This is a genomic window from Streptomyces mobaraensis NBRC 13819 = DSM 40847, from assembly GCF_017916255.1.
GTDB classification, from domain to species: Bacteria; Actinomycetota; Actinomycetes; order Streptomycetales; family Streptomycetaceae; genus Streptomyces; species Streptomyces mobaraensis.
In genome coordinates, this window is record NZ_CP072827.1 from 3,724,563 (window position 1) to 3,780,792 (window position 56,230).

General features: G+C 71.7%; 53 protein-coding genes, 3 tRNA genes and 2 pseudogenes (2 of these 58 only partly in view). 27 read left to right on the forward strand and 31 right to left on the reverse strand.

Annotated features, from left to right (window positions below):
- A protein-coding gene (locus tag J7W19_RS15825) for an ABC-2 transporter permease (RefSeq protein WP_004939937.1) crosses the window boundary here: on the reverse strand, nt 1–280 show its 5' end (the start). It extends 776 nt beyond the left edge of the window; 280 of the gene's 1,056 nt are visible here — the first part of the coding sequence; it begins with the start codon at nt 278–280; its stop codon lies off the left edge, out of view.
- A 93-nt stretch (nt 281–373) separates the two neighbouring features.
- On the opposite strand from J7W19_RS15825, the gene J7W19_RS15830 reads away from it, so the two are divergent.
- Entirely contained in the window at nt 374–808 is a 435-nt protein-coding gene (locus J7W19_RS15830) for a MarR family winged helix-turn-helix transcriptional regulator (protein WP_004939933.1), read from the forward strand.
- 161 nt (nt 809–969) lie between these two features.
- Here the strand turns inward: J7W19_RS15830 and J7W19_RS15835 are convergent.
- A tRNA-Leu gene (locus J7W19_RS15835) sits at nt 970–1,053 on the reverse strand.
- Between the two features lie 414 nt (nt 1,054–1,467).
- Between J7W19_RS15835 and J7W19_RS15840 the strand changes: the two genes are divergently transcribed.
- From J7W19_RS15840 to pknB, 6 genes are all read left to right on the forward strand, one after another.
- Nucleotides 1,468–2,364: an FhaA domain-containing protein gene (locus J7W19_RS15840; protein WP_004939931.1), complete on the forward strand. Its 897-nt coding sequence runs from the start codon at nt 1,468–1,470 to the stop codon at nt 2,362–2,364.
- Nucleotides 2,365–2,374: 10 nt separating this feature from the next.
- Nucleotides 2,375–2,917, forward strand: a complete 543-nt coding sequence (locus J7W19_RS15845; protein WP_004939930.1) for an FHA domain-containing protein FhaB/FipA — start codon at nt 2,375–2,377, stop codon at nt 2,915–2,917.
- Nucleotides 2,918–2,992: 75 nt separating this feature from the next.
- Nucleotides 2,993–4,552 carry a Stp1/IreP family PP2C-type Ser/Thr phosphatase gene (locus J7W19_RS15850; protein WP_086025214.1) on the forward strand — a complete coding sequence of 520 codons (1,560 nt, stop codon included), beginning with the start codon at nt 2,993–2,995 and terminating at the stop codon, nt 4,550–4,552.
- A gap of 38 nt (nt 4,553–4,590) precedes the next feature.
- The gene (locus tag J7W19_RS15855) at nt 4,591–6,003 is read left to right on the forward strand and encodes an FtsW/RodA/SpoVE family cell cycle protein (RefSeq protein ID WP_004939926.1); all 1,413 of its coding nucleotides are present in this window, start codon (nt 4,591–4,593) and stop codon (nt 6,001–6,003) included.
- Nucleotides 6,000–7,457, forward strand: a complete 1,458-nt coding sequence (locus J7W19_RS15860) for a peptidoglycan D,D-transpeptidase FtsI family protein (protein ID WP_004939923.1) — start codon at nt 6,000–6,002, stop codon at nt 7,455–7,457. Before J7W19_RS15855 ends, J7W19_RS15860 begins: the two co-directional genes overlap by 4 nt.
- 155 nt (nt 7,458–7,612) lie before the next feature.
- Nucleotides 7,613–9,679, forward strand: a complete 2,067-nt coding sequence (gene pknB, locus J7W19_RS15865) for a Stk1 family PASTA domain-containing Ser/Thr kinase (RefSeq protein WP_004939921.1) — start codon at nt 7,613–7,615, stop codon at nt 9,677–9,679.
- 98 nt (nt 9,680–9,777) lie between these two features.
- Here the strand turns inward: pknB and J7W19_RS15870 are convergent, their stop codons facing one another.
- From J7W19_RS15870 to J7W19_RS15890, 5 genes are all read right to left on the reverse strand, one after another.
- Nucleotides 9,778–10,500 (reverse strand): class E sortase, encoded by a 723-nt coding sequence (locus J7W19_RS15870; protein WP_004939920.1) that lies wholly within the window; start codon nt 10,498–10,500, stop codon nt 9,778–9,780.
- 32 nt (nt 10,501–10,532) lie between these two features.
- On the reverse strand, nt 10,533–11,870 hold the full coding sequence (locus J7W19_RS32980) for a class E sortase (RefSeq protein ID WP_004939917.1): 1,338 nt from the start codon (nt 11,868–11,870) through the stop codon (nt 10,533–10,535).
- Nucleotides 11,867–12,505 (reverse strand): aminodeoxychorismate/anthranilate synthase component II, encoded by a 639-nt coding sequence (locus J7W19_RS15880; protein WP_004939914.1) that lies wholly within the window; start codon nt 12,503–12,505, stop codon nt 11,867–11,869. Before J7W19_RS15880 ends, J7W19_RS32980 begins: the two co-directional genes overlap by 4 nt.
- Before the next feature lie 4 nt (nt 12,506–12,509).
- Complete coding sequence (locus J7W19_RS15885; protein ID WP_004939913.1) at nt 12,510–12,698, reverse strand: hypothetical protein; 189 nt, start codon at nt 12,696–12,698, stop codon at nt 12,510–12,512.
- Between the two features lie 119 nt (nt 12,699–12,817).
- Complete coding sequence (locus tag J7W19_RS15890; RefSeq protein WP_004939908.1) at nt 12,818–13,600, reverse strand: DUF881 domain-containing protein; 783 nt, start codon at nt 13,598–13,600, stop codon at nt 12,818–12,820.
- Nucleotides 13,601–13,736: 136 nt separating this feature from the next.
- On the opposite strand from J7W19_RS15890, the gene crgA reads away from it, so the two are divergent.
- Complete coding sequence (crgA, locus tag J7W19_RS15895; RefSeq protein WP_004939905.1) at nt 13,737–13,991, forward strand: cell division protein CrgA; 255 nt, start codon at nt 13,737–13,739, stop codon at nt 13,989–13,991.
- Between the two features lie 328 nt (nt 13,992–14,319).
- Here crgA and J7W19_RS15900 read toward each other — a convergent pair whose 3' ends face one another.
- Nucleotides 14,320–15,180: a rhomboid family intramembrane serine protease gene (locus J7W19_RS15900; RefSeq protein WP_004939904.1), complete on the reverse strand. Its 861-nt coding sequence runs from the start codon at nt 15,178–15,180 to the stop codon at nt 14,320–14,322.
- 109 nt (nt 15,181–15,289) lie between these two features.
- Complete coding sequence (locus tag J7W19_RS15905; protein WP_004939902.1) at nt 15,290–15,817, reverse strand: peptidylprolyl isomerase; 528 nt, start codon at nt 15,815–15,817, stop codon at nt 15,290–15,292.
- Between the two features lie 227 nt (nt 15,818–16,044).
- On the opposite strand from J7W19_RS15905, the gene J7W19_RS15910 reads away from it, so the two are divergent.
- Nucleotides 16,045–16,731 carry a DUF5324 family protein gene (locus tag J7W19_RS15910; RefSeq protein WP_004939901.1) on the forward strand — a complete coding sequence of 229 codons (687 nt, stop codon included), beginning with the start codon at nt 16,045–16,047 and terminating at the stop codon, nt 16,729–16,731.
- A 49-nt stretch (nt 16,732–16,780) separates the two neighbouring features.
- Here the strand turns inward: J7W19_RS15910 and J7W19_RS15915 are convergent, their stop codons facing one another.
- Both J7W19_RS15915 and J7W19_RS15920 read right to left on the reverse strand, forming a co-directional pair.
- Nucleotides 16,781–17,386 (reverse strand): phosphatase PAP2 family protein, encoded by a 606-nt coding sequence (locus J7W19_RS15915; protein ID WP_004939898.1) that lies wholly within the window; start codon nt 17,384–17,386, stop codon nt 16,781–16,783.
- The gene (locus tag J7W19_RS15920) at nt 17,383–18,048 is read right to left on the reverse strand and encodes a DedA family protein (RefSeq protein ID WP_040887905.1); all 666 of its coding nucleotides are present in this window, start codon (nt 18,046–18,048) and stop codon (nt 17,383–17,385) included. The genes J7W19_RS15915 and J7W19_RS15920 overlap by 4 nt, the downstream gene beginning before the upstream one ends.
- Nucleotides 18,049–18,163: 115 nt before the next feature.
- Here J7W19_RS15920 and J7W19_RS15925 point away from each other — a divergent pair, with 115 nt between their 5' ends.
- The 5 genes from J7W19_RS15925 (at nt 18,164) to J7W19_RS15945 (ending at nt 23,214) form a co-directional block, all read left to right on the forward strand.
- On the forward strand, nt 18,164–18,553 hold the full coding sequence (locus tag J7W19_RS15925; protein WP_004939894.1) for a BlaI/MecI/CopY family transcriptional regulator: 390 nt from the start codon (nt 18,164–18,166) through the stop codon (nt 18,551–18,553).
- A complete protein-coding gene (locus J7W19_RS15930) occupies nt 18,550–19,479 on the forward strand; it encodes a M48 family metalloprotease (protein ID WP_004939892.1) in 930 nt (309 codons plus the stop codon). The genes J7W19_RS15925 and J7W19_RS15930 overlap by 4 nt, the downstream gene beginning before the upstream one ends.
- 560 nt (nt 19,480–20,039) lie before the next feature.
- On the forward strand, nt 20,040–20,591 hold the full coding sequence (locus J7W19_RS15935) for a Uma2 family endonuclease (protein ID WP_004939890.1): 552 nt from the start codon (nt 20,040–20,042) through the stop codon (nt 20,589–20,591).
- 396 nt (nt 20,592–20,987) lie between these two features.
- Nucleotides 20,988–22,223, forward strand: coding sequence for an NAD(P)-binding domain-containing protein (locus J7W19_RS15940; RefSeq protein ID WP_233478114.1), 1,236 nt, complete (start codon nt 20,988–20,990; stop codon nt 22,221–22,223).
- A gap of 16 nt (nt 22,224–22,239) precedes the next feature.
- Complete coding sequence (locus tag J7W19_RS15945; protein WP_040887900.1) at nt 22,240–23,214, forward strand: L-threonylcarbamoyladenylate synthase; 975 nt, start codon at nt 22,240–22,242, stop codon at nt 23,212–23,214.
- Nucleotides 23,215–23,233: 19 nt separating this feature from the next.
- Here J7W19_RS15945 and J7W19_RS15950 read toward each other — a convergent pair whose 3' ends face one another.
- Both J7W19_RS15950 and J7W19_RS15955 read right to left on the reverse strand, forming a co-directional pair.
- A complete protein-coding gene (locus J7W19_RS15950) occupies nt 23,234–23,875 on the reverse strand; it encodes a carbonic anhydrase (protein ID WP_004939886.1) in 642 nt (213 codons plus the stop codon).
- 100 nt (nt 23,876–23,975) lie between these two features.
- Nucleotides 23,976–25,067, reverse strand: a complete 1,092-nt coding sequence (locus J7W19_RS15955; protein ID WP_004939883.1) for a bile acid:sodium symporter family protein — start codon at nt 25,065–25,067, stop codon at nt 23,976–23,978.
- 94 nt (nt 25,068–25,161) lie between these two features.
- Here J7W19_RS15955 and J7W19_RS15960 point away from each other — a divergent pair, with 94 nt between their 5' ends.
- Nucleotides 25,162–26,004 carry a COG4705 family protein gene (locus J7W19_RS15960; RefSeq protein WP_004939882.1) on the forward strand — a complete coding sequence of 281 codons (843 nt, stop codon included), beginning with the start codon at nt 25,162–25,164 and terminating at the stop codon, nt 26,002–26,004.
- Here J7W19_RS15960 and J7W19_RS15965 read toward each other — a convergent pair.
- The 4 genes from J7W19_RS15965 to J7W19_RS15980 are packed head-to-tail and all read right to left on the reverse strand — an operon-like array spanning nt 25,985 to nt 29,399.
- Complete coding sequence (locus tag J7W19_RS15965; RefSeq protein WP_004939880.1) at nt 25,985–27,361, reverse strand: sensor histidine kinase; 1,377 nt, start codon at nt 27,359–27,361, stop codon at nt 25,985–25,987. The two genes, J7W19_RS15960 and J7W19_RS15965, sit on opposite strands and share 20 nt — an antisense overlap.
- Nucleotides 27,358–28,020 carry a response regulator transcription factor gene (locus tag J7W19_RS15970; RefSeq protein WP_004939877.1) on the reverse strand — a complete coding sequence of 221 codons (663 nt, stop codon included), beginning with the start codon at nt 28,018–28,020 and terminating at the stop codon, nt 27,358–27,360. The genes J7W19_RS15965 and J7W19_RS15970 overlap by 4 nt, the downstream gene beginning before the upstream one ends.
- A gap of 9 nt (nt 28,021–28,029) precedes the next feature.
- Entirely contained in the window at nt 28,030–28,725 is a 696-nt protein-coding gene (locus J7W19_RS15975; protein WP_004939876.1) for a phosphatase PAP2 family protein, read from the reverse strand.
- Nucleotides 28,722–29,399 carry a DedA family protein gene (locus J7W19_RS15980; RefSeq protein ID WP_040887897.1) on the reverse strand — a complete coding sequence of 226 codons (678 nt, stop codon included), beginning with the start codon at nt 29,397–29,399 and terminating at the stop codon, nt 28,722–28,724. Before J7W19_RS15980 ends, J7W19_RS15975 begins: the two co-directional genes overlap by 4 nt.
- Before the next feature lie 116 nt (nt 29,400–29,515).
- Between J7W19_RS15980 and J7W19_RS15985 the strand changes: the two genes are divergently transcribed.
- The 3 genes from J7W19_RS15985 (at nt 29,516) to J7W19_RS15995 (ending at nt 31,593) form a co-directional block, all read left to right on the forward strand.
- A complete protein-coding gene (locus J7W19_RS15985; RefSeq protein WP_004939872.1) occupies nt 29,516–29,887 on the forward strand; it encodes a BlaI/MecI/CopY family transcriptional regulator in 372 nt (123 codons plus the stop codon).
- Complete coding sequence (locus J7W19_RS15990) at nt 29,884–30,816, forward strand: M56 family metallopeptidase (RefSeq protein ID WP_004939870.1); 933 nt, start codon at nt 29,884–29,886, stop codon at nt 30,814–30,816. Before J7W19_RS15985 ends, J7W19_RS15990 begins: the two co-directional genes overlap by 4 nt.
- A gap of 156 nt (nt 30,817–30,972) precedes the next feature.
- Nucleotides 30,973–31,593 carry a phosphatase PAP2 family protein gene (locus J7W19_RS15995; protein WP_004939869.1) on the forward strand — a complete coding sequence of 207 codons (621 nt, stop codon included), beginning with the start codon at nt 30,973–30,975 and terminating at the stop codon, nt 31,591–31,593.
- Between the two features lie 111 nt (nt 31,594–31,704).
- Here J7W19_RS15995 and nicT read toward each other — a convergent pair whose 3' ends face one another.
- On the reverse strand, nt 31,705–32,745 hold the full coding sequence (gene nicT, locus J7W19_RS16000; RefSeq protein ID WP_004939867.1) for a Nickel transporter NicT: 1,041 nt from the start codon (nt 32,743–32,745) through the stop codon (nt 31,705–31,707).
- 447 nt (nt 32,746–33,192) lie between these two features.
- On the opposite strand from nicT, the gene J7W19_RS16005 reads away from it, so the two are divergent.
- Genes J7W19_RS16005 through J7W19_RS16020 form a run of 4 tightly spaced genes read left to right on the forward strand, consistent with a single transcriptional unit; the run spans nt 33,193 to nt 37,818 of the window.
- A complete protein-coding gene (locus tag J7W19_RS16005; protein WP_004939865.1) occupies nt 33,193–33,798 on the forward strand; it encodes a hypothetical protein in 606 nt (201 codons plus the stop codon).
- The gene (locus tag J7W19_RS16010; protein ID WP_040887933.1) at nt 33,798–34,460 is read left to right on the forward strand and encodes an ABC transporter ATP-binding protein; all 663 of its coding nucleotides are present in this window, start codon (nt 33,798–33,800) and stop codon (nt 34,458–34,460) included. The genes J7W19_RS16005 and J7W19_RS16010 overlap by 1 nt, the downstream gene beginning before the upstream one ends.
- Nucleotides 34,460–35,176 carry an ABC transporter ATP-binding protein gene (locus J7W19_RS16015; RefSeq protein WP_004939861.1) on the forward strand — a complete coding sequence of 239 codons (717 nt, stop codon included), beginning with the start codon at nt 34,460–34,462 and terminating at the stop codon, nt 35,174–35,176. The genes J7W19_RS16010 and J7W19_RS16015 overlap by 1 nt, the downstream gene beginning before the upstream one ends.
- Entirely contained in the window at nt 35,173–37,818 is a 2,646-nt protein-coding gene (locus J7W19_RS16020) for an FtsX-like permease family protein (protein ID WP_004939860.1), read from the forward strand. The genes J7W19_RS16015 and J7W19_RS16020 overlap by 4 nt, the downstream gene beginning before the upstream one ends.
- A 15-nt stretch (nt 37,819–37,833) precedes the next feature.
- Here the strand turns inward: J7W19_RS16020 and J7W19_RS16025 are convergent, their stop codons facing one another.
- The 3 genes from J7W19_RS16025 to J7W19_RS16035 all read right to left on the reverse strand — a co-directional run bounded on the left by J7W19_RS16025 (nt 37,834) and on the right by J7W19_RS16035 (nt 40,170).
- The gene (locus tag J7W19_RS16025; RefSeq protein ID WP_004939858.1) at nt 37,834–39,129 is read right to left on the reverse strand and encodes a sensor histidine kinase; all 1,296 of its coding nucleotides are present in this window, start codon (nt 39,127–39,129) and stop codon (nt 37,834–37,836) included.
- A 2-nt stretch (nt 39,130–39,131) separates the two neighbouring features.
- Nucleotides 39,132–39,821, reverse strand: a complete 690-nt coding sequence (locus J7W19_RS16030; protein WP_004939855.1) for a response regulator transcription factor — start codon at nt 39,819–39,821, stop codon at nt 39,132–39,134.
- A 276-nt stretch (nt 39,822–40,097) separates the two neighbouring features.
- Nucleotides 40,098–40,170 (reverse strand) — tRNA-Ala (locus J7W19_RS16035).
- A gap of 117 nt (nt 40,171–40,287) precedes the next feature.
- On the opposite strand from J7W19_RS16035, the gene J7W19_RS16040 reads away from it, so the two are divergent.
- Nucleotides 40,288–40,833 (forward strand): helix-turn-helix domain-containing protein, encoded by a 546-nt coding sequence (locus J7W19_RS16040; RefSeq protein ID WP_004939854.1) that lies wholly within the window; start codon nt 40,288–40,290, stop codon nt 40,831–40,833.
- 9 nt (nt 40,834–40,842) lie between these two features.
- Nucleotides 40,843–42,012 (forward strand): annotated as a pseudogene (locus tag J7W19_RS16045) (serine/threonine-protein kinase).
- Between the two features lie 131 nt (nt 42,013–42,143).
- On the opposite strand, the gene J7W19_RS16050 reads toward J7W19_RS16045, so the two are convergent.
- The 10 genes from J7W19_RS16050 to dnaA form a co-directional block, all read right to left on the reverse strand.
- Nucleotides 42,144–42,278, reverse strand: coding sequence for a DLW-39 family protein (locus J7W19_RS16050; protein ID WP_003958712.1), 135 nt, complete (start codon nt 42,276–42,278; stop codon nt 42,144–42,146).
- Between the two features lie 184 nt (nt 42,279–42,462).
- Nucleotides 42,463–42,536, reverse strand: a tRNA-Ile gene (locus J7W19_RS16055).
- An 84-nt stretch (nt 42,537–42,620) separates the two neighbouring features.
- Complete coding sequence (locus tag J7W19_RS16060; RefSeq protein ID WP_040887893.1) at nt 42,621–43,361, reverse strand: DUF3566 domain-containing protein; 741 nt, start codon at nt 43,359–43,361, stop codon at nt 42,621–42,623.
- A gap of 3 nt (nt 43,362–43,364) precedes the next feature.
- Nucleotides 43,365–45,998, reverse strand: coding sequence for a DNA gyrase subunit A (gene gyrA, locus J7W19_RS16065; RefSeq protein ID WP_004939849.1), 2,634 nt, complete (start codon nt 45,996–45,998; stop codon nt 43,365–43,367).
- A 46-nt stretch (nt 45,999–46,044) separates the two neighbouring features.
- Entirely contained in the window at nt 46,045–48,111 is a 2,067-nt protein-coding gene (gene gyrB, locus J7W19_RS16070) for a DNA topoisomerase (ATP-hydrolyzing) subunit B (protein WP_040887888.1), read from the reverse strand.
- A gap of 336 nt (nt 48,112–48,447) precedes the next feature.
- The gene (locus J7W19_RS16075; protein ID WP_004939846.1) at nt 48,448–48,978 is read right to left on the reverse strand and encodes a DciA family protein; all 531 of its coding nucleotides are present in this window, start codon (nt 48,976–48,978) and stop codon (nt 48,448–48,450) included.
- Nucleotides 48,975–50,108, reverse strand: a complete 1,134-nt coding sequence (gene recF / locus J7W19_RS16080) for a DNA replication/repair protein RecF (protein ID WP_004939844.1) — start codon at nt 50,106–50,108, stop codon at nt 48,975–48,977. Before recF ends, J7W19_RS16075 begins: the two co-directional genes overlap by 4 nt.
- A 62-nt stretch (nt 50,109–50,170) precedes the next feature.
- Entirely contained in the window at nt 50,171–51,046 is an 876-nt protein-coding gene (gene gnd / locus J7W19_RS16085; RefSeq protein ID WP_004939842.1) for a phosphogluconate dehydrogenase (NAD(+)-dependent, decarboxylating), read from the reverse strand.
- A 208-nt stretch (nt 51,047–51,254) separates the two neighbouring features.
- Nucleotides 51,255–52,385: a DNA polymerase III subunit beta gene (dnaN, locus tag J7W19_RS16090; protein WP_004939840.1), complete on the reverse strand. Its 1,131-nt coding sequence runs from the start codon at nt 52,383–52,385 to the stop codon at nt 51,255–51,257.
- A gap of 870 nt (nt 52,386–53,255) precedes the next feature.
- Nucleotides 53,256–55,076 (reverse strand): chromosomal replication initiator protein DnaA, encoded by a 1,821-nt coding sequence (dnaA, locus tag J7W19_RS16095; protein WP_051072473.1) that lies wholly within the window; start codon nt 55,074–55,076, stop codon nt 53,256–53,258.
- 447 nt (nt 55,077–55,523) lie between these two features.
- Here dnaA and rpmH point away from each other — a divergent pair, with 447 nt between their 5' ends.
- The 3 genes and pseudogenes from rpmH to yidD all read left to right on the forward strand — a co-directional run.
- A complete protein-coding gene (gene rpmH / locus J7W19_RS16100) occupies nt 55,524–55,661 on the forward strand; it encodes a 50S ribosomal protein L34 (RefSeq protein ID WP_003949374.1) in 138 nt (45 codons plus the stop codon).
- Between the two features lie 24 nt (nt 55,662–55,685).
- A pseudogene (gene rnpA, locus J7W19_RS16105) lies at nt 55,686–56,051 on the forward strand (ribonuclease P protein component); the annotation flags it as partial.
- A 71-nt stretch (nt 56,052–56,122) separates the two neighbouring features.
- A protein-coding gene (gene yidD, locus J7W19_RS16110) for a membrane protein insertion efficiency factor YidD (protein ID WP_004939828.1) crosses the window boundary here: on the forward strand, nt 56,123–56,230 show its beginning. 210 nt of this gene lie beyond the right edge of the window; 108 of the gene's 318 nt are visible here — the first part of the coding sequence; the start codon lies at nt 56,123–56,125; its stop codon lies beyond the right edge, outside the window.

Sequence of the window (56,230 nt, forward strand, 5' to 3'; positions counted from 1 at the left end):
GGACGTAGGCGCCGAAGACGTCCTGGTCCTTCAGCTCCCGCACGGCCTCCGCGCGGTCGGCGACGGTGTGGACGGACAGCTTGTCGCCGGCCCGCTCCCCGATCGCGCCGGCCAGCCGCTCCGCGCTCGGCCCGGAGCCGACGACCGCCACCGGCAGTTCGTGCGGCGTCGGGTCGGCGAAGGCGCCGAGGTAGGCGAGCCCCATGCCGACGCACATCAGCAGCGGCGTGAGCAGATGGGTCAGTACATGCCGGAGCGCGGCGCGCGTCGCGGGCCTCATGGGCACCCCTCTCCAGGATGATCAAGGTAGTTGGCTTATACAACTTTCAGGTTCAGTTGTACTATACAACCAAACGGGCAGGAAGGGGCTTCCGTGGCACATCGAGCCGATCACCTCGACACCATCCAGCGCGAACTGACCGCCTTCGCGCGCCGCGCCCGCGCCGCCGCGGCCCGGCTCCACCCCGAGCTGTCCCTGGTCTCGTACACCCTGCTCGCCCACCTCCAGGACCAGCGGGGCTGCCGGGCCACCGACCTCGCCGCGCACTACCTGCTCGACAAGTCCACGGTCAGCCGACAGGTGGCGGGCCTGGAGCGGCTGGGTCTCGTCGAGCGCCGCGCCGACCCCGACGACCAGCGGGTGCAGGTCCTGCACCTCACCGATCGCGGCACCGAGGTCCTGGACCAGGTCGCGGCCAGCCGCCGCACCGCCTTCGAAAGCCGCCTCGCCGACTGGGAAGAGGCCGATCTCGCCCGCTTCGCCGGCTACCTGCTGCGCTACAACGCCTCCGGCGCGGAAGGGGATTGATCACTCACCGGCCGGGCGGCTCCGCTGAGACATACGGCACAGACCGATATGCGGCACAGGCCGGTATACGGCACAGGCCGCCCCTCCCGACGCCCCGGTGGGCATCAGGGCAAACAGAAGAACGGGCCCCGTCGTTTTCACGACGAGGCCCGTTCTCACGGTGCGCGAGGGGGGAGTTGAACCCCCACGCCCTTTCGGGCACTGGAACCTGAATCCAGCGCGTCTGCCTATTCCGCCACCCGCGCATTGGGTGTGTCTTCCGGCTTCCGCTCTCTCCCCGGACTTTCGCCCGGTTCGCGGTGCGTCCGCCTTCCGACATGCAGAACATTAGCACGCTTCCGAGGGTGCCTTCACACCCGTTGTCCACCGGCCGCCCCCCGACCGCCCCCCGTCGGTCCCCGGGGTACCGGCGGGGACCCCGCCGGTTGCGGGACACTGGCATCCGGGCGCCTCTACGATCCCCGTGGAGGATCCCGGCAGGGGTCCCGAGGGACCGCACGGAACGCGGAGGGAAACGCGGCACGGACGCGGGGGCGACACTCGTCACTCCTGGCCCCGAAGGGGAACCAGCCGTTTTCCCGGCGCGTGGATACGATCAGTAAGCAGTATCAGGAACGGCACCGGGCATCACAGGCGTCACCGAGGGAAGGAGGTGCCCCGTGGGAGTACTGAAGCGCTTCGAGCAGCGACTCGAAGGTCTCGTGAACGGCACCTTTGCCAAGGTGTTCAAGTCCGAGGTCCAGCCCGTGGAGATCGCGGGCGCACTCCAGCGGGAGTGCGACAACAACGCCACCATCTGGAACCGTGACCGCACGGTCGTTCCCAACGACTTCATCGTGGAGCTGAGCGGCCCGGACTACGAGCGGCTTAGCCCCTACTCCGGCCAGTTGGGCGACGAGCTGGCCGGCATGGTCCGCGACTACGCGAAGCAGCAGCGGTACACCTTCATGGGGACCATCCAGGTCCACCTCGAGAAGGCGGACGACCTCGACACCGGTCTGTACCGCGTCCGCAGCCGCACCCTCGCGGCCAGCGAGTCCCAGGATCAGGGCCACGGCCAGGGCCATGGGCAAGGCCCGCAGGCGTCCCACGGACACCAGGCCCCCCACGCTCCGTACGGCGGCGCCCCCCGCGGCGGCGGCCCCTCCCCCGTCACCCAGGGCGGCGGCTATCCGCAGCAGCCCGCCGGCGCCCCGCCCATGCCGTCGTCCCCGCCGCCCGGCGCGGCCCGTCCCCAGCCCCGCGCGGGCGGGCCGGGAGCCGGCGCGGCGGAGCGGACGCGGCGCTGGATCGAGATCAACGGCGCCCGGCACCAGATCTCCCGTCCGACACTGGTGCTGGGCCGCAGCACCGAGGCGGACGTCCGTATCGACGACCCCGGCGTCTCCCGCAGGCACTGCGAGATCCGGGTCGGCACCCCCGCGACCATCCAGGACCTGGGGTCGACCAACGGCATCGTCGTGGACGGGCAGCACACCACGCGCGCTACGCTCCGCGACGGCTCACGGATCGTCGTGGGCAGCACCACCATCGTTTATCGGCAAGCCGAAGGGTGAAGCGGGGGCAATGTCAGAGCTGACCCTCACGGTCATGCGGTTGGGTTTCCTCGCCGTACTGTGGCTGTTCGTCATCGTGGCCGTGCAGGTCATTCGCAGTGATCTGTTCGGTACGCGGGTGACCGCGCGCGGCTCGCGCCGCGGCGGCGACGGACGTCCGGCGCAGCGGGCGGCCCAGCAGGCGACCCCGCCGCCGCAGCGCCAGCAGTCCGGCGGGCGCAGGGGCGCGGGACGCGGCGAGAGCCGCGGCCGCCGCGGCGCGCCCACCAAGCTGGTGATCTCGGAGGGCACGCTCACCGGCACCACGGTGGCCCTGCAGGGCCAGACCATCACCCTCGGCCGCGCCCACGACTCGACGATCGTGCTGGATGACGACTACGCCTCCAGCCGGCATGCCAGGATCTATCCCGACCGCGACGGCCGCTGGATCGTCGAGGACCTCGGGTCGACCAATGGCACCTATCTCGACCGGACCCGGCTGACCACCCCGACCCCGATCCCGCTCGGCGCGCCGATCCGCATCGGCAAGACCGTCATCGAGCTGCGGAAGTAGTAGGACCATGACGACCGGAGGGTGGGCAGCGAGGTGGGCAAGGGGCTGTACCCGGAGCCGACGGGCGAGGTGCGCATGAGTCTGACACTGCGTTTCGCCGCCGGATCGCACAAGGGCATGATCCGGGAAGGCAACGAGGACTCCGGTTACGCCGGCCCCCGCCTGCTCGCCATCGCCGACGGCATGGGCGGCCAGGCCGCGGGCGAGGTGGCCAGCTCCGAGGTGATCTCCACCCTGGTGACGCTGGACGACGACGTCCCGGGTTCCGACCTGCTCACCTCGCTCGGCACCGCCGTCCACCGCGCCAACGAGCAGTTGCGCGTGATGGTCGAGGAGGACCCGCAGCTGGAGGGCATGGGCACCACGCTCACCGCCCTGCTGTGGACGGGCCAGCGGCTCGGCCTCGTCCACGTCGGCGACTCCCGCGCGTACCTGCTGCGCGACGGCGTCCTCACCCAGATCACCCAGGACCACACCTGGGTGCAGCGGCTGGTGGACGAGGGCCGGATCACCGAGGAGGAGGCCACCACCCATCCGCAGCGCTCGCTGCTGATGCGCGCGCTGGGCAGTGGCGACCACGTCGAGCCCGACCTGTCCATCCGCGAGGTGCGGGCCGGCGACCGCTATCTGATCTGCTCCGACGGCCTCTCCGGCGTGGTCAGCCACGAGACGATCGAGGAGCGGCTGGCGAGCTACCAGGGCCCGCAGGAGACGGTCCAGGAGCTGATCGAGCTGGCCCTGCGCGGCGGTGGACCGGACAACGTGACGGTGATCGTCGCGGACGTCCTGGACGTCGACGGCGGGGACACCCTCGTCGCCCAGCAGCACAGCGACACTCCGGTGGTCGTCGGCGCGGTCGCCGAGAACCAGTTCCCCATGGGGGACCACGGCGCCATGCAGACCCCGGCCGGCCGGGCGTCCGAGCTGGGCCGCACCCCGCCGCCGGACCCGGCGGGCGGCGGTTTCGGCCCGCCCGGCAGCGGTCCGGACGGTGACGCGGCGCCGGCCGGCGAGTTCGGCGCCTTCCACGACGACTTCGACGAGAGCGGCGTGGAGGCCGGCAAGCCCCGGCGGCGCGGGAGCTGGGTCAAGCGCTCCCTGATCATCGCGGTGGTGCTCGGCGTCGTCGGCGGCGGCCTGTACGGCGGCTACCAGTGGACGCAGACGCAGTACTACCTGGCGGCCAAGGACAACACCCACGTCGCCCTCTACCAGGGCATCGACCAGGACCTCGCCTGGATCAGCCTCAGCAAGCTGTACCAGGACCACCCCGAGATCGAACTCAAGTACCTCCCCGTCGACCAGCGCGGCCGGGTGGAGGACACGATCGCGGTGAGCAGCCGCGCGCAGGCGGAGCAGAAGGTCAAGGACCTCGGCACGCTGGCGAGCGCCTGCAAGAAGAAGGACGAGCAGCAGAAGGCCGAGCGCCGGCAGCGCGAGAACCAGAAGGCCGAGCCGCCCAAGACCGATACCGGCAAGCCCGACGCCGGGAAGCCGACGGGCAAGCCCACCACCCCGGCGGCCGGCGCGGGCTCGGGCCTCGCCCTCCAGGCCGCACCGACCCCGGCGCCCGGTCCCACCCTCAGCGAGGAAGAACAGAAAGTGGCAGCGCAGTGCAACGGCTCCCAGCAGTAAGGCTGTAGGGGGCCAGCGACGTGTCAGCCATCTCACCCATGCCGAACACCAACACCACCACCGTCAGCACGGCGGGCCAGCCGAGCCGGCGCAACACCGAGTTGCTGCTGCTCGCCTTCGCCGTCATCCTCCCCTGTTTCGCGTACGCCAACGTGGGCCTGGCGCTGGACGGCGAGATGCCCTCCGGCATGCTCGGCTACGGCATGGGCCTCGGCCTGCTCGCCGGTGTCGGCCACCTCGTGGTGCGGAAGTTCGCGCCGTACGCCGACCCCCTGCTGCTGCCGCTGGCCACGGTCCTCAACGGGCTGGGCCTGGTCATCATCTGGCGGCTGGACCAGTCCAAGCGCCTCCAGGCGTCCAAGACGTTCGCACCGGCCGCCACCAACCAGCTGCTGTTCTCGGCGCTGGGCATCGCGCTCTTCGTGGCCGTCGTGATCTTCCTCAAGGACCACCGGGTCCTCCAGCGCTACACGTACATCTCGATGGCCGTGGCGCTGGCGCTGCTGGTCTCCCCGCTGTTCTTCCCCGCGAAGTACGGTGCCCGCATCTGGATCACCCTTCCCGGCCTGGGCAGCCTCCAGCCCGGTGAGTTCGCCAAGATCGTCCTGGCGGTGTTCTTCGCCGGCTATCTGATGGTCAAACGGGACGCGCTGGCCCTCGCCAGCCGCCGGTTCATGGGCATGTACCTGCCGCGCGGCCGCGACCTGGGCCCGATCCTGGCCGTCTGGGCCTTCAGCATCCTGATCCTGGTCTTCGAGACCGACCTCGGTACCTCGCTGCTGTTCTTCGGCATGTTCATCGTGATGCTCTACGTCGCGACCGAGCGCACCAGCTGGATCGTCTTCGGCCTGCTGATGTCGGCGGCCGGCGCGGTGGGCGTGGCCTCGTTCGAGACCCACGTTCAGCAGCGCGTCCAGGCGTGGCTCGACCCGCTGGGCGAGTTCCTGATGAGCAAGAAGGGCATCGCCGGCCACTCCGAGCAGTCGATGCAGGCCCTGTGGGCCTTCGGCTCGGGCGGCGTCTCCGGCACCGGCTGGGGCCAGGGCAACTCGGACCTGATCGGCTTCGCCGCCAACTCCGACTTCATCCTCGCCACGGTCGGCGAGGAGCTGGGCCTGGCCGGTCTGATGGCCATCGTGCTGATCTACGGCCTGATCGTGGAACGCGGTGTGCGCACCTCGCTCGCCGCCCGCGACCCGTTCGGCAAGCTGCTGGCCATCGGCCTCGCCGGCGCGTTCGCCATCCAGGTGTTCGTGGTGGCCGGCGGTGTCACCGGGCTCATCCCGCTGACCGGTATGACGATGCCGTTCATGGCCCAGGGCGGATCCTCGGTGATCGCCAACTGGGCGCTGATCGCCATCCTCCTCAAGATCAGTGACGCGGCGCGCCGTCCGGCCCCGACGCCCGTGAGCAACCCCGACGCCGAGATGACCCAGGTGGTCCGACCGTGAACAAGCCCGTGCGCCGGATCGCGATCTTCTGCGGACTCCTGGTCCTCGCGCTGATGATCCGCGGCAACTGGCTCCAGTTCGTCAAGGCCGACGAGCTCAAGAACGACAAGAACAACATGCGGGTCAACATCGCCCGCTACAGCCAGCCCCGCGGCAACATCATCGTCGACGGCCAGGAGATCACCGGCTCCAAGGAAGTCAACGGGATCAACTACAAGTACAAGCGCACGTACAAGAACGGCGAGATGTGGGCGCCGGTGACCGGCTACAGCTCGCAGGTCTACAAGCCCACCCTGCTGGAGGGCGTCGAGGACAAGATCCTCACCGGCGACGACGACCGGCTGTTCTTCAACCGGACGATCGACATGATCACCGGCAAGGGCAAGAAGGGCGGTGACGTGATCACCACCCTCAACGCCAAGGCCCAGGAGGCCGCCTTCAAGGGGCTGGGCAGCAAGAAGGGCGCCGTCGCCGCCATCGACCCGCGCACCGGCAAGATCCTGGCGCTCGCCTCCACCCCGTCGTACGACCCCTCGCGGATCGCCGGGGCCAACGACGGCGACGCCTGGACCAAGCTCAACGACGACAAGAACAAGCCGATGCTCAACCGGGCGCTGCGGGAGACCTACCCGCCCGGTTCGACGTTCAAGGTCGTCACCGCCGCCGCGGCCCTGGAGAACGGCCTCTACAAGGACGTCGACGAGAAGACGAACTCGCCCAAGGGCTGGACGCTGCCCGACACCCGGAACCTGCCGCTGCCCAACGAGACGCCGATGCCCTGCGACAACGTCTCGATGCGCGCGGCCCTCCAGTGGTCCTGCAACAGCGTCTTCGGCAAGATCAGCGCCGATCTGGGCAACCAGAAGATGATCGAGCAGGCGAACAAGTTCGGTTACAACAACGACGACCTGCAGATCCCGGTCGGCGTCTCCAAGAGCGTCTACCCCAAGGACAACCGCCCGCAGAACGCCATGGCCGGCATCGGCCAGGCGTCCAACCGCGCCACCCCGCTCCAGATGGCCATGGTCGCCGCCGCCGTCGCCAACAACGGCAAGCTCATGGAGCCGTACATGGTGGACAAGCTGCGCGCGCCCAACCTGAACGTCATCGAGACGCACCAGCCGAAGGAGCTGAGCCGGCCGCTCAGCCCGGAGCACGCCCAGACGCTGCAGAGCGCGATGGAGACGGTCGTCGAGGAGGGCACCGGCACCGAGGCCAAGATCGACGGCGTCAAGGTCGGCGGCAAGACGGGTACCGCCCAGCACGGTGTGGACAACAGCGGCAACCCCTACGCGTGGTTCATCTCCTACGCCAAGAAGGGGGACGGCTCGCCGGTGGCCGTCGCGGTCGTCATCGAGGGCTCGAACACGATGCGCGACGACATCGCGGGCGGCAAGCTGGCGGCGCCGATCGCCAAGGGCGTCATGGAGGCGGTGCTCAACTCCTCGAAGTGATCCCGCGGCGTGACCGGCACCGCGCGCCGGTACCAGGTACGTATCGGGTGCCGGTCACGCCCGGGTGCCGTACGGGACGCCGGGTACGGTAAGCGCGGACAGCACACCGCCGGACCCACGTCGGTGCGGTCGGGAAGAACGGAAGGGCTGGAGCTATGGAAGAGCCGCGTCGCCTCGGCGGCCGGTACGAGCTGGGCTCGGTGCTCGGCCGTGGTGGCATGGCCGAGGTCTACCTCGCCCACGACACCCGGCTCGGCCGCACCGTCGCCGTGAAGACGCTCCGGGTGGACCTCGCCCGGGACCCGTCCTTCCAGGCCCGGTTCCGCCGTGAGGCCCAGTCGGCCGCCTCGCTGAACCACCCGTCCATCGTCGCGGTCTACGACACCGGCGAGGACTACGTGGACGGGGTCTCGATCCCGTACATCGTCATGGAGTACGTGGACGGGTCCACCCTCCGCGAGCTGCTCCATTCCGGCCGCAAGCTGCTTCCCGAACGTTCGCTCGAAATGACCATCGGGGTGCTCCAGGCGCTGGAGTACTCCCACCGCGCGGGCATCGTCCACCGCGACATCAAGCCCGCCAACGTCATGCTGACCCGCACCGGCCAGGTCAAGGTCATGGACTTCGGCATCGCCCGCGCGATGGGCGACGCCGGCATGACGATGACGCAGACGGCGGCCGTGATCGGCACCGCCCAGTACCTCTCCCCCGAGCAGGCCAAGGGCGAGCAGGTGGACGCCCGCTCCGACCTGTACTCCACGGGCTGCCTCCTCTACGAACTGCTCACCGTCCGGCCGCCGTTCATCGGCGACTCCCCGGTCGCTGTCGCGTACCAGCACGTCCGCGAGGAGCCCAACCCGCCGAGCGCCTTCGACCCCGAGATCACGCCCGAAATGGACGCCATCGTCCTGAAGGCGCTGGTCAAGGACCCGGACTACCGCTACCAGTCGGCCGACGAGATGCGCGCCGACATCGAGGCCGCCCTGGAGGGCCGCCCGGTGGCCGCCGCGGCGGGCTACGGGGCCATGGGCGCGGCCGGCTACGGCGGCGAGGACCAGCCCACCGCCATGCTCGGCCGGCACGACCCGAACGCCGCCGGGCAGACGTCCATGCTGCCGCCCGTACGGGACGGCGGGGGCTACGGAGGCGGCGGGTACGGCGGTTACGACGACGGCGGGGACGGCGCCGGCCACGGCGGCAACGGCCGGAAGAAGAGCGGCCTCTCGACGATCCTCCTGGTGGTCGCGGGCATCCTGGTGCTGGTCGGCGCGATCTTCATCGGGAAGTCGCTGTTCAGCGGGGACGGCAAGAGCGGTGAGGTCACCGTGCCCAACCTGATCGGCGAGAAGCTCGATTCCGCGCAGAAGCAGGGCGAGAACGTCGAACTGAAGGTCGTCGACAGCGGCAAGGCGGTCAACTGCGACGCCGACAAGGGCAAGGTCTGCGAGCAGAGCCCCAAGCCGGGCGCCAAGGTCGCGCGGAACAGCGAGGTCACGGTCTCGCTGTCCAAGGGGCCGGCCAAGGTCGAGGTCCCCAACGTCCTCCACATCCAGTTCGACAAGGCGAAGAAGCAGCTGGAGGACCGGGGCTTCACGGTCCACCGCAAGGAGGAGCAGACCGACGAGGCCACGGCCGGCACCGTCATCAACCAGAACCCCGAGGCCAACGAGCAGGCCGAGAAGGGCGCGGAGGTCACCCTCACCGTCGCCACGGCCGTCCCGACGAAGACCGTTCCGCCGGTGGTGGGGCAGCAGTACGACGCGGCCGCGAAGCAGCTGACGGACAACGGTTTCAAGGTGTCCCGGAAGGACGTCGACGACAGCGCCCCGGCCGGTCAGGTGACCGCCCAGTCCCCGGAGGGCAGCACGGCGGCCACGCCCGGCTCGACGGTCGAGCTGTCGGTCTCCAAGGGCCCGCAGGACGTCGACGTCCCCAACCTGGCCAACATGCCCCTCAAGGACGCCAAGAAGGCACTGGAGGACGCCGGACTCAAGGTCGGCACCATCATGGGCCCGAACGACGACAAGGCCGTCGTGCAGACGTCCATGCCGCTCCCCGGCGGCAAGGCGAAGAAGGGCTCGGCGGTCAACCTGGTCACCCGCGCGGGCACTCCCGGCACCGACATCGGCGGCGCCAACCAGGGCGGTGACACCCAGGGGAACCCCGGCGGCAACGACCAGGGCGGCCCCTTCGGCGGCTTCCTCGAAGGCCGCCGGCACTGATCCGTGAGGACAACGGAGCCCCGGCGCCGCCTTCTTGAGGAGGACGGCGCCGGGGCTCTCTCACATCCTGCCGGGGATCAGCCACACCCGGCCCGGGATCAGCCCCGCAGCTCCTTCGGCGGCGTCCGCTTCTCGTCCACCTTCTCCGTCCGCGTCAACTCCGCCCAGACGACGTAGCGGTAGTCGGAGGTGTAGATCGGCGTGCAGGTCGTCAGCGTCAGGTAGCGGCCCGGCACGGTCTTCCCGGACTCCCGGGGCACCGGGTCGAGGACCTTCACGTTGAACCGCGAGGTCTGCTTGAGCTCCTTGTAGACCGTGTAGACGTACCAGGTGTCCCGCGTCTCGAAGACGACCGGGTCGCCGTCCTTGATCTTGTGGATGTTGTGGAACTTGGCGCCGTGCCCGTCCCGGTGCGCCGCGAGCGTGAGGTTGCCCTGGCCCTCCCAGGGCAGGGTGGCCTTCACGGGCTTGCGGTAGTAGCCGGCCACGCCCTCGTTGAGGACGGAGCTGCCCGTGCCGGGCTTCACCAGCACCTCGCCCTTGCCCATGGCGGGCACGTGCAGGAAGCCGACCCCGTCCTTGGTGTCCAGGGCGCCCGGCTCCTTCCGCGCCCAGTTCTCGCGCACCTGCGCGCCCTGCCGCTTCGCCTCACGGTCGGCTATCACGTTCGTCCACCACAGCGAGTAGACGACGAACAGCGCCAGCAGCACGCCGGCGGTGATCAGCAGTTCGCCGATCACGCCGACGGTGGCGGCTATCCGGCTCCGGGTACGGCCGCGCCGCGGTGGCGCGTCGTCGGTCAGCTCCTCGGTCCCTGCCACAGCCCGCCCGTACCCCGCTCCCCTGCCGTCCGTCAGTCGACGAGCGCGTCCGGCTTGCCCTTCCCGCGCGGGCGCTCGTCCACCATCTTGCCCCACACGATCATCCGGTACGTACTGGTGAATTCGGGGGTGCAGGTGGTCAGGGTGATGTACCGGCCCGGTCCCGTGAAGCCCGAACCCTGGGGTACCGGGCGGATGACCCCGACGTTCGCCGGTGACGTCTGGTCCAGTCGGCTCGTCATCTCATAGGTGTAGAAGGCGCTCTTGGTTTCCACCACGATCTTGTCACCGGGCCGCAGCCGGTTGACGTAGCGGAACGGTTCGCCATGGGTGTTGCGGTGGCCCGCGAGCGCGAAGTTGCCCTGCCGGTCCCAGGGCATCGCGGTCTTCAGCGGCCCCTTGCCGTAGTGCCCGACCATGCCGCGGTCCAGGACCTTGTGTTTCCCCGTGCCCTCGGCGATCGGGGCCTTCACGTCGAGCTTGGGGATGTAGATGATGGCGAAGCCCTCGCCGGGCGAGAACGCGCCCGCGTCGCGGTCCTTGCCGCCGTCCCGGGCCCAGCTCTTGCGGAGGTCCTTCGCCGCGCCGCCGGCCTGCTGCTGGGCGATGACGTTGGTCCACCAGAGCTGGTAGGCGACGAACAGCAGCATCACCACGCCTATGGTGATGAACAGTTCGCCCAGCAGCCGGCTGACGACCACGCCCAGGCCGTCCTTGCGCGCCCGCTCCGCCCGCCGGGCCGCCCGGCGCCGCTCCGCCCGTCCACCGGCCGGGGGAGGCACGGCCGGCGTCCCGACCGAGGGGGCCGCCGTCCGGCGCAGCGGCATCGTCGCGTCGCCCTCGGGCGGCAGCGGCCGGGCGCCGCCGCGGGGCTGCGGGGGAACGCCCACCGGGACTTCGGGCGGCAGCGGCCGGGAGACGGCCTCGGAGGGCGTCTCGGGAGGAAGGGGCCGGGCGGCGAACCGTCCGGCGTTCTCGGGCGGCAGCGGCCGGGAGACGCCCGGGGACGGGACGGCGGGCCCGGGCACCGACGCCCACGGCTCGACGGCCCGCTCGCCCGGCACGTACTCGTACGGATCGTCGGCCGACCGGTGCCGCCCGTGCCCGTGCGGGGCGGTGACCGGTTCGCTCCTCCCGTGTCCGTAAGCGTCGGTGGGCCGGTGACCGTACGGATCGTCGGCCGACCGCCGCCCGTACCCGTACGGATCGTCGGCCGAATCGTTCCGCCCGTGCCCGTAGGGGTCGGTGGGCGGCTCGCCCTGGCCGTACCCGTAAGGGTCGGTGGGCGGCCGGGGGTCCGTCGGCGGGGGCGTGTACCGCTCCGGCGCCGGCGCCCCCCACGGGTCCCGCTCGGGGCGGAGCCCGTTCACTCTCCGGCCTTGCCCACCACCGGGGCGAGCCCGGCCGACCGTTCCACCGCCCCCGTGTCACCGCAGGAGACGAGCCAGTTGGCCAGCATCCGGTGCCCCCACTCGGTGAGCACCGACTCGGGGTGGAACTGCACGCCCTCGACGGGCAGATCGCGGTGGCGCAGGCCCATGGCGACGCCGCTCTCCGTCCAGGCCGTCATCTCCAGCTCGTCCGGCCAGCTCTCCCGCGCGACGGCGAGGGAGTGGTAGCGGGTGGCGGTGAACGGCGAGGGCAGCCCCTGGAAGACACCGGATCCCTGGTGGCTGACGGACGAGGTCTTGCCGTGCAGCAGCTCGGGCGCCCGGCCGACCACCCCGCCGTACGCGACGGCCATCGACTGCATGCCCAGGCAGACGCCGAACACGGGCACCCCGGTGGCCGCGCAGTGCCGCACCATGTCGATGCAGACACCGGCCTGTTCGGGCGCTCCGGGACCGGGGGAGAGCAGCACCCCGTCGAATCCGTCCTGCGCGTGCGCCGGTTCGACCTCGTCGTTGCGGCGCACCTCGCACTCGGCGCCGAGCTGGTAGAGGTACTGGACGAGGTTGAAGACGAAGCTGTCGTAGTTGTCCACGACGAGGATGCGCGCGCTCATCGCGTCACCGCCATTCCGTTGCCGGTGTCGGCAGGCTGTCGTCGACCGTCACGTCGTTGAACGGCAGCAGCGGTTCGGCCCAGGGGAAGACGTACTGGAAGAGGACGTAGACGACGGCCAGCACGAGGACCACGGAGATCAGGGCCTTCACCCACGCGTTGCCCGGCAGATGACGCCAGATCCAGACGTACATGCTGTCCCTACTTGCCGACGGGGATGGTCTTTGCCGCACCAGAGTAAGGGGCCGCACCCGCGCGCGGGGCGCAGCCGGGCAAACCCCGGCGCGGAGTTCCCGCCGGGCGCGCGGGCCCGTCAGCCGGCCGGCTTGGCGTAGTGCAGGTCCACCGCTCCGGTGTAGCCGGGAAGGGTCACCTTGTCGTGCTGGTCGACCTTCCAGCCGAGGCCGTACGCGGCGACGTACTGGAGGTAGTTCTGGATGGTCGGCGAGGTGTCCAGGGCCTTGCGCAGCCGGCCGCGGTCACCGACAGCGGTGATCTTGTAGGGCGGGGAGTAGACGCGGCCCTGGAGGATGAGGGTGTTGCCGACGCAGCGGACGGCGCTGGTGGAGATCAGCCGCTGGTCCATCACCTGGATGCCCTGGGCGCCGCCCCGCCAGAGGGCGTTGACGACGGCCTGGAGGTCCTGCTGGTGGATGACCAGGTCGTTGGGCTGGGGCTGCGGGACGCCGGGGATCTTGGCGGTGGCGTTGGGCGGCGCGTCGGTCAGGGTGACCGTGAGGCCGGTGCCGCCGATCTCCCGGGTGCCCGCGGCGTCGCCCAGGGCGGCCAGCCGGCGGGCCTCGGCGGTGTCGCCGCCGGAGTCGCGGCCGGCGAGGGAGTCGACCTCGGCGCGCAGGGTGGCGGCGCCGCGCTCCAGTTCGCCGTTGCCCTTGCTGCGCTCCTGGATGAGGTCGGAGAGCCGGAGCATGGAGGCGTCGGTGCGGATGTTGGTGCCCTTGGCGGTGTTGAAGCTCATCCAGAAGATGAGGCCGGCGAGGGCGAAGACCGCGGCCGTCAGCAGCCGTACCGGGCGGAATCGCCGGGGAGGGCGGCGGTCGGGCGCTGCGTCGCTGGTGGAGACGGCAGAATTGCTCAACGTACCCTTGTCCTCTCCGACGCCGCTGAAGCACTACGCTAACGGACGCCCGGGGGGAGGAAGCGCTCCCCGACGCGGCCGACCAGCCCTTGTACCCCCAGCGCGGTTACGCAGCGCATCGACAGGAGAGTTCCTCGTGCCGAAGTCACGGATCCGCAAGAAGGAAGACTTCACGCCTCCGCCGGCGAAGCAGCAGAGCATCAAGCTGAACAGCGGACGGCGGTGGGTGGCTCCGCTCATGCTGGCACTGTTCCTGATCGGGCTCGCGTGGATCGTCGTCTTCTACGTGACGGGCAGCGACATGCCCATCGAGTCCCTGCACAACTGGAACATCGTGGTCGGCTTCGGCTTCATCGCGGCGGGGTTCGTGGTCTCCACCCAGTGGAAGTAGCGGGCCGGAGCAGGGGGTAGCAGGGGGCCGAAGAGTGGCCCGACCCGGTTATCCACACCCTCATCCACAGTGGGGAAAAACTCAGAAGATCTGTGGATAACTTCCTCGGCGTTGACGCCGGTGTGACTGTTCGCGATCCCTGTGGATCGTCGCCCACACCGGCGTCCGTCGTCATATCCGCAGGTCGGAACGGGTTCACCGAGGTCCGGAAGCGGCTTTCCCACCGTCCTGCACACCGGCCGGTGGATGCTGTGGACAACTCCCGGCGCACTGATGTGGGTGACAGGCACGGGTGACGGTCCGGGGCCGGGGCCCCGGACGGCGTCCCCTACGTCAGCTCGGCCGTCCGGACGACCACCGTCACCACGATCGCCACCAGCGCGGCCCCGCAGGTCAGCCACTGCACCAGCGCCCGTCGCGCGCGGGGCGCGTGCACCATGCCGTACGCCACCAGGGCGCCCACCACCAGGCCGCCGATGTGCGCTTCCTTGGCGATGTTGTTCCAGGTGAAGGTGAAGATCAGGTTGAGCACGAGCAGCGCCATCACCGGGCGCATGTCGTACTTCAGCCGGCGCATCAGCACCGCGGTGGCCCCCAGCAGGCCGAAGATCGCGCCCGAGGCGCCGTACGACCGCCCGCCCGGGTCGACCATCAGATAGGTGAGCGCGCCGCCGCCGAGCCCCGACAGCAGGTAGAGCGCCAGGTACCGGGCCCGGCCGAAGGCGGCCTCCAGCGGGGGTCCCAGCCACCAGAGCGACAGCATGTTGAAGCCGATGTGCATCACCGACTCGTGCAGGAACAGCGAGGTCAGCAGCCGGTACCACTGCCCCTCGGCGACGCCCTCGCCGTCCTGGAACGGATCGCGCCCGACCAGCTCCAGGGTGCCGACGACGTCCTGCCCCTTGACCATCACCGCGATCCAGATCGCGATGTTGATGCCCAGCAGCACCTTGGTCACCAGAAAGGGGTCACCGGGGCGTTCGACGGAGCCCGCGGTCGTCCGCGGGGCGGTGTCCTGCCGGTCGTCCCCCCGGCCGGGGCCGGATCCGCCGCCCGAGCACTCGGGGCAGTGGAACCCGACCGAGGCGTTGACCATGCAGTCGGGACAGATCGGCCGTTCGCAGCGCGTACAGCGGATGCCCGTCTCACGGTCCGGATGCCGGTAACAGCAGACGGCCTGGTCGTTCATGCTCTCCCCTCGCCCCTGTGGCGGACCCGGGCGCCGCCGTTGCCGAGCAGGGCCCCGCCCGTCTTACGGACGGGCGGGGCGCCGGGTTCCCTGCATGGGTGAACGGTCCTCAGCGGGACTCGATCACAACGCTCTCGATGACGACGTCGTTCACCGGACGGTCGGTGCGCGGGTTGGTCTGGGTGGCCGCGATCGCGTCCACGACCTTCTTGCTCGCGTCGTTGCTGACCTCACCGAAGATGGTGTGCTTGCCGGTCAGCCACGCGGTCGGGGACACGGTGATGAAGAACTGCGAACCGTTGGTGCCCGGGCCGGCGTTGGCCATGGCCAGCAGGTAGGGCTTGTTGAAGGCCAGGTCGGGGTGGAACTCGTCCTTGAACTCGTACCCCGGGCCGCCGGTGCCGTTGCCCAGCGGGTCACCGCCCTGGATCATGAAGCCGCTGATGACGCGGTGGAACACCGTGCCGTCGTACAGCTTGTCCGTGGACTTCTTGCCGGTCGCCGGGTGGACCCACTCGCGCTCGCCCTTCGCGAGCTCGACGAAGTTCTTGACCGTCGTCGGGGCGTGATTCGGCAGGAGCCGGATCTCGATGTCCCCCTGGTTGGTCTTCAGGGTCGCGTAGAGCTGCTCGGCCACGATCTACCTTCCATAGTCTGCACTGACAGCCACCGATCCTCGCACGGACCGGGGTCCGGCGAGTAACGCCCAAAGCCCCGCGCGCGGCGGCGAACCGTGGCATTGTCGAGCCGGAGGCCCGTTGACCCGGATGCCCTTCCGAACCTGCCGGACCGCCCCTGGACAGGCATGATTTCCCACTGGGTGGAAAGGCGACAGTCCAGTACGCCACCGAGGAGGAGGTTCTCGTGACCCGCAAGGACAGCGTGCGCGCCGCGACCAGCACCGCCAAGGACAGCGTGCGCCACGCGGCCGAAGTGGTGGCGCCCTACGCCGGCACGGCCAAGGACGCCGCCGTGCACTATGCGCACGAAGCCCGCGTCCGGCTCGCCCCCAAGGTGGCCGAGGCCGCCCACCAGGCGCGTTCCCAGTACGACGCGCACCTGCAGCCCCGGATCGACCATGCCCTCGAGGTGCTGCCGCCCAAGGTGAACCAGGCCGCCGCCCGGGCCCGCGCCGCCGCCGAGCCCGTCCGCGACGAGGCCGTCTCCCGTGGCACCGCGGCGCTCGCCGTGCTGCGCGGCCAGGTCCCGGCGGAGGACGTGGAGCGCCTGGGCCGCAAGCACTCCCGCCGCGGCCGGGCCGGCCGGGTGGTGAAGCGGCTCGCCTTCGCGGGGCTGCTGGTGGGCGGCGCCGTCGCCGCCTGGCGCTGGTGGGACAAGCAGGCCAACCCGGACTGGCTGGTCGAGCCGCCGGCCGCCACCGAGATCGCCGACCGTCCGCACCTCACCTCGGTCGACGGCAGCGGCGACCGCTCCCCCCTCGACCCGGAGGTCCAGGCCAAGCAGGCCGAGGCGGAGGCGGCGTCGGTCGAGGACGAGAAGACCGGCGAAGACCGGGCGGGCGACGGGAAGAAGGAGGGCGGCCACTCCTGAGGCCGCGGCTCCCGGCCCCCCGGCCCCGCCCCGGACGTCGGACGACGGTTCAGGCGGCGGTGAGCAGGGGGGCGAGCCGGGTGGCGGTCAGCCGCCGTACCAACGTGTCGCCCCACCGGACGACGAGCGCGGCCAGGGCGGCGGCCACCAGGGCGCCCACCGCGAAGCCCACCAGCACGTCGTGCGGGTAGTGGACGCCGACCCACACGCGGGACGCGCCCATGGCGCACGCGGCCAGGAGGGCGAGGGCACCCAGCCGCCGTGAGACGAACAGCAGGGCGACGGCTGCCGCGGCGGCGAGGGCGGCGTGGTTGCTGGGGAAGGACCAGTCGCCCGGTGCCGGGCACGCCTCCAGGGTCGCCGTGGGCAGGCCGCGGCAGGGGCGGTCCTCGCGGACGAGGAGCTTGACGCCGTCGTTCACGGCGTAGGCGAGCACCACGATCAGCGGCGCCGCCAGTGCGGTCACGGCCGGCACGGCGTCCTTCCGCCGCGCACGCCACCAGGCCACGACCATCAGCAGGGCGAACAGCCCGAGCCCGTAGGCGGACCAGGCCGTCACGGTGTCGTCCAGCCACACCGGGGAGCGGTGGGCCAGGTCGACTATGTCGCGGTAGAGGGGCCCGTCGATCGAGGACCCGTCGAAGGCGGACGTCACTGCTGAGCTCCCTTGGTTCGGGTGGCCGGGTTCTTGCGCGAGCGGTACAGCTCCAGTGCCAGTGGCAGCAGCGACACCGCGACGATCAGGGCGACGAGCGGCAGGAGACAACGGTCGACGTCGGGGACCGACGAGCCGAGGCCGTAGCCGGCCAGGGTCAGGCCGACGGTCCACACGACGCCGCTGACGGCCTGCCACAGGGTGAAGGTCCCGACCGGAACCCTCAAGGTGCCCGCCAGGGGGTTCAGTACCGTGCGCACCACCGGCACGAACCGGGCGAGCGTGATGGCCTTGGCGTGCCCGTACCGTGCGAGCAGCGCCTCGGCCCGCTCGGCGCCCTCGTGCAGGCGGGGCGAGCGGCTGCGGGCCAGGAGGGTGCCTCCGGCCTTCCGTCCGATGAGGTAGCCGCACTGCGAGCCGGCCAGGACGCCCACGACCGCGGTCGCCAGCAGCGGCCCCAGGGAGAGCCGCACCGCGGCACCCGGGGCGCCCGCGCACAGCAGCCCCGCGGTGAACAGCAGGGAGTCCCCGGGCAGGAAGAAGCCGACCAGCAGGCCCGTCTCGGCGAACATCACCACGCCGACCCCCAGCACGCCGAACGCGGCCAGGAGCGACCGGGAATCGAGGACGTTCACGGCGAGCGCCGGCCCCGCCGCGGCCATGGGTGCGAACACAGGCACGAGCCCTTCCATAATGGACGACCGGGGCGTCCGGGCGACGACAAGCGTGTAGACGGTCTACAGCACTGTAGACGGTCATGGGGCAGGGAAGGTTTCCGTGGGGAGCGACGAATCCGTGGGGAGCGGCAAAGACGAACGCCGGGCCGCCGGCGAACTGGAGGCCGCCGTGCTGACCGCCCTGTGGGCCGCCGACGGCCCCCTCACCCCCGGCGAGGTGCAGGCCCGGCTGGACTCCGGCCTGGCCCGGACCACCGTGACCACGGCCCTGACCCGGCTGTACGACAAGGAGGTGCTCGACCGCCGGCGGCAGGGACGCGGCTACGCCTACTTCCCCGTGCAGGACGCCCCCGGGATCACGGCCCAGCGCATGCACACCGAACTGGAGCGGGACGGCGACCGCGAGACGGCACTGGCACGGTTCGTCGCCCGCCTCGGCCCCGACGACGAGCGGTTCCTGCGGCAGCTGCTGGAGACCGAGGGCCCATGACGACCGCCGTGCTGGCGTCGCTGCTGCTCCCCCTCGCCATGCCCCTGCTGGCGAGCCGGGCGCCGCGGCACCTCAGCCCCACCGCCACCCTGTGGGCCCTCACCGCCACCACCGTGGTCACGGCCGGGGGCTTCCTCCTGTCGCTCGGGGTCCTGACCCTCGCCGGTCTGCTCCGGCTGCGCTTCTTCGCGGTGCTCGGCGAGTTGGTCCGGCCCCTGCACACGCTGCCGGACCCCCTCGTCCCGGCGGCGTCCGCCGGGGCCGCCGCCCTGCTCACCGCCGCCGCCTGGACGACCGTCCGTACCGCGCTGCGCCAACTCCGGGACGTACGCGCGGCGCGCGCGGCCGTGGCCGGCCACCCCGCGGCGGGTGACCTGCACGTCATCGACTCCCCGCACCCCGACGCGTACGCGCTGCCGGGCGGGTCCGGCCGGGTCGTGGTCACCACCGCCATGATCCGCTGCCTCGACGCGGCCGAACGCGACGTCCTCCTCGCCCATGAACGGGCCCATGTCTCCGGCCGCCACCACTACTTCCTCGTGGCCGCCGACCTCGCCGCGAGCTGCCACCCGGCCCTGCGCACCGCCCGGACCGCCGTCCGGCTCGCGGCCGAGCGCGCCGCCGACGAGGCCGCCGCCACCGCCGTCGGCGACCGCCGGCTGACCGCCCGCGCGATCGCCCGCGCCGCCCTGGCCGCCCACGACCGCGCCGGGCGATCCGCCGTCCTCCCCGCGGCCACGGCCGGCCCCGTGCCCCAACGCGTCACCGCTCTCCTCGCGGGCCCCCGCGAGGGCCGCCGCGGCCTCGCGGTCTGCGCCGCCCTGCTCCTCGCCGTCTGCGCGGCCACCTCCGCCGCCGCCTCGGCGACCGGCCTGGCCGTCCTCCACCGCGACGTCGAGACCGCCCAGGGCGAAACCGGCCGCTGACGCCCGTCCGGGGCGGTGCCCACCACACGACCGGGGACGGCCTTGCCCCGCCCAGGGAGCGCCACAGCCTGCTGCGGGAGATCGCGGCCGGGCACGATCGCCACACCCCCGCGGCCCCCCCGCACGGCGACCCGGCGAACGGGCGCGAAAAAGCCCTCTCCGACCGCGTTTCCGCAGGCCAGAGAGGGCGAAAAGAGTGGAGCCTAGGGGAGTCGAACCCGAAATCGTTACCTTTCCAACCTGGGAAGATGCCGGAGGATCGGACATTTTCGCCTGTTTCCACCCTCTTGAACCCGGCTCCATCCCACCCGGTCCGCGACCCGTGTTGACGTGTCAACACAGACCAACGGGCGCTTACAGAAGCGAATCATGCAGCCTTCTGTTCGCCTTCACAGTCGCAACTACGCAGTAAGCAGGCGATCGGCGCCCCGCCCGCTAGTGCAAAGGCCCGACAGGCGACGGCTTCCCTACGGCGGACCGTACAAGCCTGCTCGGCTACCGGGCCCGCCTAGACTGGGCGCGGGAGGTGTGTGGTGACCGTTACTGAGGACCGGCCGCAGATGCTGGCCGAGGAGTTCGAGCGCATCGCCGCCGCCGCCGAGCGCGAAGGCGTCCGGATGGAGTTCATCCACGGCAGGCTGGGGGTCAAGGCGGTGCCGGACGGCGACCACGACGAGATCATCCGGTGGCTGATGGAGCACTGCATGCAGCACCGCCCCGACCTGTGGCTCTACCCCGAACGCGGCCTGCGCGTCGAGCAGTACCGCAAGGGCCACGCCAAGCCGGACGGTGCCCTCGCCACCAAAGGGGCGTTTGCCGGACAGGGCGAGTGGGCGGATCCCGGCCAGGTCCTGATGGTCGTCGAGGTCACCTCGTACGACAGCGACACCGACAAGCGTGACCGGGAAGAGAAGCCCGTCGCCTACGCGCAGACCGGCATCCCCCTGTACCTGCTGATCGACCGGGACACCTGCGAGACCCTCCTCTACACCGAGCCCGACGGCGGCACCTACGCCAGTCTGCTCCGCCGCCCGTTCGGCCGCACTGTCCATCTGCCCGAACCCGTCGGCTTCGACCTCGACACGGAACCCCTGAGGGACTGGGTGCGCTGACCCGGCCCGCGCCCGGCTCCACCGGACGCTTCCGGCCCGGTCGGTCCCACCGTGACGGCCCAGCAGCCGATCACAGTACTGATCAAGGTGCGGCCCGTGGAGCACGCAGGAAGAGGGCCGTGACGAGGAGGTCGGCGGTGAGGGCCGGGCGGCACTCCGGCCTGGCTCCCGCCCCGGGCGGACAAGTCGGTGCGGGTCTGGCGATAGTCCAGCAGGGCACTCCCACCCGGGGGCACACTGGGCCTTCGGGGGAGGCGCATGCGGCGTTGTGAGCGTATGCGTCCGACCTGGTCTGTCCGCGTCCGGGGAGAGTATGGACCGAGGGTCGGGGGTTGGATGACTCAGGTGGTTCCTTGGCGCCGTGAGCTGCGTGGGGTGGGGCGGCATGGTCCTGTGGTGGTGATCGGTGCGGGGCCGTACGGCCTGTCGGTGACCGCACATCTGCGTGCCTCGGGGGTGGATGTACGTATCTTCGGGGACATCATGGGCAGTTGGCGGCATGCCATGGCCACGGGCATGTTCTTGAAGTCGACACCGCAGGCGACGGACCTGTCGGCACCCGTACCCGGGGGGACGCTGGCCGACTTCTGCCGGGCCGTGGGTGGGAGCGTGCTGACGGAGCTGACGCCCATCCCGTGCGCGACCTTCGTCCGGTACGGCATGTGGTTCACCGAGCATTACGTCGGCGAGGTGGAGAACACCCGCGTCCGGACCGTCGAGCGGTCACGCACCGGCTACCGGGTCTGTCTGGAGGGCGCCGAGGAAATCGGTGCGGCAGCCGTGGTCGTGGCCACGGGACTGGGCGCGCTCGCCCATATTCCTCCCCGGCTTCTTCCCCTGGCACCGCGCGGACCGGGACCCGACGCCGCGCTGTCCCACACCAGCCAGCACACCGACCTCTCACGCTACGCCAGGCAGCGCGTGGCCGTGGTGGGCGGTGGCCAGTCCGCCCTGGAAAGCGCGGCCCTCCTGCACGAAGCAGGCGCCGACGTCCGTGTTCTCGTCCGCAGTCCCCGGATTCGCTGGGGTGACACTCCGGTCCCGCACCGCCCTCTTCTTCAGCGGGTCATCAAGCCGTCCTCACCACTCGGCACCGGCTGGGCCCTGGCGACCGTCTGCCACGCGCCCCACGCGGTACGTCGTCTGCCGGCTCCTTCCCGGCTTCTGCTCCACCGGCGTGCCCTGGGGCCGTCGGGTGGGTGGTGGCTGCGCGAGCGCGTCGAGGGCGTCCTGCCCGTGCACTGTTCCCGCCACATCGTCCACGCCCACCTCCGCGGCGAGCAGGCACACCTCACGCTTGCGGGCGCGGGAGAAGGTCCGCCGAAGCTGTGCGTCGACCATCTCCTGGCCGCCACCGGCTACCGCCTCGACCTGGAGGCCCTGGAGTTTCTCTCGCCGGTCCTGCGCCACCGGCTCGACCGAGTCCCCGGCTCGCGGGCCCCCCGCCTGACCGCGGCGTTCGAGTCCTCCTTCCCGGCCCTGTACTTCACCGGGTCCCTGGCAGCCCCCACCTTCGGCCCCATGCTCCGCTTCGTCGCCGGTACCGCCTTCGCCGCGCGCCGCATCACTGCCCACCTGACCGGGCGCGCCCCCCACCACGGGCGGTCGGGGGTGGCGGTACGGCGGCAGTGAGAAGATTGCGAGGGTGATGGTAGTAACCAGTGATATCGAGAAGGCGGCCGAGGTGCTGCGCGCCGGGGGCCTGGTGGCCCTGCCGACGGAGACCGTCTACGGTCTGGGCGCCAACGCTGAAGATCCTGCCGCGGTCGCGCAAATCTTCCAGGCCAAGGGACGCCCGCCCACTCACCCGCTGATCGTCCACATCGGCGGCGCGGACCAGCTGGACGAGTGGGTCGAGGAGGTGCCGGCGACGGCGCGCCTGCTGGCCGAGCACTTCTGGCCGGGGCCGCTGACGCTGGTCCTGCGGCGCGGCCGGCGGGTGCCTCTCGAAGCCACGGGTGGCCTGGAGACGGTGGCTGTGCGGGTGCCCGACCACCCTGTCGCGCTCGCCCTGCTGGCGGCCTTCGGCGGCGGCATCACGGCTCCGTCCGCGAACCGCTTCGGCTCGGTCAGCCCCACGACGGCGGACCACGTCCGGGCGGAGCTCGGTGACGCGGTCGGCTTCGTGCTGGACGGCGGCCCGTGCGGCGTCGGCGTGGAGTCGACCATCGTCGATGTCACGGGCGACGTCCCGGGCATCCTGCGGCCCGGCGGGGTCACCCGCGAGGACCTCGAAGCGGTACTGGGGCGTCCGGTCACGGTCCCCTCCGCCAGCCACGTCCGGGTGCCGGGCCAGCACCCCTCCCACTACGCGCCCCGTGCGCGGGTCGTCCTGGCCGAGCCGGAGAAGGCCGTTGCCGAAGCCGAGCTCGCACAGCAGAGGGGACACCGGGTGGGTCTCCTTCTTCCCCCCGCCCTCGCCGGCGCTCCGGTGAAGGCGCACGCCGTCGTGACGGTCCCCGCCTCGATGCCGGCCTACGCGCGCGGGCTGTACGGGTTCCTGCGCGAGTTCGACCGACGCGGGTGCGACCTCGTCATCGCGTCACTGCCGGCCGAGGAGGGCCTGGGGCTCGCGATCGCCAACCGGCTCCGCCGCGCCGCGGGACCCCGGCTCTCCCCGTGACCGTTCACGGCCAAAGCGGTCAGGACGCGGTGGCGGCCGCCGCGTCCAGGCCGTGGGCCGCGACAAGCCGTGCGCTGCCGTCGGCCAGGCGGTAGGACAGGCCCACCACGGCGGCGCGGCCGGCGGCGACCTTCCCGGCGAGGGCGCGGGAGCGGTCCAGCAGCAGGTCGGCGGTGTGCTTCACGTGCTCTGCCAGGATCTCGTCGGGTTCCACTCGCCCGGCCGCGCGGGCTGCCAGCACGCTGGGGGTGACCCGTTCGACGACGTCCCGTACGTAGCCCGTGGCGGGCACACCGTCCTCCAGCGCGGCGCAGGCGGCCCCGACCGCACCACAGGAGTCGTGGCCGAGCACCACGACCAGCGGGCAGTCCAGTATGCCGACGCCGTACTCGATGCTGCCCAGCACCTCCGGCCCCAGCACGTGCCCGGCCGTGCGCACCACGAACAGGTCGCCCAGGCCCCGGTCAAAGATGATCTCTGCGGCCAGGCGGGAGTCGGAGCACCCGAACAGCACCGCGAAGGGCTGCTGGCCCGGCGCGGTCTCGGCGCGACGGGTGGCGTCCTGGTTGGGGTGTTCGGGCCTGCCCGCGACGAAGCGCCCGTTACCGGCCATCAGCAGCGCGAAGGCGCCGGAAGGCGTCAGGGTCTGGATCTCGGTCATACCCGCAGCCTACGAGCCGGTACCTGCCGCACGCACTGCCTGGTCCTGGCGGAGCACGCCGTCTCGGGCCGCTGCGCATCCGGCGGGACACGCTTGCCGGTCACGCTGCCGCCGCGCCGTGCACCGGCTCCCTGACGTGCCCGGGCCGTTCGCGGACGATGCGGCCGGCGGCCAGTTTCTGCAGCAGGCCGTAGGCGAGTACGGGCAGCAGCAGGTAGGGCTTGTCAGGGAGCGTGGTGGTGATGAGGACGGCGCTCGCGCTGCTGTTGTTCATGCCGCAGGCGAGGGTGAGGGACGACCCGGTGGACGGTTCCAGGCGCAGCAGCCGGGCTGCGAGGTGCCCCAGGGTGAAGGAGAGCGCGCACACCACCGTCGCCACGGTCAGCGCGGCGGCGAGGAGGAGGGGCCGGGGCTGGCGGAAGAAGGAGCCGAGGGCGCCGCTGGCGTTGACGTAGGTCAGGAGCAGTGAGCCCCACAGTGCCGCCATCGGTGTCGCGTGCAGCACGGGCCTCGACGAGCGGGCCGGCAGCAGCATTCGGCACAGGATGCCGGCGCCGCAGGGCAGCAGGACGGAGGTGAGGGCGAATCCGGGGCCGAAGGTGTGGGCCGCCTGGTGCAGTGATGCCGCGTAGTCGCCGCCCAGCAGGGGGGACAGGGCGGTCATGGTCAGGGGGATGGTGAAGGGGCTCAGCAGGGTGGAGGCGAGGACGAGTCCGACCATGACGGGCTGGTCGGCGTTGCCCTTGCCGGTCCAGACGGTGGCGCCGGCCGCCACGGGCATCGCGACGATCAGGATCATGGCGGTGACGAGTCCGCTGCCGCCGTCGGTGTCGGGCGAGGTGTGCAAAGCGATCGCGACGGCGGGGATGACCAGCAGTGGGGCGATCAGGTGCAGGGCGAGGCCGGCGAGGAGAGCCAGGGGCCGCCGCAGTAGCCGGCCCAGGTCGCGGAGAGGTACCTGGAGGCCGGCCGAGAACAGCACCAGGGACAGCAGCGCCGCCGGGACGCTCACCGGGAGGTGTCCGGTCGGCAGCGGAACGGTGCGGGTGTGGCGGAGCCACAGGCCGGGTCCGGGCAGCGCGACGGCGGCGAGGTACGCCGTGGTGACGGCCCGTCCGAGCCGTCGGCGCAGCCACGCCGTCAGGCGGGCCACCGGGGAGGAGACGGGCTGTCGGGACGCGTCATGGCTCATGGCGATCAGGTTCCGGTACGGGGCGCGGCCTCGCCCGGCGGATCCGGGACGTGGTCAGGATGCGTTCAGGTCGGCGGTGGCACAGTCGGGCGCCATGACCCCTGAGATCTCCGAAACCACCGAAGTACCGGACGCGCGCGTCGCTGATGGCGTGGGCACCGTCCGCCGGCTGCCGTGGAACAAGGTCCCCGAAGTCACGCTGTACTTCTGGGTGATCAAGGTGTTGTGCACAACGGTCGGTGAGACCGCAGCGGATCTGCTCAACAGCAGGGCCGGTCTGGGGCTGACGGGTGTGTCGCTGTTGATGAGCGCGCTGCTGGCGGCGGCGCTGGTGGCGCAGTTCCGGGCCCGGTCCTACCGTCCCGGTCCGTACTGGCTGGTCGTGGCCCTGGTCAGCGTCGTCGGGACGCTGATCACCGACAACCTGACCGACAATCTGGGGGTGCCGCTCCCGGTCAGCACCGGCGTGTTCGCCGTCGCGCTGACCGGAGTGTTCGCCGTCTGGTACCGCAGTGAGCGGACCCTGTCGATCCACCATGTCGACAGCGTCCGGCGGGAGGGCTTCTACTGGCTGGCGGTGCTGTGCACCTTCGCCCTGGGCACCGCGGCCGGCGACCTGGTCGCCGAGCGCGTGGACTTGGGCTACTGGCTGTCCGCCGTGTTGTTCGCCTCGGTGATCGCCGCCGTCGCGGTGGCGCGCTTCGCCCTCGGCCTGGACGCGGTGTGGAGCTTCTGGATCGCCTACGTCCTGACCCGGCCGCTCGGCGCCTCGGCCGGCGACTACCTGTCCCAGCCTGCCGCGGACGGCGGCCTGGGGCTGGGCACGGTGGTCACCAGCGGGCTCTTCCTCGCCGTCATCGCCGGCCTGGTGGTGTTCCTGACGGTGACGCGCCGGGACGTGACCGAGCGGGAACGCCTCACGCCGCGGGAAGGCTGATGACGAAGGCGGCGCCCGGGGCGTGCCGGGCGTCGTGCCGCACGTCGCCGCCGGCGGAGCGGGCCAGGCGTCGCGCGAGCGGCAGTCCGAGGCCCGCACCGCCGTGCCCGTCGTCCGGGTCGGCACGGTGACCCGGCTGGAACAGCCGATCCGTGAAGGAGCCCGGGACGCCCGGACCGTCATCGGTGATCTCGACGCACACGCTGCCGTCCGGGTGCTGCCCGGCCCTGATGAGGACGCGGAAGCGGGCGTGGCGCAGCGCGTTGTCGAGGAGGGGGCTGACGATCCGTTCCAGCAGGGCGGCGGGGACGCCCACCGTCAGCGTGTGCGGGCAGCTCACCGTCACAGTGGCCGGGCCGTCGGCGGGGACCGCCGCGGTGAGGCGGTCCAGTACGGGCAGGACTCCGGTGGTGCCGGGGGCGGTGCGGGCACTGTCGCGGGCGTCGTCGAGGAGGGTGTCGCAGATCGTCCGCATGCACTGGGCCGCGTCCGCGAGTCTGGCGTGTGTGGCCCGGGTTTCCTCGGCCGAACGGGGCCGTACCCGCCACCAGTCCAGTTCCGCGGTGATGCGGGCGAGGGGGTTGCGCAGTTCGTGCGACAGCTCGGCGGTGAGCCGCTGTTCGTGCCGCAGCACCGCGCGGATGCGGTCCAGCAGGCCGTCCAGGGAGACTCCCAGCCGCGCCAGTTCGAGGGGGCGGTCGGTGGTGCCGAAGCGTTCGTCGGAAGCGACGGCGCTCCACCGGGTGGCCTGTTCGGTCATGGTCCGCACCGGGTGGAGGGCCCGTCCGACCGCGAGGCGGGTGAGGACGTAGGTGCAGACGAGGATCGTCGCGCCTAGGGCGAGGGAGGCGAGGAGCAGGGTGTCCGCCGAGGCCCGGTAGGGGGAGAGGTCCAGGGCGGTGACGACGACGGCGCGCGGTGGAGTGTGCGGGGCGGGGTCGCCGACGGGCCGGGAACACAGGCGCAGGGGACCGTGGGCCTCGATGGTGGCGCACCTCCGGGTGCTGCCGGGTGCGGCGAGCCGGGCGGCGGCTTCGGTGAGAGTGCTGCCGGCCGGGGCCGAGGCGGGGCGTTCGAGCAGCCGGGCGCCGGCGTAGATCCACACATTCGTGTCGAGCAGTGCGTCGTCCGCCGTCTCACGCACGCGTACCGGGTCGTGGCGGGTGTCCACGGTGGTGGCCACGGCCTCGGCGCGGGTGCGCAGTTCGTCGTCGGCCTGGCGCCGCAGATGGGTGCGGGCGACGACGTTGAACAACACGGTGAGGGCCACCATCACCAGGGTCGCCGTGGCGAGGGCCACCAGCGAGAGGCGGCCGCCCAGGGTACGGGGCCACAGGGCCCCGCGGGTCGTCGTCATACCAGCCGGTGCCCGATCCCTCGTGTGGTGCGGATGGTCAGGTCGCTGCCCGCTTCCCGCAGTTTGCGCCGTAGCCGGCTCAGGTACTGGTCGAGGGTGTTGTCGCTGACACGGGCGCCTTCGGGCCAGCCGGCCCGGACCAGTTCGCGCCGGCCCACGATGTCGCCGCGGGCGGCCATGAGCGTGGCCAGCAGACGGAACTCCGTCGGGGTGAGGGCGGTGTCACGCCCGGCCACGCCGGCGGTGAAGCGGGCCGGGTCCAGCGACAGGTCCCCCGTACGGGCCGGTGCCTCCCGCCCCGCCCGCTTGATCGCCGCTCGCAGGCGGGCAGCGAGTTCCACGAGGTGGAACGGCTTGGTCAGGTAGTCGTCGCCGCCGGCGGAGAATCCGCCGAGGCGGTCGGTGAGCCGGTGGTGGGCCGTCAGGAAGAGTACGGGCGCCCGGAAGCCGTTGGCCCGCATCGCCTGGCACACGTCGCGCCCGTCCGCGTCGGGCAACCCGACGTCCAGGACCACCGCGTCGACGGCGTCACCGGCCAGGCGCAGGGCGCCGGCACCGTCCCGGGCCCCTACCGCCGTGAAGCCCTCGTCACGCAGGCCGCGCAGCAGCACGTCCCGCAGGGCGTGGTCGTCGTCGACGACCAGGATGGTGTGCCGCACCTGTCTCCTTCACCGACTCGGGCGGGGGCCGGCATCGTGCCCCGGATCCGTTCCGTTCTTCTGCGCGGGGGTGGTGAGCGCGGGCAGCCACCGGGCGGCTGCCACGACGCACGCCGCGTACCAGGCGAGGGCGAAGAGCCAGCCGCCGATGACGTCGCTGAACCAGTGGACCCCGAGGTGGACGCGGGTCAGCCCGACCGCGGCACCCCAGCAGCCGATGACCGCGACAACGAGCGTGCGGCCGGGGAACGAGCGCAGGAGTACGGCCGTGATCAGCAGCGCGGCCGTGAGGGCCGCCGTGGTGGCATGGCCGGAGGGGAACGACCACCCCGACGCGTGCGTCGCCCACTCACCGGCCGGCGGGCGGGGCCGGCCGATCAGGTGGAGCACCGCCCGCCGCAGGAGCTGCCCCGCGCCCAGGCACAGCAGGCTCGCGGCGGCAGCGATCAGCTTGCGGCGCTTCGTACGCCCCGCGATGACACCCGCCACGGCGGCCAGTACATAGGGGATCGCGCCCGTACCCGTATCGGTCAGCCTCCGTATCGCGGTCACCGCCGTGGCGGGGCGGTGACCGACGGCCCACGAGAGCAGGGCGCGGTCCACGGGCAGCGGGGAACCACCCCGTGCGGTGACGATGCCGGCCAGCAGCGCGAAGCCGGCCAGGGCCGCGAGGCCCGCCGCGGCCGCCGTACGTCGCCGGATCACTCGCCGGCCCCGCCCCGCCGCCCGGCCGCGGCGCGACGGGAGCGCAGGAGCTCGGACAGGAGCGGCAGGAGCGAGAGCACGACGATCAGCGCCACGAGGGGCAGGAGGTACCGGTCGACGCTGGGGATGGACGAGCCCAGGGCGTAGCCGGCCAGGGTCAGGCCCACCGTCCACAGCAGCCCGCCGGTCACCTGCCAGAGCGTGAACGAACGCGCCGGTACGCCCAGGGCACCGGCCATGGGGTTGAGCACCGTGCGGACCACGGGCACGAACCGGGCCAGCACGATCGCCTTGGCGATGCCGTACCGGGCCAGCAGTTCCTCCGCCCGCCGGGCTCCTTCCCGCAGCCGGGCGGAGCGGCTGCGGGCGAGCAGGGCGCCGCCGGCCTTCCTGCCGATCAGGTAGCCGCACTGCGAGCCCGTCAGCGTCCCGGCGACGGCCACGATCAGCAGGGGCGCCAGCGACAGGTGCACGCCGGTGGCCGACGAGCCGGTGCACAGCAGACCGGCGGTGAAGAGCAGGGAGTCGCCGGGCAGGAAGAACCCGACCAGCAGGCCCGTCTCGGCGAACAGCACGACGCCGACCCCGAGCACCCCGAAGGCCGCCAGGAGTGACTGGGCGTCCAGGACATTCACGGCGAGCGGCGACGCCGTGGCGAACAAAGGTGCGGACATCGTCGCGTGCCCTTCCATAATGAGGGAGCGGGCGGCCTGCACGGCACCCCGGCTGACTACAAGCATATAGACGGTCTACTGGTGTGTAGACGACGGCAGGGTGAAGGAACGTTCCCATGACGAACGCGAAGGACGAGCGCCGGCCGGCGGGCGAGCTGGAGGCCGGGGTCCTGGCCGTGCTGTGGGCCGCGGGAACCCCCCTGACGCCGGCCGAGGTGCAGGCGGCCCTCCCGCACGACCCGGCCAGGACCACGGTGACCACGACCCTGGCCCGGCTGCACGACAAAGGCATAGCCGGACGCCGGCGCCAGGGCCGCGGCTACGCCTACTTCCCCGTCCAGGACGCTCCGGGCCTGACGGCCCTGCGCATGCACAGCGAACTCGAACGGGACGCCGACCGCGAAACCGTCCTGGCCCGCTTCGTCGCCCACCTCAGCCCCGACGACGAACGTCTCCTGAGAGACCTGCTGGACGCGGAGGAACAATGACCGCCCTCCTGCTGCTCCCGCTGCTGCTCCCCCTCGTCGCGCCCGCACTGGCACGGCGCACCGCGCGGCGGCTCGCCCCCGCCCCCGCCTTGTGGGTGCTGACCCTCGCCGCACTCGCGCTGGCCGGCGGTTCACTGACCGCGCTGGGCGCCCTCGTCCTCACGGGCCTGCTGAAAGTGCCCGCCTTCGCGTCGCTCGGGGAGCTCGTCCACCCCCTGCGCACCCCGTGGGACGCCGTCGCCGTGCCGTCGGCCGCGGCGGCGGCCGGCCTGCTCGCCGTCGGCGGCTGGACGCTGACCCGCTCCGCCGTCCGGCAGGCCAGAGGGCTGCGGGCCGCCCACACCGAGGCCGCCCGCCGTCCGGCGGCGGGGGACCTGTGCATCGTCGACTCGCCGCGGCCGGACGCCTACGCCCTGCCCGGCCGGCCCGGCCGCGTCGTGATCACCACCGCGATGATCCGCAGTCTCGACGCGGCCGAACGCGAGGTCCTCTTCGCCCACGAACGCGCCCACAACACCTACCGCCACCACTACTTCCTGGCTGCGGCCGAACTCGCCGCCCACTGCCACCCGGCCCTGCGCCCCGTCCGTGACGCCATCCGGTACGCGGCCGAGCGCATGGCCGACGAAGCCGCTGCCGCCACCGTCGGCGACCGGCGCCTGACCGCCCGCGCCATCGCCCGCGCGGCCCTCGCCTCCAGCGCCCACCGCTCCGGCCGGCCCGCCGTCGTACCGGCGGCGACCGCCGGCCCCGTTCCCCGCCGCGTCGCCGCCCTCCTCACCGGCCCCCCGCCCCGGCGCCACAGGGTCACGCCGTGGATCGCCCTCCTCCTCGCCGCCTGCGCCACCGCCTCCGTGGGCGCCACGGCGACCGGCATGGCCGATCTCCACCACGAGGTCGAAGTCGCCCAGGGTGAGATCGCTCGCTGATCACAGCCGCTCCGCCCGGGCGCGTGGAACCGCCCGCCTTCCGTTATCGTCTACCGGCGTGTAGTCACCCGCGCGAGCCGACCGCACGCCGCCGCCTGCCAACGGACCGCGCCCGCGCGGGGCCCGCGCCCGTTCACACGATGGGACCCACTGACGATGACGACCGCCTCCGCTCCGCCCGGCCTCGACGGAGCCGCGATAGACGGCGGCCTCTACACCGACGTCACCGACTTCGCGCACCACACGCGCTGGCTCAACGGCGCGGTGGCCTTCTACACGACCTACGGCATCGCCCTCTTCGGCCTCCTTCTGCTCGCCGCGTGGTGGCTGGCCCGCCCCCGCGACGCACGCACCATGGCCGCCGCACTGCTCACCCCGGTCGCGGCCGTCATCGCCTACCTCGTGAACGACGGCGTCAAATCCGTCTTCCAGGAAGCGCGCCCCTGCCGGGCCCTGCCGCACGACTTCCTCATCGAAACGTGCCCTCCGGCCAACGACTACGCCTTCCCCAGCAACCACACCACCGTCGCCTTCGCCGTGGCCGCCGGCCTCCTGCTGGTCAACCGGCGCCTGGCCGCACTGGCCTGGCCCGCGGCGATCCTCATGGCCGCGTCGCGCGTCTACGTCGGCGCCCACTACCCCCACGACGTCCTCGTGGGAGCCCTCGTCGGCATCCTCCTCGGAGCCGCCGTCGTGGCCGTCACGCGCCGGCCGGCCGCACCGGTCGTCTCCCGACTGCGCGGCGGCCCGGCACGGGCACTCCTCGGAGCCGCCTGACCGGTACGACGCCGCGGTCCGGCCCGCACGACGCCGGAGACCTCGCAACCCGGTCGGGGCAGATCACGGCGCCCGTCCGGGGCCTCCGGGCGGGCAAAACTGGTCCGGGGGTCAGTCGGGGGCCGCCTCGCCGGTCTGGACGCGGGCGGTCCACTTCTCCTCGATGCGGGCGAGCCTCCATACGGCCAGGGCGATGGCCCAGGTGGCGGCGAACAGGGCGACGATGGCGAAGCCGATCGTGTTCAGGTCCAAGCCGCCGATCCAGTCCCAGAACGGCCCGTGGAGGCCGGCCTTGTCGGCCAGGAGTGCCAGGAGTTCCACGGTGCCGATCAGCAGGGCGACGGCGACCGACAGGCCGGTGACGGTGAGGTTGTAGTAGACCTTGCGCACCGGCTTGGAGAAGGCCCAGCCGTAGGCGAAGTTCATGAACGTACCGTCGATGGTGTCCAGCAGCGACATCCCCGCCGCGAACAGCACCGGCAGACACAGGATCGCGTACCAGGGCAGACCGGAGGCGGCCCCGGAACCGGCCAGGACCAGCAGCGCGACCTCGGTCGCGGTGTCGAAGCCGAGGCCGAACAGCAGGCCCAGCGGATACATCTGCCACGGCTGGGTGACCGACTTCATCATCCGGCCCAGCAGGCGGTTCATGAACCCGCGATGGTTCAGCTGCTCCTCCAGTGCCGCCTCGTCGAAGTGGCCGGCGCGCATCTGCCGGAAGACCTTCCAGAGCCCGGCCAGGATCACCACGTTGATGAGGGCGATCACGTAGAGGAACACACCGGAGACGGTCGTGCCGATCCAGCCCGTGACGTCGTGCAGCTCCGAGTCGTCGTGCTCCACCGGCCCGGCCAGGCTCTTGACGCCGAGGGAGAGCAGGAAGGCCAGGGCGAAGACGACGCTGGAGTGCCCGAGGGAGAACCAGAAACCCACCGACAGCGGCCGCCGGCCGGAGTGCATCAGCTTGCGGGTCGTGTTGTCGATCGCCGCGATGTGGTCGGCGTCGAAGGCGTGCCGCATCCCCAGGGTGTAGGCGGTCACCCCGATCCCGATACCGAAGGTCTTCGTGCCCAGGCTGTAGTGCTCCGGGGTCACGAGCACGACCAGGGTGAACCAGCCGACGGCATGCAGGGCCAGGATGACGGCGGCCATCCCACCGAGCCGCCGCCACTCATGGCGAGAAACAGCTCCTGCCGCACGTCGCCAGCGCGAAGGACGTATGCCGGGGACGGTGGAGGAACCGGTGGTCGTCACAGGGAATCCTTCCGTCGGTGGCCAAGGGACGGCACACCGTAGGCGCCGATGATTCGTACCTGCAATCCCTATGCAACAACGCCCGGAAGCAGGAGGCCACCGGCAGGCGCACAGCCGCCACCACGCGCCGGGTAGCCCGGACAACGCAACGTAATGAGCTTGCAAGCCCAACCGAGGGCCCTCGGTCACCCGGGGGCGGGGACGGTCCGTCCGGTGGCCGTTTTTTTCACCGCGCGCTTACCTCGCGCGGTGCGGGCGCTGACCGGGGGGCTCCTAGCGTGGGAGCAGAGACGGAGAACCGGAGGCGGCTTTCCGGCCGCCCGCACCGCTGTGGAGGTGCCTGTCATGCGTCGTCCGCTCGCCGCCGCCGCGGCCGGTCTGGCCCTGGTCGCCGGAGCCGGAGCCGCGGCCTGCTCCTCGTCGTCGCCCCCTTCGCACCCGCCGCCGTCATCCTCACAGCAGCAGAAGCCGGCGGATACGAATCCGCCGGGCGACATACCCGACACCCAGGCGTTCGTGCCCTGGTCGTCCCCTGACGGTGCCTTCACGGTGAAGGTGCCGGAGGGCTGGTCGCGCAGTTCTCAGGGGGCGGCGACGGTGTTCACCGACAAGTTCAACAGTGTGCGTGCCGAGCGCGTCCCTGCCACGACGGCTCCCACCGTCGACTCCGTACGCATGCGCGACATACCCGAGATCCAGGCCGGCAGCAGGCATTTCTCCCTGGTCTCGGTAACCGAGGTACAGCGCAAGGGCGGCAAGGCGGTACTCGCCGAGTACCACGCCGACTCGGCGCCCGACCAGGTGACCGGCAAGAGCGTCCCCTTGGACGTCCAGCGGTACGTCTTCTTCTCGCCCGGCAAGGGTGAGGCCGTACTGACGCTGTCCGGCGGCGTGGGGGCGGACAACGTCGATCCCTGGCGGACCGTCACCGACTCCTTCCGGTGGTCGTGATGACCGTGCCCGTACTCAGCGCCCGCTCCCTGTACCGGTTCTTCCGGGCCGGGGAGGAGGAGACGTTCGCGTTGCAGGGCGTGGGGCTGGAAGTCGGCAGCGGCGAGACCGTGGCCGTGACCGGGCCGTCGGGCTCGGGGAAGACCACCCTGCTCAACTGTCTGGCCGGTCTCGACGAGCCCGACGGCGGCACCGTGACCGTCGCCGGTGAGCGGCTCAGCCACCGGCCCGAACGCGAGCGGAGCGGCATCCGCGCACGGCACATCGGGATGGTGTTCCAGTCGGGCAACCTGCTGGAGCACCTCACCGTGCGGGACAACGTCGCGCTCGTCCAGCGGCTGGTGGCCGCGCGGACCCGGGTGCCGCCGCAGGAACTGCTGGAGCGGACGGGCATCGCGCACCGCGCGGACGCACTGCCACGCCAGTTGTCCGGAGGGGAGGCGGCTCGTGCCGGTCTTGCCGTCGCTCTCGCCAACGCGCCGGAGGTGCTGCTCGCCGACGAGCCGACCGGTGAGGTGGACGGAGAGACCGAGCGGCGGCTGCTGGCCCTGCTGCGCGAGCGGGCCGCCGACGGCACGGCGGTCGTCGTGGTCACCCACAGCCGGGCCGTGGCGGCGGTCGCCGACCGGGTGCTGCGGCTGCGGGACGGGAGGTGGACGTGATGGGCGCCGTGGCCCCCGCCGTGGGCGTGCCGCTGGTCCGCTGCGAGAACGCGGCCCGTACCTACGGCCGCGGGCCGGCGGCCGTGGTCGCGGTGCACAGTGTGACCTGTTCGGTGCCGCCCGGCGCCCGCGTCTGCGTGGTGGGACCGTCGGGTTCGGGCAAGTCCACCCTGCTGCACCTGATGGCGGGCCTGGACCGGCCCACGACGGGCCGGGTGAGTCACCCGGGGCTCGGCGGGGAGGACGCGCGGGGGCTCGCCCGGCATATCGGCGTCGTCTTCCAGGGCCCGAGCCTACTGCCCCCGCTCACCGCCGCCGAGAACGTCGCGCTCCCCCTGCGGATCGACGGCGTGCCGGGGGACGAGGTCGCGTCCCGCACGAGGGCGGCCCTGCGAAGCCTGGACCTGGAGCCGCTGGCCGGCCGGCTGCCGGACGACCTGTCGGCCGGGCAGGCCCAGCGCGTCGCGGTGGCCAGAGTGCTGGCACGTGGGCCCGCCCTCGTGCTGGCCGACGAGCCGACCGGCCAGCTGGACCGCGCCACGGGCCGTCAGGTACTGACGGTGCTGCTGACCGCCGCCGCCGAGCTGGGGGCGGCGGTCCTGGTGACGACCCACGACCCGCTCGTCGCCCGTGCCCTGGACATCCGCTGGTACATGGCCGACGGACGGCTGGTCCAGCCGGAGGCCCGGCCGGAGAGGGAAGGGGACCCAAGGTGATCAGGATATGGCTGTCCGGTCTGCTGCGCCGGCGCGGCGGACGACTTCTCGGAGTCGCGGCCGGCGTGGCCATGGCCGTGGCGCTCCTGGCGGCGCTCGGCGGTTTCCTCGGTGCGACGCGGGCGACGATGACCGCCCAGTCCGTGCGCGGGGTCGTCGTGGACTGGCAGGTGCAGACGGTGAGCGGCACCGACACCCGAACGGCGCTGACCACGGTGCGGAACGTCCCGGGCACCCGGACGGCCCTGCCCGTCGGATACGCCGGCACCAGCGGCCTGGCCGCCACCGCCGCGGGCACCTCCCAGGCCACCGGCCCCGGCGTGGTACTGGGTCTTCCGGACGGGTACGGCGCGGCCTTCCCCGGCGAGATCCGGGTGCTGGCCGGCCGCGGCAACGGGGTGCTGCTGGCGCAGCAGACCGCCGCGAACCTCCACGCGGCCCCGGGCGACACGGTGACCGTCGGACGCGCCGGACTGCCGCCGGTGAAGGTCCGGGTGGACGGCGTGGTGGACCTGCCCCACGCCGACTCGCTCTTCCAGAACGTCGGCGCACCGCCGCAGTCGCAACCGACGGCACCGCCGGACAACGTCGTGCTGCTGCCCCAGGGCCGCTGGCACGCCACCTTCGACCCGATGGCCAAAGGCCGCCCCGATCTCGTCCACGACCAGATCCACGTGCGGCGCAGCCACACGCTGCCGCACGACCCGGCATCCGCGTACGTGGCGGCGACCGGCAGCGCGCACAACGCGGAGGCGCGGCTGGCCGGGACCGCGGTCGTCGGCGACAACCTGGGCGCCGTGCTGGGCGCGGCCCGCTCGGACGCCCTGTACGCGCAGACGCTCTTCCTCTTCCTCGGCGTCCCCGGCGCGCTGCTGGCGGGCGCGCTCACGGCGGCGGTTGCAGGATCGGGGGCTCAGCGGCGGCGCCGGGAGCAGTCGCTGCTGCGGGCGCGCGGTGCCCCGGCGGGGCGGCTCCTCGGCCTGGCGGCCGTGGAGGCCGTGGTCGTGGCCGCCGCCGGCGGGGCGGCGGGACTGGGCATCGCGGCGTTGCTGGGCAGGGTGGCCTTCGGCACGGCCGGCACGTTCGCCGCCGACTGGGCAGTGGCCGCGATCGTCGCGGGGGCGGCCATCGCGGGTGCCACCGTCCTGCTGCCCGCCCGCCGGGACCTCAAGGCGTCCACGGTCGTCGCAGGGCGCACGGCGGTGGAGCACCGCTCCGTGCCGCGCGCCGCGTGGTGGGTACTGGCCGCCGGGCTGCTGCTGGGGTCGCTGGCGGTGTTCCGGGTCACCAGCCGTACGAATTACGCCCTCGTCCTCGCTCCCGAGGGCACGCCCACCCTGTCGGTGGACTACTGGGCGTTCGCCGGGCCCGCGCTGCTGTGGGCAGGCGGAGCGCTGCTGGCCTGGCTGGTGGCGGACCTGGTGCTGCGGCGCGGCCGGCCGGTGCTGGCGCGGCTGCTGCATCCACTGGCGGGGCCCTTGTCCGGGACGGTCGCGGCGAGCCTGTCGCGGCAGCGCGGCACGGTGCTGCGGGGCGTGGTCCTGCTGGCACTGGCGACGGCGTTCGCCGCCTCGACGGCCGTGTTCAACTCCACCTACCGCCAGCAGGCCGAAGTCGACGCGGTCCTCTCCAACGGCGCCGACGTCACCGTCACCGAATCCCCCGGCTCCACCACGAGCGCGGCGGACGCGGCACGGGTGGCGGCGCTGCCCGGGGTGCGGCGGGTGGAGCCACTGCAGCACCGCTTCGCCTACGTCGGCCCGGATCTGCAGGATCTGTACGGGGTCCGGCCGTCCACCGTCGTGGCGGCGGGCAGGCTGCAGGACGCGTACTTCTCCGGCGGCACCGCCCGGCAGGTGATGGACCACCTGGCCCGTCAGCCCGACGGGCTGCTCGTCAGCGCCGAGACAGCCAAGGACTTCCAGCTCAACCCCGGCGACCAGGTCAGCCTGCGCCTCCAGGACAACCGCACCCACCGGCTGCGGCCCGTCGTCTTCCACTTCGCGGGCGTCGTCAAGGAATTCCCGACCGCCCCCAAGGACAGCTTCCTGGTGGCCAACGCCTCCTATGTCGCCCGTGCGACCGGGAACGACACCGCCGGCACCCTGCTCGTCGACACCGGCGGCACCGGACAGCAAGCCGTGGCCCGGCACGTCCGGGCAACGCTCGGCCCCACCGCGCACGTCTCGGACCTGCCGTCGGCCCGGACGGTGACCGGCTCCAGCCTCACCGCCGTGGACCTGAGCGGTCTCACCCGCGTCGAACTCGGCTTCGCCCTTGCCATCGGAGCGGCGGCGGGCGGCCTCGTGCTCGCCCTCGGCCTGGCCGAGCGGCGGCGCACCCTGGCACTCGCCTCCGTACTGGGCGCCCGGGGGCGGCAGCTGTCCGGGTTCGTGTGGAGCGAGGCGGGCCTGGTCGCCACGGCCGGCGCGGCCGCCGGCGCCGTACTGGGCTGGGCCCTGTCCGAGATGCTGGTCAAGGTCCTCTCCGGCGTTTTCGACCCGCCCCCGTCGGCCCTCGCCGTGCCGTGGGACTACCTCGGCGCCCTGGCCGCGGCCGTAGCGGCGGCCCTGGCGGTGGCCGCCTGGACGGCGGTGCGGCACGCCCGGCGGCCACCGCTCACGGAGCTGAGGGAGCTGTGATCCCGAACAGGCCGGTCACGGCTCCGGCCCTTCCGGCCCGCCGGCGATCAGCCAGGTGAAACAAGGGTGGGGGGACCTCCTCGACACCCTCAGCCGACCGCCCTCGGCCTCCACCAGGGAACGGGCGAGCGCGAGCCCGATTCCATGCCCGCCGCCGTCATCCCGCCGCCGGGCGAAGACGTCCTCGTCATCAGGCAGGCCGGGGCCCTCGTCCTCCACATCCACAGCCACCACTCCGGCGGCGTCCCTGGCCCGTACCGTCACCACGCCCCGGCCATGGACGGCGGCGTTGGACAGCAGGACATCCAGCACCTGCCGGGCCGCGCGCGGTGAGCCGACCGCCTCGGGCAGCCCCTCCTCGACGACGACCCGCAGGGGCCGTCCGGCTGCCGCCAGTTCGCCGTGCCAGCGCCGCTCGGCATCGGCGAGCAGCGCGTTCAGATGCAGCGGCGCCCGCTCCGGCACGTCCCGGGCCAAGGACAGCAGATCGCCCAGTGTGGCCTCCATGGCGGCGAGCGAGTCCAGGGCGGTGCGCGTCGCGTCGCGCGGCCCGGGCGCGCCGGTGGCCGGCGCGCTCTCCAGCTCCAGGCGCGCCCGGGTCAGTGCGGTGCGCAGCTGATGGGAGGCGTCCGCGCTGAAGGCCCGCTCCCGCCCCAGGAGCCGCTCGACGCGTTCGGCAGCGCGGTTGAGGGCGGCGGCCACCTCGTCGGCCTCCGGCAGACCGCAGGCGGCGGCCCGTGCCGCCAGGTCTCCGCTCTCCAGCCGCCGGGCCGTCGCGGCGAGCGCCTCCAGCGGCCGCGCGAGGCGGCGGCTGGACCGCACGGACAGCGCCACCCCCACGCCGACCGCGACCGCCGCCAGTCCCGCCATGCCCGCCCAGGTCAGCGCCGCTCGCCGCAACGGCCCGCGGGCCGGCGACCCGGCCCGCACCACCGCCCGGACCCGCTCCCCGGCCCCCACAGGGACCGCCGTCACCAACCAGTCGCCCAGCTCCCCTGACGAAGTCCTGCCGGTCAGGGCGTCCCGCACGGGACCGTCGCCCCGCACCGGCCCGGAACCGGTGACGAGATGCGCCCTGTCGTCGTACACGGCGACCCGGGTGCCGGGCTCGGCGCGGGGCACCTCCATCGGGTCCCGTGTGTCGTGCACATTCGCCGGCACGTCCACCGTCGTCCGTTCGGCGAGTTCCTGCAGCACACGGACCTCCTCCTGCCGGTACAGCCGGAACACCGCCACGGCCAGCGGAACGGCGAACAGCATCACCGCGCACACCACGGCGACAGTGATCGCCCGGAGGACACGGTGCCGCACGGTCAGTGCCCCGGCGGCGGTTCGAGCCGGTATCCGAAGTGCCGCAGCGTCGTGATCCGCACCCTCTCACCGAGCTTGCGGCGCAACGCGGCCACGTGGACGTCCAAGGTCTTGGTGGCGCCGAACCAGTTCTCGTCCCACACATCACTCATCAGATCTTCCCGGCTGACCGCCTGCCCGACGGAGGCGGCCAGCCGGGCGAGGAGGTCGAACTCCTTCGGCCGCAGCTCCACCTCCCCCACCGGGGTGAGACAGCGCCGGGCGGCGAGATCGATCAGCAGGGCACCGTGGCGGATCCGTACGGCGTCGCCCGCACCGCGACCGCCGGGTGAGGCGCGCCGCAGATGGGCCGCGATCCGTGCCTGGAGCTCGGCGAGCCGGAACGGCTTCGTCAGATAGTCGTCCGCACCCGACTCCAGGGCCTCGACGACGTCCATCTCCCCGGTCCGGGCCGTCAGCACCACCAGCACCGCACCGGGAAGCCGCTCCCGCAGGCGACGGCACAGCTCGAACCCGTCGACGTCCGGCAGCCCCAGGTCCAGCAGCACCAGTTCGGCGGGCTCCCGGGCGGCCCGGGCGAGCGCGGCCGCACCGTCGGGACACCACTCGCTCTCGTACCCCTGGGCGCGCAGCATCGCGGTGAGCCTGTCCCCGATGGTGTCGTCGTCCTCGACGATCACGACGCGTGCCATGTCTTCACGCTAACGGCAGGGCACACGTACGACCTGTCACGCCGGCCGGCCGGACAGCCGCGCCTTCGGACGTCGTACCAGTGGCTCGCCGCGCCCGTTTGCCGGGGACACGGCTCGTCTCCGGCCACGCATCCACGCCGCCGGATACCAGGGGATCCATCTCCGAGCTCCCCCACACACTTTGCACGGCCGTCCGTGCTGACACGTCAACACGGAAAACCGGGACAAAAAGACCCCTCTGACCGCGTTTTCGCAGGTCAGAGGGGTGCAAGAGAGTGGAGCCTAGGGGAGTCGAACCCCTGACATCTGCCATGCAAAGACAGCGCTCTACCAACTGAGCTAAGGCCCCTCGGAGCACCAGGGTACCCGGTGCCGGGAGCGGGGCCGACCAGGTATCGCCGCGACCCACCACTCTCCGTAGGATGCACCGCAAGATTCGCGGCAGCGAAGCGAAGGGGAGAGCGAGATGGACGCAGCACAGCAGGAAGCCACCGCCCGCGCACGTGAGCTGCAGCGGAGCTGGTACGGGGAGCCGCTGGGGGCGCTCTTCCGCCGGCTGATCGACGATCTCGGTCTCAACCAGGCGCGGCTCGCCTCCGTCCTGGGCCTTTCGGCCCCCATGCTCTCGCAGTTGATGAGCGGTCAGCGGGCGAAGATCGGCAACCCGGCGGTGGTGCAGCGCGTCCAGGCCCTCCAGGAGCTCTCCCACCAGGTGGCCGACGGCAGCGTGAGCGCCGCGGAGGCCGCGGAGCGGATGGAGGAGGTCAAGCGGAGTTCCGGCGGGTCGGTCCTCAACTCCACGCAGACCACCGCCAGCAGCGGCGCCCCGACCGTCAAGCGGGTGGTGCGCGAGATCCAGTCGCTGCTGCGGTCGGTGGCCGCCGCCGGCGACATCATCGAGGCGGCCGGCACGCTCGCCCCCACCCACCCCGAACTGGCCGAGTTCCTGCGCGTCTACGGCGCCGGCCGGACCGCCGAGGCGGTCGCCCACTACGAGGCCCACCAGAGCTGACCCGCCGCGATGGGGGAGGTTCTCGCCGGGCGCTACGAGCTGGTGGACCCCATCGGACGCGGTGGGGTGGGGGAGGTCTGGCGGGTCTGGGACCGGGTGCGGGGGCGGTACGCGGCGGCGAAGGTGCTCAAGCAGAGCCACGCCCACACCCTGCTGCTGCGCTTCGTCCGGGAGCAGGCGCTGCGCATCGACCATCCGCACGTGCTGGCCCCGATCAGCTGGGGCGCGGACGACGACCGGGTGCTGTTCACCATGGACGTGGTGCGCGGCGGCTCGGTCGCCCATCTCATCGGCGACTAAGGGCCGTTGCCCGCGCGATTCTGCTGCGCGCTGCTGGACCAGTTGCTGGACGCGCTCACCGCGGTGCACGCGGAAGGCGTGGTGCACCGGGACATCAAACCCGCGAACCTGCTTTTGGAGGCGACCGGGACCGGGCCCCCGCATTTACGCCTCTCGGATTTCGGCTGTGCGATGCGGAAGGGCGAACCGCGGCTCACCGAGACCAACTATGTGATGGGTACGCCGGGTTACTTCGCGCCCGAGCAAATGGCGGGTGAGGAACCGGACTTCCCCGCCGACCTGTTCGCCGTCGGACTGGTCGCGCTGTATCTGCTGACCGGACGGAAACCGGACGCCGACGCCCTCGTCGACCGGTTCCTCTCGGAGGGGCTGTCCTCCGTGCCGCCGGCCCCGGACGAGGTCCCCGCGGCGCTGTGGGACGTCCTGGCCCGGCTGCTGGCCCCCGACCCGGTGCTGCGCTTCCGGAGCGCGGCGGAGGCCCGTACGGCGCTGGCCGCCGCCGTACCGCTGCTTCCCCCGCCGGCCGCCGGGGAGGAGCCGGTCGAGGTCTTCGACCAGGTCGGCCCGCTGCCGCCGGGCTTCGGCCCCGAGGGTCCCGAACGCCCCGTACGACCCGCCGGCCACGAACGCCCCGTCGGCCCCGCGCCCGTCGTCCCGTACGGCCCTCTGGGCGCCCCGCCGCGGCCCGTACCGCCCCCGATGCCTCCCACGCCCCCGCAGCCCTCGGCGCTGCCCTACGCGGCGCTCCCGACCGGCCCGGGACACCGCCCGCCGCGCTCTTGGCGGCCACGGCCACCGTCCCGCTCCACGGCCGTCGCGGTGCTGGTGCTGGCGCTGTTGTGCCTCGCGGTGGGAGTGTGGGCCCTCTCCGCCGCCTGAGCCACGCACTTCGCGACTGCAATCATTTTATTCGCACTAGCGAATCAAGCGTCCCGGAGAAAAACACCGGAGCGAAAACAACGGAGCCCCGGCCGTCGTACCGGCCGGGGCTCCGCGTAGAACTCGTCGTCTCACACACCCGAACCTGCGGGCACGGAGTCGGTCGCCTCCGTCCACAGATCCTGCTCGGCGCGATCCGCCTGGATCTGGCGGTACACGAGGAGCCCGCCGATGGCGGCCAGTGCGACCAGGAGCAGCTTCTTCACCGCGCGACCTCGTCTTTCCTTGACGTAAGGGGACTCTGGTGGCCGATGATACACACCGGCCGATACCGATCGGTGACCTGTATCGGACCTTTGTCGTACCGTCTCCGGCGCCCACGGACGACTTGTCCGGAAAAGCCGATCGGCCCGGCCGGAGATTTCTCTCCGTCCGGGCCGATCGGGCCGGTGGGGCTAACAGGACTTGAACCTGTGGCCTCTTCCTTATCAGGGAAGCGCTCTAACCGTCTGAGCTATAGCCCCGCGCTGCACCGAAAGATTAGCGCACTTGGGGCCCAGTCCCAAAATCGCCCGCCCTCCCCACCCCGGCGGACCGTTCCGCGAGGGCTATTCGTCCTCGGCGAGGGTGAGCTCGACACCGCCCACGAAGGACGCCGAGAGGTTGTAGACGAAGGCGATGAGGGTCGCCAGGGCGGTCGCCAGGACCACCTCGATGACCGCGATCACCACGGTGAACATCAGGACGCGCGGCAGCGACAGGAACGACTGGAGGTCGAACCCGCCGCCCTCCCCCGAGGTGGCGTCGCTGATGGTGCCGCCGACGGCGGAGAAGACGCCCATGGCGTCCAGCACCAGCCACAGCACCGTGACCGCCACGATCGTGCAGACGGCCAGGGCGAGCGACAGCAGGAAGCTCACCTTCATCACCGACCACGGGTCGGCCTTGGCCACCCGCAGCCGTGCGGAGCGGGTGCGCGGTGCCGCGGCGGCGGCCGGCGCCTGGGCGGGCACCTGCCGGGACGCGGACGGGGCGGCGGCCCCCGCGGACTTGCTCATGCTCTTGGTGCCCCCCTTGGCGGCGCCCCCGGCGCCCTTGCCGGCCTTGGACGCGGTGCGGTCGGCCGGCGGCTCGTAGGCCTTCGGCGGGTGGTACGGCTTCGGGCCCTTGGTCTCCGTCATGGAGTCCCCCCTGTTCGCGGCGGTGGTGTCGCTCCCACCCGGGGAGTCTGCCCCGTCCGCGTCGGCGCCACGGGCACCGTCCTTGCCGACCGCGGTGCTCGACGAAGCACCGGCACCGCGTCGCTTGGCGTCCGCACCGCTTGCCGCGGTGCCCGTGGCTCGACTCACGACCTACTCCTCGGTGTCCTCGACCGCAGGCTCCGTGCCTCCGGCCACCTCGGGCCCCCCGCCCCCGGCCTCGGCCGACGTGTCCTCGTCGACCTCCTCGGCCTCTCGGCCGGCCTCGGCGTTCCTCGCGATGCCCACGACGGCGTCGCGCTTGCCCAAATTGATCAGTTGGACGCCCATGGTGTCACGGCCGGTTTCCCGCACTTCGTCGACCCGGGTCCGGATGACACCACCGCTGAGGGTGATCGCCAGGATCTCGTCCGACTCCTCGACGACCAGGGCACCGACCAGCGAACCCCGGTCCTCGACGATCTTCGCGGCCTTGATTCCGAGGCCGCCGCGGCCCTGGACGCGGTACTCGTCCACGGCCGTGCGCTTGGCGTAGCCGCCGTCGGTGGCGGTGAAGACGAACGTGCCCGGACGGACGACGTTCATCGACAGCAGCTCGTCACCCTCGCGGAAGCTCATGCCCTTGACGCCGGAGGTGGCCCGGCCCATCGGGCGGAGCGAGTCGTCCGTCGCGGTGAACCGGATGGACTGCGCCTTCTTGCTGATCAGCAGCAGGTCGTCGTCGGCCGACACCAGCTCGGCGCCGATCAGCTCGTCCTCGCGGCCGTCGTCCATCGCCCGCAGGTTGATGGCGATGACGCCGCCGGAGCGCGGGGAGTCGTAGTCCTTGAGCGGGGTCTTCTTCACCAGGCCCGACTTGGTGGCCAGCACCAGGTAGGGCGCCGCCTCGTAGTCGCGGATGGCGAGGATCTGGGCGATCTGCTCGTCCGGCTGGAAGGCGAGCAGGTTGGCCACGTGCTGGCCGCGCGCGTCCCGGCCGGCGTCCGGCAGCTCGTACGCCTTGGCCCGGTAGACCCGGCCCTTGTTGGTGAAGAAGAGCAGCCAGTGGTGGGTGGTGGACACGAAGAAGTGGTCGACGATGTCGTCCTGCTTCAGCTTGGTGCCCCGCACGCCCTTGCCGCCGCGCTTCTGCGAGCGGTAGTCCTCGGTCTTGGTGCGCTTGACGTAGCCGCCGTTGGTGATGGTGACGACGATGTCCTCCTCGGCGATCAGGTCCTCGATGGACATGTCGCCTTCGAAGGGCACCAGCTTGGAGCGCCGGTCGTCGCCGAACTTCTCGACGATCGCCGTCAGTTCCTCGCTGATGATGCCGCGCTGGCGCTCCGGGGAGGCCAGGATCGCGTTGTACTCGTTGATCTTCGCCTGGAGTTCGTCGTGCTCCGCGACGATCTTCTGCCGCTCCAGGGCCGCCAGCCGGCGGAGCTGCATCTCCAGGATCGCGTTGGCCTGGATCTCGTCGATCGACAGCAGGCCCATCAGGCCCTCGCGGGCGACGTCGACCGTGTCGCTGCGCCGGATCAGCGCGATGACCTCGTCGATCGCGTCCAGCGCCTTGAGCAGACCGCGCAGGATGTGGGCGCGCTCCTCGGCCTTGCGCAGCCGGAAGCGGGTGCGCCGGACGATGACCTCGATCTGGTGGGCGACCCAGTTGCGGATGAACGCGTCCAGCGACAGGGTCCGCGGCACGCCGTCGACCAGCGCGAGCATGTTCGCGCCGAAGTTGGTCTGGAGGTCGGTGTGCTTGTAGAGGTTGTTGAGGACGACCTTGGCGACGGCGTCCCGCTTGAGGACGATCACCAGGCGCTGGCCGGTCCGGGACGAGGTCTCGTCGCGGACGTCCGCGATGCCGCCGATCTTGCCGTCCTTCACCAGGTCGGCGATCTTCTGCGCGAGGTTGTCCGGGTTGACCTGGTAGGGCAGCTCGGTGACCACCAGGCACTGGCGGTTCTGGATCTCCTCGACCTCGACCACCGCGCGCATGGTGATCGAGCCGCGGCCGGTGCGGTACGCCTCCTCGATCCCCTTGCGGCCGACCACGAGGGCGCCGGTCGGGAAGTCGGGGCCCTTGATCCGGTCGACGAGCGCGTCGAGCAGCTCCTCGGGGGTGGCCTCCGGGTTGGCCAGGTACCACTGGGCGCCCTCGGCGACCTCGCGCAGGTTGTGCGGCGGGATGTTGGTCGCCATGCCGACCGCGATGCCGGCGGAACCGTTCACCAGCAGGTTGGGGAAGCGCGACGGCAGGACCGTCGGCTCCTGGTTGCGGCCGTCGTAGTTGTCCTGGAAGTCGACGGTCTCCTCGTCGATGTCCCGGACCATCTCCATGGACAGCGGCGCCATCTTGCACTCGGTGTACCGCATGGCCGCCGCCGGGTCGTTGCCCGGCGAGCCGAAGTTGCCGTTGGAGTCGACCAGCGGCATCCGCATCGACCACGGCTGGGCCAGCCGGACCAGCGCGTCGTAGATGGAGGCGTCACCGTGCGGGTGGTACGTACCCATGACGTCGCCGACGACGCGGGCGCACTTGTAGAAGCCCTTCTCGGGCCGGTACCCGCCGTCGTACATCGCGTAGAGCACGCGCCGGTGCACCGGCTTGAGGCCGTCCCGGACGTCGGGCAGCGCACGCGAGACGATGACGCTCATCGCGTAGTCGAGGTAGGAGCGCTGCATCTCCGTTTCGAGCCCGACGGGCTCGACGCGCATCCCGACGCCCTCGATGGTGGCGGGCTGCCCCTCGGGCGTGGTGCCGTCCGGGGTCACGGGCGTGTCAGGGGTCATCTCGTCGGCCATTGGTGTTCAAAGTCCTTTCGAGCCGCGGCTGTTCGTGCAGGCCGACTCAGATGTCGAGGAAGCGGACGTCCTTGGCGTTGCGCTGGATGAACGAGCGCCGTGCCTCGACGTCCTCGCCCATGAGCACCGAGAACAGGTCGTCCGCCTGCGCCGCGTCGTCCAGGGTGACCTGGCCCAGCACCCGGTGGTCGATGTCCATCGTGGTGACGCGCAGCTCCTCGGCGTTCATCTCGCCGAGACCCTTGAAGCGCTGGACCGAGTCGTCCTTGATCCGCTTGCCGTTCTCGCGGCCGAGCTGGATCAGCGCGTCGCGCTCGCGGTCCGAGTACGCGTACTCGAAGTCGTCGCGGCCCCACTTGATCTTGTACAGCGGGGGGCGCGACAGGTAGACGTGCCCGGCCTCGACCAGCGGGCGCATGAAGCGGAAGAGGAAGGTCAGCAGCAGGGTGTTGATGTGCTGGCCGTCGACGTCGGCGTCCGCCATCAGGATGATCTTGTGATAGCGGAGCTTGTCGATGTCGAAGTCCTCGTGCACGCCGGTGCCGAACGCGGAGATCAGCGCCTGGATCTCCTGGTTCTGGAGGATCTTGTCGATCCGGGCCTTCTCGACGTTGAGGATCTTGCCGCGGATCGGGAGGATCGCCTGGTACTCGGGGTTCCGGCCGGACTTGGCCGAGCCGCCGGCGGAGTCACCCTCGACGATGAAGATCTCGCACTTGGCCGGGTCGTTCGACTGGCAGTCCGACAGCTTGCCGGGCAGCGAGGCGGTCTCCAGCAGGCCCTTGCGGCGGGTCAGGTCGCGCGCCTTGCGGGCGGCGACACGGGCCGTGGCGGCCTGGATCGACTTGCGGATGATGTCCGCGGCCTCGATCGGGTTGCGGTCCAGCCAGTCGGTGAGGTGCTCGTAGACCGCCTTCTGGACGAAGGTCTTGGCCTCCGTGTTGCCCAGCTTGGTCTTGGTCTGGCCCTCGAACTGCGGCTCGCTCAGCTTGACCGAGATGATCGCGGTCAGACCCTCGCGGATGTCGTCGCCCGTGAGGTTGTCGTCCTTCTCGCGGAGCAGCTTCTTGTCGCGCGCGTACTTGTTGATCAGCGAGGTCAGCGCCGCCCGGAAGCCCTCCTCGTGCGTGCCGCCCTCATGGGTGTGGATGATGTTGGCGAAGCTGTAGACGCCCTCGGTGTACTGGCTGTTCCACTGCATCGCGATCTCGAGGGAGAGCTGCCGCTCCTTGTCCTCGGCCTCGAGCGAGATCACCGTGGGGTGGATCAGCTCGCCCTTGCGCGAGTTGAGGTAGCGGACGAAGTCCGAGATGCCGCCCTCGTAGTGGTAGCGGACGGCGAGCGGCTTGCCCTCCTCGTCCACGTGGTCCGGGCGCTCGTCGGTCAGGGCGATGGTCAGGCCCTTGTTGAGGAACGCCATCTCCTGGAAGCGCCGCGAGAGCGTCTCGAAGGAGTACTCGGTGGTCTCGAAGATGTCGCCGTCGGCCCAGAAGGTGACCGAGGTGCCGGTCTCGTCCGTCGCCTCGTTCTGCTGCAGCGGGGCGGTGGGGACGCCGAGCTTGTAGTCCTGGGTCCAGCGGTAGCCGTCCGTCTTGACCTCGACGGCGACGCGCGAGGACAGCGCGTTGACGACGGAGACGCCGACGCCGTGCAGACCGCCGGAGACCGCGTAGCCGCCGCCGCCGAACTTGCCGCCCGCGTGCAGGACGGTCAGCACGACCTCGACGGCCGGCTTGCCCTCGGAGGGGACGATGCCGACGGGGATGCCGCGGCCGTTGTCGACCACGCGGACGCCGCCGTCCGGCAGGATCGTGACGTCGATGGTGTCGGCGTGGCCGGCCAGGGCCTCGTCGACCGAGTTGTCCACGACCTCGTACACCAGGTGGTGCAGACCGCGCTCGCCGGTGGAGCCGATGTACATGCCCGGCCGCTTGCGGACCGCGTCCAGACCCTCCAGCACGGTGATCGCGCTGGCGTCGTACGACGCACCTCCGCCCGGAGCGCCGGACGAGGCGTCCTCCGGCACAGGAGTGGCGCCTTCCTCGGGGGAAGGGGTGGTGTTCTCGTTGGGGTTGCCGGAATCGGCCACGAAGCGCCCTTTCTGGCACAGCACAGACCTTCTCCTGCCTGTGCGGCGGGGCGCCGTCGTCGGTCGGGAGGACCGGGAGGGCAGGCGGGAGCGACTGCGTCGTTCGACTTGTTTCCGCGAAACGCGCGGGATTACCACCAGTCTACCGGTAGCGCCGACATGAATGGGGGTTTGGCGGCGTCTGAGTCCGCATGTGCCGCCCTGAACCGGCATCAGCCGACTCCCTATATGCGCCCCGGGGCTCCAAGAGGCTCACAGCGGCACTCAGCGCTTCGGGTTGTCAACCGCCCGCTACCACGCTCGGGGGACACCTCCGGCCCGCCGTCCCCAGGGCTCCCCCGGGTACGCGACCGCCACGGCTCACCCGTAGGTGTCGCCCGGTCCCGTGCTCCCCGGCGCGCGCAGCGCTCCGTACCGGCGCGACGGTCCGCCCGGACCCAGCACCTTGATCATCCGGACGGTGCCCTGGCCCAGGTCGTCGTTGAGCCGGGCCACCAGCGTCGGGGCCAGCAGCCGGAGCTGGGTCGCCCACGTGGTCGAGTCGCATCGCACGGTCAGCACCCGGGCGTCCTCGTCGTACCCCTGAGGCTCGCAGTGCAGCGCCACGTTCTCGCCGACGATCTGCGGCCAGCGGCCGGTCACCCCGCCGACCGCCGCGGGCGTCTCCCAGCCGCGCTCGGTGATCAGGCGGTTGATGGCCGCGCCCAGCGGCAGCGGGTCGCGGCCGTCGGCGCGCGCGCCGGAGCGCAGGCCGCCGCGGCGCGCCTGCTTCTTCTGCTGCACGGCCGCGCCCCGCGCCCGCGCCTGCTCCTTGGCCGCGCGCAGCGCGACCCGCGCCAGGTCCACGCCGGACGGTTCCGGCACCCTGCGCGTCGAGGACTGCTCGGTCATACCCGCTCGACCGTCCCCTCGGACACCGCGTACCGCGCGCCCGTCAGGACGTCCGGGACGTCGTCGTCCACCGCGGCCGTCACCAGCACCTGCTCGCCGCCGGCGACCAGCTCCGCCAGCCGCTCCCGGCGGCGGGCGTCCAGCTCGGCGAAGACGTCGTCGAGGACGAGCACCGGCTCGTTGCCCTCCGCCCTGAGCAGCTCGTACGAGGCCAGCCGCAGCGCCAGCGCGTACGACCAGGACTCGCCGTGGCTCGCGTACCCCTTGGCGGGCAGCCGTCCCAGCCGCAGCACGAGGTCGTCGCGGTGCGGCCCGACGAGCGTCACCCCGCGCTCCATCTCCTGCTTGCGCGCCTCGCCCAGCGCGGTCAGCAGCACCTCGTACAGCTCCTCGCGGGTGCGCGCGCCGTCCGGGCCGCCGACGCCGACCGGGCCGCGGTAGTCGAAGGCGACCGGGCCGCCGCCCGGCGCCAGCCGCTCGTACGCGGCGTCGGCAAGCGGCAGCAGTGCGGCGATCAGGTCCAGGCGGTGCGCCAGCAGTTCGGCGCCGGCGCGGGCCAGGTGCTGGTCCCAGATGTCCAGGGTGGAGACGTCCATCGACCGGCCGGCGTGCCGGCGGGCCAGCGCGGCGGTCTTCAGCAGGGTGTTGCGCTGCTTGAGCACGCGCTCGTAGTCCGAGCGCACGCCCGCCATCCGCGGGGAGCGGGCGGTGACCAGCTCGTCGAGGAACCGGCGGCGCTCGCCGGGGTCGCCCTTGACCAGGGCCAGGTCCTCGGGGGCGAACAGCACCGTGCGCACGATGCCGAGCACGTCCCGGGGTCTGACCTGGGACGAGCGGTTGATCCTGGCCCGGTTGGCCTTCCCCGGGTTGAGCTCCAGCTCGATCAGCTGCTGCCGCTCGCCCTGGACGACGGCGGCGCGGATGAACGCCCGGTCCGCGCCGAGGCGGACCAGCGGGGCGTCGGAGGAGACCCGGTGGCTGCCGAGGGTCGCCAGATAGCCGACCGCCTCGACGAGATTGGTCTTGCCCTGGCCGTTGGGCCCCACGAAAGCCGTGACGCCCGGGTCGAGCGGGACCTCGACCCGGGCGTACGAGCGGAAGTCGGCGAGCGAGAGATGCGAAACGTGCATGGGTGCGCGCCGAGCCTCCTGATTCGCGTGGTCTGTTACGCGTGGGGATTACGCGTCGGGTGTTACTTGCTCTCGACCGCGTGGCCGCCGAACTGGTTGCGCAGCGCGGCGATCATCTTCATCTGCGGCGAGTCGTCCTGGCGGGACGCGAAGCGGGCGAAGAGGGACGCGGTGATCGCCGGGAGCGGGACCGCGTTGTCGATGGCGGCCTCCACCGTCCAACGGCCCTCGCCCGAGTCGGACGCGTAGCCGCGCAGCTTGTCGAGGTGCTCGTCGTCGTCCAGGGCCTTGACGGCGAGGTCGAGCAGCCAGGAGCGGATGACCGTGCCCTCCTGCCAGGAGCGGAAGACCTCGCGCACGTCGGTGACGGAGTCGACCGCCTCCAGCAGCTCCCAGCCCTCGGCGAACGCCTGCATCATGGCGTACTCGATGCCGTTGTGGACCATCTTGGCGAAGTGGCCGGCACCGACCTTGCCGGCGTGCACGGAGCCGAACTCGCCCTCGGGCTTCAGCGCGTCGAAGATCGGCTGCACCTTCGCGACGTTCTCGTCGTCGCCGCCGTACATCAGCGCGTAGCCGTTCTCCAGGCCCCAGACGCCGCCGGAGACACCGCAGTCCACGAAGCCGATGCCCTTGGCGGCCAGCTGCTCGGCGTGCTTCTCGTCGTCCGTCCAGCGGGAGTTGCCGCCGTCCACGACGACGTCGCCGGGCGACAGCAGCTCGCCGAGCTCGTCGATGGTGGACTGGGTCGCCGCGCCCGCGGGGACCATGACCCACACGACCCGGGGACCCTTCAGGGAATCCACAAGCTCCTGGAGGCTGTGGACGTCCGCGAGGTCCGCATTGCGGTCGTATCCGATGACGGTGTGGCCTGCGCGGCGGATGCGCTCGCGCATGTTGCCGCCCATCTTGCCGAGACCGACGAGACCGAGCTCCATCAGTGATCCTCTATGCCGTAGTCGTAGCGGTTTACCCGGATCCGAGCCTACGCCCGGGGGTCCGTGCACACCTGTCGGGACCGAGCGCTCAAACGGTGGGGCGGGTACCCGCCCGTGGTGCGTCCATGCGCTCGAACGAGGCGTCCCCCGGGCCGGCGGACCAGGGCGGTCTGCGCCGTGCGGGGGACGTCGGCCCGTCGGTGGCGCGTCAGCCCGACAGCCGCACGGGCATGATCAGGTACTTGTACGCCTCGTCCGCCTCCGCGTCGACCGCGGGCTTGCCGCTGAGCAGCGCCGGCTTGGTCGAGGTGGTGAAGGAGAGCTGGGCGACCGGGGAGTCGATCGCGGAGAGGCCCTCCAGCAGGAAGCCGGGGTTGAAGGCGATGGAGATGTCGTCGCCCTCCAGCCGGGCGTCGACCCTTTCCACAGCCTGTGCGTCGTCGCTGGAGCCGGCCTCCAGGATCAGCACGCCCTGCTCGAAGCTCAGCCGGACCGGGGTGTTGCGCTCGGCGACCAGGGCCACGCGCTTGACGGCCTCGACGAAGGGGGCCGTCTCGATCACGGCGACCGAGTTGAACTCGGTCGGGAAGAGCGTGCGGTACTTCGGCAGGTCGCCTTCCAGCAGCCGGGTGGTGGTGCGGCGGCCGGCGCCCTCGAAGCCGATCAGGCCCTCGCCCGCGCCCGAGCCGGAGAGCGCCAGCGAGACGGAGTCGCCGCCGCTGAGGGACTTGGCGGTGTCCAGCAGCGTCTTGGCGGGGACCAGGGCGACGGCGGAGACGTCGGGGGTCTCCGGCTTCCACATGAACTCGCGGACGGCGAAGCGGTAGCGGTCGGTGGAGGCCAGGGTGACGGTGTCGCCCTCGATCTCGATGCGCACACCGGTGAGCACCGGCAGGGTGTCGTCACGGCCGGCGGCGATGGCGACCTGGGCGGCGGCGGACGCGAAGACCTCGGCCGGGACCGTGCCGGTGGCGGTGGGCATCTGGGGCAGCGCCGGGTACTCCTCCACAGGCAGGGTGTGGAGTGTGAATCGCGAGGAGCCGCAGACCACGGTGGCGCGGACGCCGTCGGTGGAGATCTCCACAGGCCTGTTGGGAAGTGCGCGGCAGATGTCGGCGAGGAGCCGGCCGGAGACGAGGACGGTGCCGTCCTCTTCCACGTCCGCCTCGACGGAGACGCGGGCCGAGACCTCGTAGTCGAAGCCGGAGAGGCTGAGCGAGCCGTCCTCGGCCTTCAGCAGCAGCCCCGCGAGGACCGGCACCGGCGGACGGGCCGGGAGGCTGCGGGCCGCCCAGGCCACTGCCTCCGCGAGTACATCGCGCTCCACCCGGATCTTCACCGGAACCGCCTCCTGCTTGTTGCTGGCTGGCCCTGCTGGGCTGTCTTCGTCGCCGGCTTCGTCGGGCATCCGTCGGCTCGACGGCTGCGAAGCCGGAGACCAGTTTGACGTACGCCGCTGACAGCCGGCGCTGCTCGGGGTCAAGTCGGACCGGACGGCGTGGCGCAGCCTCGGGCCGAGTTGTGCACAGGGCCCACTTCGAAACGAGTTCCCCGCTTGATCTCTGTGGTCGTAGTAGTAGGGCCTGTGGAAACCGTGGAAAACTTCCTTTGCCCTGGTCAGGCCGGATTTTTTGTCCACTGCCCCTGTGGGCGGCCACGGTGGAAAACGGGGGGTCACTGTGGAGAAACAAAAGTTCTGCACAGGCGGTGCACAGGCAGGGCGCACTTCTCCCCAGGCTCGTCCCCAGCTTTACCCAGGTTCCCCACAGCCCAACCCGGCAGCTTGGTGTGATGCCTTTCACTCGGCGCGGTGAGCCCGGGCGTTTCGTTGCCGAACAGTGGACAACCCTGGGGAAAGGCTGTGCACAACGCCCGTCTTCCTGTGGGCGGCCGGTGGACAACCGGCGCGGCCGCTGTGGGCGAACCCGTCATCCACAGGCTGTGGACTTCGGTTCCCCACACTTCCACACCCTGCTGACCTCCTCTGATGAGCTGTCAACAGGCCCGGTTGTGGACATCATCTGGATAACTTCCCAGTCCCCAGGATGTGGACGGCCGTCGGGGGTGGATTCTGTGGAGAACGGGGTGACGGGCGTCCCTATTCGAACGAGGTGGCCGTGCGGCGACGCCGTCCGGAACGGCGAAGGGCGCCCCGGGAACCGTCCCGGAGCGCCCTGGAAGGCGTCCCCGCGCGCTCGGCGCGGTCCTGTCAGCCGTTCTTGATGCGGTTGGTCAGCTCGGTCACCTGGTTGTAGATGGACCGCCGTTCGGCCATCAGCGCGCGGATCTTGCGGTCCGCGTGCATCACGGTCGTGTGGTCGCGGCCGCCGAACTGCGCGCCGATCTTCGGCAGGGACAGGTCCGTGAGCTCACGGCAGAGGTACATGGCGATCTGGCGCGCCGTCACCAGCACCCGGCTGCGCGAGGCGCCGCACAGGTCCTCCACGGTGTGCCCGAAGTAGTCGGCCGTGGCGGCCATGATGGCCGGCGCGGTGATCTCCGGCGAGGCGTCCTCGCCGCCCGGGATCAGGTCCTTGAGGACGATCTCGGTGAGGCCCAGGTCCACGGGCTGCCGGTTGAGGCTGGCGAACGCCGTGACGCGGATGAGGGCGCCCTCCAGCTCGCGGATGTTCCGCGAGATCCGGGAGGCGATGAACTCCAGCACCTCGGGCGGCGCGTTGAGCTGCTCCTGGACCGCCTTCTTCCGCAGGATCGCGATCCGGGTCTCCAGCTCGGGCGGCTGGACGTCGGTGATCAGACCCCACTCGAACCGGTTGCGCAGCCGGTCCTCCAGGGTCACCAGCTGCTTGGGCGGCCGGTCCGAGGAGAGCACGATCTGCTTGTTGGCGTTGTGCAGGGTGTTGAAGGTGTGGAAGAACTCCTCCTGCGTCGACTCCTTGCTCGCGAGGAACTGGATGTCGTCGACCAGCAGGATGTCCATGTCGCGGTAGCGCTTGCGGAACGCGTCCGCCTTGCCGTCGCGGATGGAGTTGATGAACTCGTTGGTGAACTCCTCTGAGCTCACGTACCGCACCCGCGTCCCCGGGTAGAGGCTGCGCGCGTAGTGCCCGATCGCGTGCAGCAGGTGCGTCTTGCCGAGCCCCGACTCCCCGTAGATGAAGAGGGGGTTGTACGCCTTCGCCGGCGCCTCGGCGACCGCCACGGCCGCCGCGTGCGCGAACCGGTTGGACGCGCCGATGACGAAGGTGTCGAAGAGGTACTTGGGGTTCAGCCGGGCGGTCGGCTCCCCCGGGCCCGACCCGGAGGACTTCCCCGCGCCCGGCGCGCCCGAGCCGCCGGGCACCGGCCGGTCGCCCTGGCCGGCGCCGCGGCCGTGGGCGTCCGGGAGCTCGCGCTGCTGCTCGTAGGACCGCTCGCCGCCGGGCGGTCGGTAGCCGCCGGGGTCCCGCGGCTGCTCGTAGCCGGACGGGGTGTGCTGCGGCGAGGCATAGGGGTCGCGGTCGTTCTCGGCGAAACCGAGTCGCGGCTGCTGCCATCCGTAGTCGCCCCGGTCCGGCGCGCGGCTCCCGGGACCGGCGCCGGCGGGACCCGTGTGCCGCGGCCAGGAGCCGGGCTCGGCGCGGGACTGCTGGTAGTCGGGGTAGGCGGGCCGGACCGTCGGCAGGTCGTCGCCGGCGCCGCGGCCGTATCCGTCCCGGCCCTCGTAGCCGGGGCGCCCGTCGTACCCCTCGTACGTGTCACGGCCCTGGCCGTTGTGCGAACGGTCTTCGTGCGCGGGCGGCTGCGGCGCGGCCGGTTCGCCGACGGAGTTGTCGACGGTGATCGCGATGCGGATGGGCCGGCCGCACTCCCGGCTCAGAGCGTCGCTGACCACCGGGGCCAGCCGCCCCTCCAGTACGCCCTTGGCGAACTCGTTGGGGACGGCGAGCAGCGCCGTGTCCGCGACCAGGGCCAGCGGCTGACAGCGCTTGATCCAGTGCTCGTCCTTGCTCTCGACTCTTCCCTCGCCGAGGAGCTGCTCCAGCACGCGCGGCCACACTGCGGCAAGATCGGCAGGCAGGTCAGCCACAGGGCACGCTCTCTCGGTCAGCGGGGGCGCCCTCCGGTCCCACGAATGTGTGGTTCTCGGGACGGGCGGGAAGGATTCGGAGTTCAGCCACGGTAGTCAGGCCGTGGCACGTCGTTCAAGTCGTTGTCCACAGGGTGTGTACAAATGTGCCATGGGGCCGTCCGTGGCGCCTCATCCGGGCACGGCTGGTGCTTCCGGGGTCTCCGGGAGGCTACGGTTAATGCTGGTGCGCTGCCGGTTTGACCGGATGGCGTAACGGCGCGTACCGTGACCAGGTCGAGTTGTCGATGGCTGCTGCCGCCTGCCTCCGATGGGCAAGGGTCGCACTCCCTCCATGTGGGATGTGATCGTGAAGCGGTGCCTTGCGTATTGCGAGTCTCCTCGTGGGCGCACGGTGACAGCCAGGCGATGTCCCGCCATCACACGATTCATTTCTGGAGTCCCCGAGTGAGCAAGCGCACCTTCCAGCCGAACAACCGCCGTCGTGCGAAGACCCACGGCTTCCGCCTGCGCATGCGCACCCGTGCCGGCCGCGCGATCCTCGCGTCCCGCCGTGGCAAGGGTCGCGCCCGCCTGTCGGCCTGAGCAGCCTGACTCAAGGTCCATGACGTGCTGCCTTCCGAGTCTCGGCTGAGGCGGCGCGAGGACTTCGCGACCGCGGTTCGACGAGGACGCAGGGCCGGGCGCCCACTCCTCGTCGTCCACCTCCGCACCGAAACGGACCCGCACGGGCCTGGGGGAACTGTCCCCCCGGCACGTGCGGGTTTCGTCGTGAGCAAGGCGGTGGGCGGCGCGGTCGTCCGCAACCGTGTCAAACGCCGGCTGCGCCACCTCGTGCGTGACCGGCTCGACACGCTGCCCGCCGGTAGCCTGGTGGTGGTGCGAGCCCTGCCGGGCGCGGGCGAAGCCGATCACGGTCAGCTTGCCCGCGATCTCGATACCGCATTGCAGCGGCTGTTGGGAGGGGCGCCGCGAAGCTGCAATCCCCCGGGTACCGATACCTCGGTTTCCCGGAACCCCGGCCATGACCCGGGAGGGAGTGCACGGTGAAGTACCCGCTGCTGTGGTTGATCAAGCTGTACCAGTGGACCATCAGTCCGCTGCTCGGCCCGGTCTGCAAGTACTACCCGTCGTGCTCGCACTACGGCTACACG

Excerpts from the sequence above, each read along its gene's own strand:
- nicT (WP_004939867.1), bottom strand. The coding sequence starts at position 32,745 with ATGGCCGCCGTCATCCTGGCCCTGCATGCCGTCGGCTGGTTCACCCTG.
- recF (WP_004939844.1), bottom strand. The coding sequence starts at position 50,108 with ATGCACGTTTCGCATCTCTCGCTCGCCGACTTCCGCTCGTACGCCCGG.
- J7W19_RS15980 (WP_040887897.1), bottom strand. The coding sequence starts at position 29,399 with ATGTCCGCACCTTTGTTCGCCACGGCGTCGCCGCTCGCCGTGAATGTC.
- J7W19_RS15845 (WP_004939930.1), top strand. The coding sequence starts at position 2,375 with ATGTCAGAGCTGACCCTCACGGTCATGCGGTTGGGTTTCCTCGCCGTA.
- J7W19_RS16005 (WP_004939865.1), top strand. The coding sequence starts at position 33,193 with ATGCGTCGTCCGCTCGCCGCCGCCGCGGCCGGTCTGGCCCTGGTCGCC.
- J7W19_RS15920 (WP_040887905.1), bottom strand. The coding sequence starts at position 18,048 with ATGGCCGCGGCGGGGCCGGCGCTCGCCGTGAACGTCCTCGATTCCCGG.
- pknB (WP_004939921.1), top strand. The coding sequence starts at position 7,613 with ATGGAAGAGCCGCGTCGCCTCGGCGGCCGGTACGAGCTGGGCTCGGTG.
- J7W19_RS15960 (WP_004939882.1), top strand. The coding sequence starts at position 25,162 with ATGACCCCTGAGATCTCCGAAACCACCGAAGTACCGGACGCGCGCGTC.
- J7W19_RS15965 (WP_004939880.1), bottom strand. The coding sequence starts at position 27,361 with ATGACGACGACCCGCGGGGCCCTGTGGCCCCGTACCCTGGGCGGCCGC.
- J7W19_RS15945 (WP_040887900.1), top strand. The coding sequence starts at position 22,240 with ATGGTAGTAACCAGTGATATCGAGAAGGCGGCCGAGGTGCTGCGCGCC.
- J7W19_RS16010 (WP_040887933.1), top strand. The coding sequence starts at position 33,798 with ATGACCGTGCCCGTACTCAGCGCCCGCTCCCTGTACCGGTTCTTCCGG.
- J7W19_RS15850 (WP_086025214.1), top strand. The coding sequence starts at position 2,993 with ATGAGTCTGACACTGCGTTTCGCCGCCGGATCGCACAAGGGCATGATC.
- gnd (WP_004939842.1), bottom strand. The coding sequence starts at position 51,046 with ATGGAGCTCGGTCTCGTCGGTCTCGGCAAGATGGGCGGCAACATGCGC.
- J7W19_RS16015 (WP_004939861.1), top strand. The coding sequence starts at position 34,460 with ATGGGCGCCGTGGCCCCCGCCGTGGGCGTGCCGCTGGTCCGCTGCGAG.
- J7W19_RS15930 (WP_004939892.1), top strand. The coding sequence starts at position 18,550 with ATGACGACCGCCGTGCTGGCGTCGCTGCTGCTCCCCCTCGCCATGCCC.
- J7W19_RS15950 (WP_004939886.1), bottom strand. The coding sequence starts at position 23,875 with ATGACCGAGATCCAGACCCTGACGCCTTCCGGCGCCTTCGCGCTGCTG.
- J7W19_RS16075 (WP_004939846.1), bottom strand. The coding sequence starts at position 48,978 with ATGACCGAGCAGTCCTCGACGCGCAGGGTGCCGGAACCGTCCGGCGTG.
- J7W19_RS16030 (WP_004939855.1), bottom strand. The coding sequence starts at position 39,821 with ATGGCACGCGTCGTGATCGTCGAGGACGACGACACCATCGGGGACAGG.
- J7W19_RS15955 (WP_004939883.1), bottom strand. The coding sequence starts at position 25,067 with ATGAGCCATGACGCGTCCCGACAGCCCGTCTCCTCCCCGGTGGCCCGC.
- J7W19_RS15990 (WP_004939870.1), top strand. The coding sequence starts at position 29,884 with ATGACCGCCCTCCTGCTGCTCCCGCTGCTGCTCCCCCTCGTCGCGCCC.
- J7W19_RS15855 (WP_004939926.1), top strand. The coding sequence starts at position 4,591 with ATGCCGAACACCAACACCACCACCGTCAGCACGGCGGGCCAGCCGAGC.
- J7W19_RS15900 (WP_004939904.1), bottom strand. The coding sequence starts at position 15,180 with ATGAACGACCAGGCCGTCTGCTGTTACCGGCATCCGGACCGTGAGACG.
- gyrA (WP_004939849.1), bottom strand. The coding sequence starts at position 45,998 with ATGGCCGACGAGATGACCCCTGACACGCCCGTGACCCCGGACGGCACC.
- J7W19_RS15885 (WP_004939913.1), bottom strand. The coding sequence starts at position 12,698 with ATGTACGTCTGGATCTGGCGTCATCTGCCGGGCAACGCGTGGGTGAAG.
- J7W19_RS15985 (WP_004939872.1), top strand. The coding sequence starts at position 29,516 with ATGACGAACGCGAAGGACGAGCGCCGGCCGGCGGGCGAGCTGGAGGCC.
- J7W19_RS15995 (WP_004939869.1), top strand. The coding sequence starts at position 30,973 with ATGACGACCGCCTCCGCTCCGCCCGGCCTCGACGGAGCCGCGATAGAC.
- J7W19_RS16040 (WP_004939854.1), top strand. The coding sequence starts at position 40,288 with ATGGACGCAGCACAGCAGGAAGCCACCGCCCGCGCACGTGAGCTGCAG.
- J7W19_RS15880 (WP_004939914.1), bottom strand. The coding sequence starts at position 12,505 with ATGAGCGCGCGCATCCTCGTCGTGGACAACTACGACAGCTTCGTCTTC.
- J7W19_RS15935 (WP_004939890.1), top strand. The coding sequence starts at position 20,040 with ATGCTGGCCGAGGAGTTCGAGCGCATCGCCGCCGCCGCCGAGCGCGAA.